This is a genomic window from candidate division KSB1 bacterium, assembly GCA_034506255.1.
Taxonomy (GTDB): domain Bacteria; phylum Zhuqueibacterota; class Zhuqueibacteria; order Zhuqueibacterales; family Zhuqueibacteraceae; genus Coneutiohabitans; species Coneutiohabitans thermophilus.
Window position 1 is genome coordinate 1 of the sequence record JAPDPX010000005.1, and the last position, 57332, is coordinate 57332.

At 60.8% G+C, this 57332-nt stretch carries 54 protein-coding genes (1 of these 54 running past the window's edge); 33 read left to right on the top strand and 21 right to left on the bottom strand.

Annotated elements, in window-relative coordinates:
- The first annotated feature begins 411 nt into the window (after positions 1 to 411).
- Entirely contained in the window at positions 412 to 969 is a 558-nt protein-coding gene (cobO, locus tag ONB52_10875; GenBank protein ID MDZ7416640.1) for a cob(I)yrinic acid a,c-diamide adenosyltransferase, read from the top strand.
- A 594-nt stretch (positions 970 to 1563) separates the two neighbouring features.
- On the opposite strand, the gene ONB52_10880 is transcribed toward cobO, so the two are convergent.
- Positions 1564 to 1908 carry a hypothetical protein gene (locus ONB52_10880; GenBank protein MDZ7416641.1) on the bottom strand — a complete coding sequence of 115 codons (345 nt, stop codon included), beginning with the start codon at positions 1906 to 1908 and terminating at the stop codon, positions 1564 to 1566.
- 184 nt (positions 1909 to 2092) lie between these two features.
- On the bottom strand, positions 2093 to 3274 hold the full coding sequence (locus ONB52_10885) for a D-alanine--D-alanine ligase (GenBank protein ID MDZ7416642.1): 1182 nt from the start codon (positions 3272 to 3274) through the stop codon (positions 2093 to 2095).
- Between the two features lie 166 nt (positions 3275 to 3440).
- On the opposite strand from ONB52_10885, the gene recJ reads away from it, so the two are divergent.
- The 26 genes from recJ (at position 3441) to ONB52_11015 (ending at position 34312) form a co-directional block, all read left to right on the top strand.
- On the top strand, positions 3441 to 5303 hold the full coding sequence (gene recJ / locus ONB52_10890; GenBank protein MDZ7416643.1) for a single-stranded-DNA-specific exonuclease RecJ: 1863 nt from the start codon (positions 3441 to 3443) through the stop codon (positions 5301 to 5303).
- Between the two features lie 328 nt (positions 5304 to 5631).
- A complete protein-coding gene (locus ONB52_10895; protein ID MDZ7416644.1) occupies positions 5632 to 7296 on the top strand; it encodes an acyl-CoA carboxylase subunit beta in 1665 nt (554 codons plus the stop codon).
- A gap of 192 nt (positions 7297 to 7488) precedes the next feature.
- On the top strand, positions 7489 to 7875 hold the full coding sequence (locus ONB52_10900) for a DUF2200 domain-containing protein (protein MDZ7416645.1): 387 nt from the start codon (positions 7489 to 7491) through the stop codon (positions 7873 to 7875).
- Between the two features lie 249 nt (positions 7876 to 8124).
- A complete protein-coding gene (locus tag ONB52_10905; GenBank protein MDZ7416646.1) occupies positions 8125 to 8415 on the top strand; it encodes a coiled coil domain-containing protein in 291 nt (96 codons plus the stop codon).
- A gap of 366 nt (positions 8416 to 8781) precedes the next feature.
- Positions 8782 to 10149 (top strand): DUF1446 domain-containing protein, encoded by a 1368-nt coding sequence (locus tag ONB52_10910; GenBank protein ID MDZ7416647.1) that lies wholly within the window; start codon positions 8782 to 8784, stop codon positions 10147 to 10149.
- 153 nt (positions 10150 to 10302) lie between these two features.
- The gene (locus ONB52_10915) at positions 10303 to 11811 is read left to right on the top strand and encodes an NTP transferase domain-containing protein (protein ID MDZ7416648.1); all 1509 of its coding nucleotides are present in this window, start codon (positions 10303 to 10305) and stop codon (positions 11809 to 11811) included.
- A 100-nt stretch (positions 11812 to 11911) separates the two neighbouring features.
- Positions 11912 to 12250 (top strand): hypothetical protein, encoded by a 339-nt coding sequence (locus tag ONB52_10920; GenBank protein ID MDZ7416649.1) that lies wholly within the window; start codon positions 11912 to 11914, stop codon positions 12248 to 12250.
- 69 nt (positions 12251 to 12319) lie between these two features.
- Positions 12320 to 13105, top strand: coding sequence for an enoyl-CoA hydratase-related protein (locus ONB52_10925; GenBank protein ID MDZ7416650.1), 786 nt, complete (start codon positions 12320 to 12322; stop codon positions 13103 to 13105).
- Between the two features lie 257 nt (positions 13106 to 13362).
- Positions 13363 to 14508, top strand: coding sequence for an acyl-CoA dehydrogenase family protein (locus ONB52_10930; GenBank protein ID MDZ7416651.1), 1146 nt, complete (start codon positions 13363 to 13365; stop codon positions 14506 to 14508).
- A 14-nt stretch (positions 14509 to 14522) separates the two neighbouring features.
- The gene (locus ONB52_10935; GenBank protein ID MDZ7416652.1) at positions 14523 to 15317 is read left to right on the top strand and encodes a hypothetical protein; all 795 of its coding nucleotides are present in this window, start codon (positions 14523 to 14525) and stop codon (positions 15315 to 15317) included.
- Positions 15317 to 15742: a hypothetical protein gene (locus ONB52_10940; GenBank protein ID MDZ7416653.1), complete on the top strand. Its 426-nt coding sequence runs from the start codon at positions 15317 to 15319 to the stop codon at positions 15740 to 15742. Before ONB52_10935 ends, ONB52_10940 begins: the two co-directional genes overlap by 1 nt.
- Positions 15739 to 16581: an MBL fold metallo-hydrolase gene (locus ONB52_10945; protein MDZ7416654.1), complete on the top strand. Its 843-nt coding sequence runs from the start codon at positions 15739 to 15741 to the stop codon at positions 16579 to 16581. Before ONB52_10940 ends, ONB52_10945 begins: the two co-directional genes overlap by 4 nt.
- Positions 16582 to 16649: 68 nt before the next feature.
- Positions 16650 to 17843, top strand: coding sequence for a thiolase family protein (locus tag ONB52_10950; protein MDZ7416655.1), 1194 nt, complete (start codon positions 16650 to 16652; stop codon positions 17841 to 17843).
- 339 nt (positions 17844 to 18182) lie between these two features.
- The gene (locus tag ONB52_10955) at positions 18183 to 19037 is read left to right on the top strand and encodes a 3-hydroxybutyryl-CoA dehydrogenase (protein ID MDZ7416656.1); all 855 of its coding nucleotides are present in this window, start codon (positions 18183 to 18185) and stop codon (positions 19035 to 19037) included.
- 116 nt (positions 19038 to 19153) lie between these two features.
- Positions 19154 to 20293 (top strand): acyl-CoA dehydrogenase, encoded by a 1140-nt coding sequence (locus ONB52_10960; protein MDZ7416657.1) that lies wholly within the window; start codon positions 19154 to 19156, stop codon positions 20291 to 20293.
- Between the two features lie 107 nt (positions 20294 to 20400).
- The gene (nusB, locus tag ONB52_10965) at positions 20401 to 20880 is read left to right on the top strand and encodes a transcription antitermination factor NusB (protein MDZ7416658.1); all 480 of its coding nucleotides are present in this window, start codon (positions 20401 to 20403) and stop codon (positions 20878 to 20880) included.
- Positions 20881 to 21028: 148 nt separating this feature from the next.
- A complete protein-coding gene (gene secA / locus ONB52_10970; protein ID MDZ7416659.1) occupies positions 21029 to 24202 on the top strand; it encodes a preprotein translocase subunit SecA in 3174 nt (1057 codons plus the stop codon).
- Positions 24203 to 24399: 197 nt separating this feature from the next.
- Complete coding sequence (locus tag ONB52_10975) at positions 24400 to 24867, top strand: DUF494 domain-containing protein (protein MDZ7416660.1); 468 nt, start codon at positions 24400 to 24402, stop codon at positions 24865 to 24867.
- 241 nt (positions 24868 to 25108) lie between these two features.
- On the top strand, positions 25109 to 27361 hold the full coding sequence (gene topA / locus ONB52_10980; GenBank protein ID MDZ7416661.1) for a type I DNA topoisomerase: 2253 nt from the start codon (positions 25109 to 25111) through the stop codon (positions 27359 to 27361).
- Complete coding sequence (locus ONB52_10985) at positions 27327 to 28292, top strand: tyrosine recombinase XerC (GenBank protein ID MDZ7416662.1); 966 nt, start codon at positions 27327 to 27329, stop codon at positions 28290 to 28292. Before topA ends, ONB52_10985 begins: the two co-directional genes overlap by 35 nt.
- A 205-nt stretch (positions 28293 to 28497) precedes the next feature.
- On the top strand, positions 28498 to 28836 hold the full coding sequence (gene raiA / locus ONB52_10990; GenBank protein ID MDZ7416663.1) for a ribosome-associated translation inhibitor RaiA: 339 nt from the start codon (positions 28498 to 28500) through the stop codon (positions 28834 to 28836).
- A 129-nt stretch (positions 28837 to 28965) separates the two neighbouring features.
- Complete coding sequence (hprK, locus tag ONB52_10995; GenBank protein MDZ7416664.1) at positions 28966 to 29946, top strand: HPr(Ser) kinase/phosphatase; 981 nt, start codon at positions 28966 to 28968, stop codon at positions 29944 to 29946.
- A 574-nt stretch (positions 29947 to 30520) separates the two neighbouring features.
- Positions 30521 to 31126, top strand: a complete 606-nt coding sequence (locus tag ONB52_11000; protein MDZ7416665.1) for a DUF4398 domain-containing protein — start codon at positions 30521 to 30523, stop codon at positions 31124 to 31126.
- Between the two features lie 202 nt (positions 31127 to 31328).
- A complete protein-coding gene (locus ONB52_11005) occupies positions 31329 to 32462 on the top strand; it encodes a L,D-transpeptidase family protein (GenBank protein ID MDZ7416666.1) in 1134 nt (377 codons plus the stop codon).
- Between the two features lie 104 nt (positions 32463 to 32566).
- Positions 32567 to 33412, top strand: a complete 846-nt coding sequence (locus tag ONB52_11010) for a L,D-transpeptidase (protein ID MDZ7416667.1) — start codon at positions 32567 to 32569, stop codon at positions 33410 to 33412.
- Positions 33413 to 33439: 27 nt separating this feature from the next.
- Positions 33440 to 34312: a hypothetical protein gene (locus tag ONB52_11015; protein ID MDZ7416668.1), complete on the top strand. Its 873-nt coding sequence runs from the start codon at positions 33440 to 33442 to the stop codon at positions 34310 to 34312.
- 19 nt (positions 34313 to 34331) lie between these two features.
- Here the strand turns inward: ONB52_11015 and ONB52_11020 are convergent, their stop codons facing one another.
- On the bottom strand, positions 34332 to 35171 hold the full coding sequence (locus ONB52_11020; GenBank protein ID MDZ7416669.1) for a polysaccharide deacetylase family protein: 840 nt from the start codon (positions 35169 to 35171) through the stop codon (positions 34332 to 34334).
- Between the two features lie 149 nt (positions 35172 to 35320).
- Here ONB52_11020 and ONB52_11025 point away from each other — a divergent pair, with 149 nt between their 5' ends.
- Positions 35321 to 36763 carry a beta-propeller fold lactonase family protein gene (locus tag ONB52_11025; GenBank protein ID MDZ7416670.1) on the top strand — a complete coding sequence of 481 codons (1443 nt, stop codon included), beginning with the start codon at positions 35321 to 35323 and terminating at the stop codon, positions 36761 to 36763.
- A 278-nt stretch (positions 36764 to 37041) separates the two neighbouring features.
- On the opposite strand, the gene trxA is transcribed toward ONB52_11025, so the two are convergent.
- From trxA to ONB52_11040, 3 genes are all read right to left on the bottom strand, one after another.
- Positions 37042 to 37848, bottom strand: coding sequence for a thioredoxin (trxA, locus tag ONB52_11030; GenBank protein MDZ7416671.1), 807 nt, complete (start codon positions 37846 to 37848; stop codon positions 37042 to 37044).
- A 17-nt stretch (positions 37849 to 37865) separates the two neighbouring features.
- The gene (locus ONB52_11035) at positions 37866 to 38738 is read right to left on the bottom strand and encodes a hypothetical protein (GenBank protein ID MDZ7416672.1); all 873 of its coding nucleotides are present in this window, start codon (positions 38736 to 38738) and stop codon (positions 37866 to 37868) included.
- Positions 38739 to 38864: 126 nt separating this feature from the next.
- Positions 38865 to 39734 (bottom strand): hypothetical protein, encoded by an 870-nt coding sequence (locus ONB52_11040; GenBank protein MDZ7416673.1) that lies wholly within the window; start codon positions 39732 to 39734, stop codon positions 38865 to 38867.
- Between the two features lie 234 nt (positions 39735 to 39968).
- Here ONB52_11040 and ONB52_11045 point away from each other — a divergent pair, with 234 nt between their 5' ends.
- The 3 genes from ONB52_11045 to ONB52_11055 all read left to right on the top strand — a co-directional run bounded on the left by ONB52_11045 (position 39969) and on the right by ONB52_11055 (position 42325).
- A complete protein-coding gene (locus ONB52_11045; GenBank protein MDZ7416674.1) occupies positions 39969 to 40829 on the top strand; it encodes a DNA-formamidopyrimidine glycosylase in 861 nt (286 codons plus the stop codon).
- Between the two features lie 108 nt (positions 40830 to 40937).
- On the top strand, positions 40938 to 41456 hold the full coding sequence (gene tpx / locus ONB52_11050; protein ID MDZ7416675.1) for a thiol peroxidase: 519 nt from the start codon (positions 40938 to 40940) through the stop codon (positions 41454 to 41456).
- 56 nt (positions 41457 to 41512) lie between these two features.
- Positions 41513 to 42325, top strand: a complete 813-nt coding sequence (locus tag ONB52_11055) for an SDR family oxidoreductase (protein MDZ7416676.1) — start codon at positions 41513 to 41515, stop codon at positions 42323 to 42325.
- A gap of 9 nt (positions 42326 to 42334) precedes the next feature.
- Here ONB52_11055 and ONB52_11060 read toward each other — a convergent pair whose 3' ends face one another.
- Positions 42335 to 42745, bottom strand: a complete 411-nt coding sequence (locus tag ONB52_11060; protein MDZ7416677.1) for an energy transducer TonB — start codon at positions 42743 to 42745, stop codon at positions 42335 to 42337.
- A gap of 135 nt (positions 42746 to 42880) precedes the next feature.
- On the opposite strand from ONB52_11060, the gene ONB52_11065 reads away from it, so the two are divergent.
- Complete coding sequence (locus ONB52_11065) at positions 42881 to 43702, top strand: serine protease (protein MDZ7416678.1); 822 nt, start codon at positions 42881 to 42883, stop codon at positions 43700 to 43702.
- 35 nt (positions 43703 to 43737) lie between these two features.
- Here ONB52_11065 and ONB52_11070 read toward each other — a convergent pair whose 3' ends face one another.
- Genes ONB52_11070 through trmB form a run of 3 tightly spaced genes read right to left on the bottom strand, consistent with a single transcriptional unit; the run spans position 43738 to position 46075 of the window.
- Positions 43738 to 44706: a quinone oxidoreductase gene (locus tag ONB52_11070; protein MDZ7416679.1), complete on the bottom strand. Its 969-nt coding sequence runs from the start codon at positions 44704 to 44706 to the stop codon at positions 43738 to 43740.
- 60 nt (positions 44707 to 44766) lie between these two features.
- Positions 44767 to 45408, bottom strand: coding sequence for a class I SAM-dependent methyltransferase (locus ONB52_11075; protein ID MDZ7416680.1), 642 nt, complete (start codon positions 45406 to 45408; stop codon positions 44767 to 44769).
- Between the two features lies 1 nt (position 45409).
- On the bottom strand, positions 45410 to 46075 hold the full coding sequence (gene trmB, locus ONB52_11080; protein MDZ7416681.1) for a tRNA (guanosine(46)-N7)-methyltransferase TrmB: 666 nt from the start codon (positions 46073 to 46075) through the stop codon (positions 45410 to 45412).
- Positions 46076 to 46351: 276 nt separating this feature from the next.
- Between trmB and ONB52_11085 the strand changes: the two genes are divergently transcribed.
- Entirely contained in the window at positions 46352 to 47461 is a 1110-nt protein-coding gene (locus ONB52_11085) for a T9SS type A sorting domain-containing protein (GenBank protein ID MDZ7416682.1), read from the top strand.
- Between the two features lie 137 nt (positions 47462 to 47598).
- On the opposite strand, the gene ONB52_11090 is transcribed toward ONB52_11085, so the two are convergent.
- The 11 genes from ONB52_11090 to purQ all read right to left on the bottom strand — a co-directional run.
- On the bottom strand, positions 47599 to 49443 hold the full coding sequence (locus ONB52_11090) for a PDZ domain-containing protein (protein ID MDZ7416683.1): 1845 nt from the start codon (positions 49441 to 49443) through the stop codon (positions 47599 to 47601).
- 39 nt (positions 49444 to 49482) lie between these two features.
- Positions 49483 to 51027, bottom strand: a complete 1545-nt coding sequence (locus ONB52_11095) for an ABC transporter substrate-binding protein/permease (protein ID MDZ7416684.1) — start codon at positions 51025 to 51027, stop codon at positions 49483 to 49485.
- 397 nt (positions 51028 to 51424) lie between these two features.
- Positions 51425 to 52198 carry an amino acid ABC transporter ATP-binding protein gene (locus ONB52_11100; protein MDZ7416685.1) on the bottom strand — a complete coding sequence of 258 codons (774 nt, stop codon included), beginning with the start codon at positions 52196 to 52198 and terminating at the stop codon, positions 51425 to 51427.
- A 95-nt stretch (positions 52199 to 52293) separates the two neighbouring features.
- On the bottom strand, positions 52294 to 52650 hold the full coding sequence (locus tag ONB52_11105; protein MDZ7416686.1) for a carboxymuconolactone decarboxylase family protein: 357 nt from the start codon (positions 52648 to 52650) through the stop codon (positions 52294 to 52296).
- A 558-nt stretch (positions 52651 to 53208) separates the two neighbouring features.
- Positions 53209 to 53820, bottom strand: coding sequence for a nucleotidyltransferase family protein (locus ONB52_11110; GenBank protein MDZ7416687.1), 612 nt, complete (start codon positions 53818 to 53820; stop codon positions 53209 to 53211).
- On the bottom strand, positions 53817 to 54869 hold the full coding sequence (locus tag ONB52_11115; GenBank protein MDZ7416688.1) for an XdhC family protein: 1053 nt from the start codon (positions 54867 to 54869) through the stop codon (positions 53817 to 53819). The genes ONB52_11110 and ONB52_11115 overlap by 4 nt, the downstream gene beginning before the upstream one ends.
- Positions 54869 to 56308: an Asp-tRNA(Asn)/Glu-tRNA(Gln) amidotransferase subunit GatA gene (gene gatA / locus ONB52_11120; GenBank protein ID MDZ7416689.1), complete on the bottom strand. Its 1440-nt coding sequence runs from the start codon at positions 56306 to 56308 to the stop codon at positions 54869 to 54871. The genes ONB52_11115 and gatA overlap by 1 nt, the downstream gene beginning before the upstream one ends.
- A gap of 107 nt (positions 56309 to 56415) precedes the next feature.
- Positions 56416 to 56607 carry a twin-arginine translocase TatA/TatE family subunit gene (locus ONB52_11125; GenBank protein ID MDZ7416690.1) on the bottom strand — a complete coding sequence of 64 codons (192 nt, stop codon included), beginning with the start codon at positions 56605 to 56607 and terminating at the stop codon, positions 56416 to 56418.
- Positions 56608 to 56650: 43 nt separating this feature from the next.
- Complete coding sequence (gene tatA / locus ONB52_11130; GenBank protein MDZ7416691.1) at positions 56651 to 56875, bottom strand: twin-arginine translocase TatA/TatE family subunit; 225 nt, start codon at positions 56873 to 56875, stop codon at positions 56651 to 56653.
- Positions 56876 to 56911: 36 nt separating this feature from the next.
- Positions 56912 to 57181: a DUF4321 domain-containing protein gene (locus ONB52_11135; protein MDZ7416692.1), complete on the bottom strand. Its 270-nt coding sequence runs from the start codon at positions 57179 to 57181 to the stop codon at positions 56912 to 56914.
- A 49-nt stretch (positions 57182 to 57230) separates the two neighbouring features.
- On the bottom strand, positions 57231 to 57332 hold the end of the coding sequence (gene purQ, locus ONB52_11140; protein MDZ7416693.1) for a phosphoribosylformylglycinamidine synthase subunit PurQ. It continues 588 nt past the right edge of the window; 102 of the gene's 690 nt are visible here — the last part of the coding sequence; the start codon falls outside the window, past its right edge; its stop codon occupies positions 57231 to 57233.

Consider the following 57332-nt stretch of genomic DNA (forward strand, 5'->3'; position numbering starts at 1 on the left):
GAGGGCAAGACGCGCCGCGGGACACACCCGCCGTCTGCGAGACCACATGGGACTCCTCCTGGTGAATTTTGCGCAAAGATACGCAGCGATTCACCCAGAGGAAAGATGTGGTTCACCGAGGGGATACAATGCTTGCGCGTCAAACACGCAAACAGACCGGCAATGCCTTTTCGCGGGTTGCGCGGCGGCCGCCTTGCAGTCCGGGACAGCACGGCAGAAGCCCGCACACTGGTGTTGGGAGCACGGGCCGGGCAAGCCTCTCGACACGGAGACCGTGAGCAGCAAAAGTTTTTGCCGCTGATGTGGGAAGAAACTCGGGCCCAACACAAAGCCCCGGCAAAATGCCGGGGCTTTGCTGTTGCTGCCGGAGTTTTTGCTTGTTTCTCAGTCCGTGCAAAATTATGTTGGGCCATGATCGAAATCAAAAAGACCATCACGGTGCGCCACGGGCTGACGCTGGTTTTCACCGGTGACGGCAAGGGCAAGACCACCGCGGCGCTGGGCACGGTGTTGCGTGCCGTGGGTTATGGTTTGCGGGTGTTCATGCTGCAGTTCATCAAGGGCTCGTGGCATTACGGCGAGCTGGAGGGCGCCCGGCTGCTCGCACCCTACTTCACGATCGAGCGCATGGGCAGGGGCTTCTACAAGATTGTCGATGACAAACTGCCGGAGGAGGTGCATCGCCAGGCGGCGGAAGAGGCGGCGGCACGCGCACTTGAAATTCTCCGCAGGGGCGAGTACGACATGGTCATCCTCGATGAAATCAACGTCGCAGTGCAGACCGGCTTGCTGCCGGTGGAGAGGGTGATGGAGATCATTGCCGCCAAGCCCGCTACCTGCCATCTCATTCTCACCGGCCGCGGTGCCCCGCCGGAGGTGATTGCGGCCGCCGATCTCGTCACCGAGATGCGCGAGATCAAGCATCCCTTCCAGCAGGGCAAGCTGGCGCAAAAGGGGGTGGATTTTTGAGGTGTGATCGAAGCACTCCCGCTCTGCTCCTCCCTGACCCCGGTCAATCATCCTGTCTGCCGGCAAACGGTTATTATTGACCGCCACGGGATTGCGCCGGCGTGAATGTGCAGGCAGCATGCACGCCGTTGCCAATTATCAGGGCAGAATCCCATCACATGGTCAAGCCCGCGAGGTATCGTGCCGCTCTGTTGCCGCGTTTGACGTTTGCGCACAGCGTGTGTTCCCAAAGACTGTTGCTCTGCCTCGCTGGCGTCATATTCCCGCCCTCCTGTGTTTCACCATCGTTTGGCGGCTCACTTTGCATCCCGCTGAAGTGCAGCCTGGAGCTGTTACGAGGCCGCAATGCGCCTTTGCTCCAGCCCGGTCAAAAGCGAAGGGGCCCTCATTTTTTGAGGGGGAATCCAGAAAGAGCCTCTCATCATCACGTGCCTGAACAAACGCAACAATCAGGGGAAAAAATCGGTTCTCTGCTCATCGGTGAGGGCAACTCGTAACGCGGCCACCCCCGAATTCTCCGGACGCGGCGCGACCCGGATTCACGCCGATCTTTATCTGCAGTGGTCCACACCAATCTGTGTTTCAAAAATCGTTTTAATTTTCATGTGCGATGGCATACCCATCGTGAGGAAAACATCGCGCACACGTCTTGTCTGCCTGCAGGCCTTTTCCTGCCACTTGAATTCCGTACCCAGCTTGATCCCCTCCGCGAGAAACGCCGATTTGATCGCCACGTCCAACCAACCCGTGGGTGGGGCATGAAAAAATCTTGCAGGCCAACGTGCGGTCAACTCCAAAAAAGTGCCCTGTTTGGTTCTCATCAAACAACTGCGCCAAAGCATGAGAATTTGCCACAAAAATGCCGCAGCGCATGTTTCCAGCTGCCGGCAGACAAGATGTCCATGCTGCATTTTCATCGTGATGGATGTGCAAATGCACCTGGCAAATTCCTACGGGATGACAGTTTTGAGTTGGGGAGCGGATTTTGGAACTTGATGTGGTGATACCAAACGGCAACGTGTTGCCGATACCGCGCACACGCCGGGCAAGGCAAAACGCCGGCCGGGCGGGCGCAGGTCGCCGGCGTTTGCGATGCTGACGCCCTTGTGACCGCGGGGTCGCGCTATTTGAACCATTCCTGCTTGGGCTGATAAGAGGTGAGCAGTTTGTTTTTGTCGTGATGGCGGGTCAGCGCGAGTTGAATCAGCTCGTCGAGCAAGGCGGGGTAAGGCAGGCCGCTCGCCTCCCATAATTTGGGATACATGCTGATCTGGGTGAAACCGGGGATGGTGTTGATCTCATTGAGATAAAACGTGTCGGCGTCGCGTTCGAGCAGAAAATCGACGCGCGCCATGCCCTGGCATTCACAGGCGAGGAAGCCCTGGAGAGCGCACTCGCGAATCTTTTGCGCCAGCAGCGGTGGCAGATCGGCGGGAATGTAAAGCTGGGAGGCGCCGTCGACATATTTCGCATCGTAGTCATAGAATTCGTTGGAGGGCACCACCTCGCCGCACACTGAGGCGCGGGGACGGAGATTGCCCAGCACACTCACTTCGATTTCGCGCGGGTTGATGACGGCGGCTTCAATGAGGATCTTGTGATCGTAGCGCGCGGCCTCCTCGATGCCGGCGGCCACCTGTTCGGCCGTGCGCGCCAGGCTGATGCCGACGCTCGATCCCATGTTCGCCGGCTTGATGAATGCCGGCAGGCCGAGCGTCTCTTCCACCGTCTGCAAAATCTCCACGCGGCTTTTTCCGCTCAAGCGTTGGGGATGCCCCCACAGGGGAAAATGCTCGAACCTGTCACCGTGCCAATCTTCCGTGCGCAGCCAGAGAAAATCCACCACTGGGATGCCCGCCTGCCGGCACAGCACCTTCTGCACCACCTTGTCCATGCACACCGCCGAGCCGAGCACGCCACTGCCGACATAGGGCAGGTTGGCGAGCTCGAGCAGGCCCTGCACCGTGCCGTCTTCTCCGAGCGGGCCGTGCAACACGGGGAAGACAACGTCAATGCCGGCCTCACTGGCGAGCTCGTGCAGGTCCACCGGGGCGAGGGGAAACAAGCGATGCTCATTGGGATCGGGCACCACGATGGCGTGTGAATGGCCGGTATCCCGGCCGCTTTTCAGGAAGGAAAGGGCCTCGCTGCCGTTGATCCAGCGGCCGGACTTGGTGATGCCCACCGGCACCACGTCGTATTTTTGCCGATCGAGGGCAGCGATGATGGAGGTGGCCGAAACCAGCGAGACTTCATGCTCGCCCGAGCGGCCGCCGAAGAGCACAGCGACGCGGAGCTTCTTCATGGAGTTTCCGATGCTTTTCTTGCGTGTCAGTCGAGCTTGTGGATTTTTGCGGCAGCAGGAATATAAGATTTCGTTTTAGAATTGCAATCGTTAGAATTGCCCTGCCGGCCTGCAGGCGAGATTTTCGCTTGAAATTCGGTGCTGAAATCTTTACAATGGCGCCGGCATGTCAGCCCATTCCCGGAAGCACGTCAGTCCCTTCCCCGTGCTGGCCCGGCAGGCTGCGACCGAGCGACTCCCGCGGCGCGGCGCGAGCCGGCTGCCGGCAGGGCGTTGGATTCCGGCTGTGATTCCCGTTTGTCCGTTCCTCTCCAGCCCCAGGGGCATCATCATGACGTTACAGTGGCAGTTTATCGAGGCCACGCCTCAGGAAGCGGTTTTGCGGTTGGCGCAGGAATTGAGTGTGCCGCCCATCATTGCACGCGTCCTGCTCAATCGCGGCATCGAATCTGCCGAAAGCGCGCGCCGCTTTTTCCGCACCGACCTCAAGCGGCTGCATGATCCCTTTTTGATGGCGGATATGAAAACCGCGGCGGAACGCCTTGCCACGGCGTTGGCGCGGAGGGAACGCATCCTGATCTATGGCGACTACGACGTTGACGGCGTCACCAGCACGGCGCTGCTCAAGCTGGTTTTTCGCAGTCTGGGCTTCGAGGTGCCGCATTACATCCCCGAGCGCCTGCGCGAAGGCTATGGCCTGTCGCTCGCCGGCATTGAAAGGGCCCATGCCCGGGGCATCAAGCTCATCATTGCGGTCGATTGCGGCGTCTCGGCGGTGGCGGAAATCCGCCGGGCGCGCGCCCTCGGCATGGACGTGATCGTGTGCGATCATCACCAGCCCGGCGCGCTGCTGCCACCCGCCACTGCCCTGCTCGACCCCAAGCGCAGTGACTGCCCCTATCCCTTCAAAGAGCTGGCGGGAGTGGGCGTCGCGTTCAAGTTGATGCAGGCCCTGTTTCACGAACTCGGGCAGGACCCCGCCAAACTGCTGCGCCATGTCGAATTGGTGGCGATCGGCAGCGCGGCGGACATTGTCCCGCTTACCGATGAGAACCGCATTCTGGTCAAGGCCGGGGTCGAGAAACTCAATGCCACCGAGAATGTCGGCCTGCGCGCGCTGATCAATGTCTGCAGCCTGCAGGGCAGCGAGCTGGGCACCGGTCACATCGTTTTCATTCTGGCACCGCGCATCAACGCCGTGGGCCGCATGGGCGACGCCAACCGCGCGGTGGACCTGCTGACCGCCGATGATCCCGAGAAGGCGCAGAGCATTGCCTGCGTGCTGGATGCCGAAAACCGCGAACGCCGCAGCATCGATGACAGCACCTTTCGGGAGGCGCTCGAGCTGGCGGAACGGCAGTGTGATCTCGCCAGGGATCGCATCATCGTGCTCGATCGCGAGGCCTGGCACACCGGGGTGATCGGCATCGTCGCCTCGCGCGTCGTCGAAAAATTTTACCGCCCGACCGTCATGATCTCGACCGACAACGGCATGGGCAAGGGCTCGGCGCGCAGCATTCCCGGTTTCGACATTCACCATGCGCTGACGCAGTGCCACGAGCTGATGCTCGCTTACGGCGGCCACAAGTATGCCGCCGGCCTCAGCATCCGCACCGACCAAATCGCCAATTTGCGCGCCAGGCTGCGGGAAATCGCGGCGCACAGCCTGAGTGCCGACATGCTCGCGCCGCGGCTGTTGATCGACGGCGAGATCACCTTCGCCGACATCAATGCGCGTTTCATGAAGTTTCTCAAGGCGCTGGCGCCCTACGGTCCGCAGAACATGCGGCCGGTCTTTGTCTCGCGCGGGCTGCGGGTCATCGGCACCCCCCAGATCGTCGGCAACAATCATTTGCGCTTCAATGTCATGCAGGGCAACAAGCGCATGGACTGCATCGGTTTCAACCTGGGCGAGTTGCGCCACCGTCTCACCGACGGCCGCCGGGACGTCGATCTCGCCTATCTGGTCGAAGAAAACACCTGGCAGGGCCGCACGACGATCCAATTGCGTGTGAAGGACATTCGCTAGCGAGCACTGCCGGCGGCTGGTGGTCGCCGAAGGGGCCTGACACAATCCCGGGCGGATCTTCATGGCGCGGCCGCTGTAACGGATGAAAGCCGTGAACCGGCGGGCTTCACCTCCGCCGCGCCGGGAAATGGCTTTGTTGGAGAACTTTCAGAGAAAAATACCTGCGCGTCGATCAAGAGTGGGGCATACCGGGCGGGACAGGCGGCGTTGTTTGTCCCTGTGGTTGGACGGCGCGTGCCTGCGTTGCAGCAGCCAACGGCCGCTCTTGCCGAAACCACTCACGCCGGAATGGAAGGTACGGACCCGGAGTCCCCGCGATGGAGCCTGCATGAAAGTCTTCCCCTCCCAGCTCGACACCAAATCGGACGAATACAAAAAACGCCACCGCCATTTTCTGCAATTGCTCAGTGAGCTGAACCTGCGCGCCCGGGAGATTCGCGAGCCCTCCCCGGAAGCGGTGCGCAAGCTGGCCGCCCGCCACAAGTATCCGGCACGTGAAAAAATCCGCCGCATTCTTGATCCCGGCTGCGAGCCGCTCGAGATCGGCCTGTTCGCGGCCTGGAACATGTACCACGACATTCCCGGCGGCTATCCCTCGGCGGGCACCATCGTGCAGATCGGCCGCGTTTCCGGCAAGCTGGCAGTGATCGTCGCCAACGACCCGCTGGTGAAAAGCGGGGCGTGGGTTGAGATCACCTGCAAGAAGAATCTGCGCGCGCAGGAGATCGCCATGGAAAACCGCCTGCCCATCATCTATCTGGTCGATTCCGCCGGCGTCAACCTCGAGCGCCAGGCGGAGATCTTCCCCGATCGCGATCACTTCGGCCGCATCTTCCGCAACAACGCCAAAATGGCGGCCATGGGCATTCCGCAGATTGCGGTGGTGTTCGGCTTCTGCGTGGCGGGTGGCGCCTATCTGCCCGGCATGTCCAGCGAACTGGCGATGATCACCGAACACTCCAGCATGTATCTTGCCGGACCATTCCTGGTGAAAGCCGCGGTCGGGCAGGTGGTCGATTCGGAAACGCTCGGCGGCGCGACCATGCACACCGCGGTCTCCGGGGTGGCCGATTATCGTTTCGATACCGAAGACGAGGCCTTCGCCTTCCTCCGTGAACAAATGGCCCTGTTGAACTATGCGCCGCGTTCGCCCTTTGCCCGCACCGCGCCGGAAGAGCCGGTGTATGACCCCGAAGAACTGCTCGGCATTCTGCCGGACAACGCCAGCGGCACGTATGACATGCGCGAAATCCTCGCGCGCTTCGTCGATGGCAGCCGCTTCGAAGAGTTCAAACCGGAATACGGCAAAACCATCGTGACGGCTTTTGCCCGCCTGGGTGGTTTTGCCGCCGGCATTGTCGCCAACCAGGGCATGCCGGTGAAACGACAAATGCCGCCGGACCATCTCGGCCGGCCGCAGCCGCCCCAGGTGCAAATGGGCAATGTCATCTATTCCGACTCGGCCAACAAGGCGACCCACTTCATCATGCTGTGCAATGAACGCCGCATTCCGCTGGTCTTTCTGCATGATGTCACCGGCTTCATGGTCGGCAAGCAGGCGGAGAGCGGCGGCATCATCCAGGACGGCGCCCAGTTCGTCAACGTCCAGGCCAATTCCGTGGTGCCCAAGTTCACTGTGATCGTGCGCAACAGCTTTGGTGCGGGCAATTATGCCATGTGCGGCAAGGCGTATGACCCGGCCTTGATTTTCGCCTGGCCGACGGCTAAATTGGCAGTGATGGATGGCGGCATCGCCGCGGACACGGTCCTGCTCACCAAAAAAGAACTTTCCCCCGAGCAGAAAATCGCTTTCCGCAAACGTCTGGTTGCGAAATACAATGAAGAGGCTTCGCCCTACTTCACCGCCGCCCGCATGATGGTCGACGGCATCATCGACCCGCGCGACATGCGACGGGTACTGATCACCGGACTGGAAATGGCGGCACACCGCGGCGAGCTGGAAGAGTTTCGCACCGGTGTGATGCGGATGTGAGACCAACTGCCCGCGGGCCGGGGACAGGGGAAACAGAAAATGGCCGTGCCAAGCCGGCTGGTTTGCCGGCCGGAATCAGCGATGAAAACCGGTGTTATTCCGCTCGAGGCGGGGGACGTTACAGGATTGGGGCCTGGCGCGCGGAAAAAGATTGCCACATGACTTTTAAGTGGTGGCAGACTACCAACTGGCATCCGGCCGTTGCGCCATCCGTTACCCCGAAAAACCATCACGACCATAAAGAAGGGCCGAACCAGGGAAGAGTGGCACCAAGTGATTGCCTGGCTGACGGGTTACAGTGACAACGATATTCTCAGGCACATCAAAGAGAACTCCACGTTTGAGATTTTTTTCGCGCAGGCGAGGTTGAACCCCAACGCCCGTTTGATCACCGGCATGATCTGTGGCCATCGGGTTGAAGAGATTGAGAATCCTTTGACTCAACAGGTGCGATACCTGGACAAGCTGGTGGATGAGCTGGCGAAGGGCCGCAAGATGGAGAAGATTCTGCGCCGCGCACAGGCTGAGGTCTCATCTGCCACTGCCAGCATATCGTCAAAACACACGGAAGCCGTCTGACAACAGCATGCCGCGGACAAGATCACGCGCCGCCACTGATGCGGAGCGACCCGGAAAAACAGCGTCAAACTTCGGTCATTGGCGTCGCAGGATTTCGTCATGCGAAAACCGTCCGGGGAGTGGATTTCTTCAAAGGGCGGGACATTGGCTCTGCGTCCAAAAAATTTTGGTTGCAGCATGAGAAACACATGACGCGGTTTCCCGGAAGAATGGGGCATATTATCACCACCAAGAGAAAGGAACAGGGTCATGGAAACGAAAGCTTCCTATTTGCAGAAACTGGCTGCACAACTGCAGGAATGGGATGCCGAGCTGGAAGATTTGAAGCGCAAAGCCGGCCAGGCCACGGCCGATGCCCGGGCTGAAATTGAGGAGCAGATCGCCGAACTGCGCGCGCAAAAAGAGGCCGCCAGGCTGAAATTCAATCAACTGCAGCAGGCCAGTGACGAGGCCTGGGAGGAGATCAAAACGGGCGCGGAAAAAAGCTGGAACGAGTTGAAGGGCGCATTCAAAAGCGCGTGGGCAAAATTCAACAAGTAACCGGAAGGATGCGACCCAACCGGCACAAACTGCGCGCGGTCCGGACGCCAGTCTGCCGGTGCCCCGGCCGTTCCAAAATGTTGCGGCCGCGCTGTGCCAGGCACTTTTGACCTGCCGGTGGACTTGGGTGGCCGGCTTTGTCAGCAGGTCGCAGAGAGTTATTGCACCGCGTTGCCGGACATCAAGATCACCGGCCGGCGCGAACTTTACAACTTGAACACGTACCATCCGCCAGACGCTGGCGGGGCGGTCAGTTTTGTCTCATTTCAGAAACGCTCCCGATCGCAAGCGGTCCGCATGCACCGCTTCCGGGCGGGAGCACAGGGCACAATCGTACTTGGCATGCCAGGCAAGCCCAGAGAAGCCATGAACACACGCACGCCCCTGCTCATTGCCAACGGCCAGGGTTTCTGGGGGGATTCAATACTCGGCCCGGTGCGCCTGGTGCGCGAAGGCCCGCTGCATTACCTCACGCTCGACTACCTCGCCGAGGTCACGATGAGCATCATGCAGAAGCTCAAGAGCCGCAATCCGGAGGCGGGCTATGCCACGGACTTCATTGCGATGCTTGAGCGCATTCTGCCAGTCTGCCGGGAGCGCGGCATCAAGATCATCGCCAGCGCCGGCGGGGTGAATGCGGCTGCCTGTGCCCGTGCCACCGGTCAGGTCATCAACAAGCTCGGCTTGACCGGCATGAAAGTCGCCACGGTGACTGGTGACGACATTCTCGACCGCCTGGAGGAATTGCAGGCCGGCGGCGAAACCTTCGCCAATCTCGATGACGGCCGGCCGCTCGCTGCCATCCGCGGCCGGATCACCTCGGCCAATGCCTACCTCGGCGCCTTTCCCATCGCGGAGGCGCTTGCCCGCGGCGCGGACATTGTCATCTGCGGCCGTGTGACCGATCCCTCGCTGGTGCTCGGCCCGATGATTCACGAGTTTGGCTGGCAGCCGCAGGATTACGACAAGCTGGCCGCCGGCACGGTGGCCGGGCACATCGTGGAATGCGGCGCCCAATGCACCGGCGCCAATTACACCAACTGGCGCGAAATTGTCGACTTTGCCCGCATCGGTTATCCCATTATCGAAGCCCATCCCTCCGGCGAATTTTTCATCACCAAACATGCCGGCACCGGCGGCAAGGTCAGCACCGCCACGGTGGCCGCGCAACTGGTGTATGAGATGGGCGATCCGCGGCGCTATCTCACGCCCGACGTCATCGCGGATTTCACCACCATTCAGCTCGAACCGGCCGGAGCGGATCGCGTGCGCGTGCATGGCATCCACGGCAGCGCGCCCACGGAAACTTTGAAAGTGAGCCTCAGTTATCACAACGGCTACAAAGCCGTGGGGCAACTCGTCATCGCCGGCCCGGAAGCCCTGGCCAAAGCCCGCTTGTGCGCCGAAATCATCTGGCAGCGCCTGGCACTCGATGGCTGCACGTTCGCGGAGGAAGAGCGGCTGGTGGAGTATTTGGGCAGTGGCGTGTGTCATGCGGGCATTGTTGCGCCCGTTGACCCGCCGGAGGTGGTGCTGCGCGTGGGCGTGAAAAGTCAGGACAGGGCCAAAGTCGACCGCTTCGGCATGGAGATTGTGCCGCTGGTCACCAGCGGGCCGCCGGGCGTCACCGGATTTGCCGGCGGCCGGCCCAAGGCCACGGAGATCATCAGCTATTGGCCGGCGCTGGTGAGCAAAAGCAAAATTCAACCACGCGTGGAAGTGATGGCGTTTTGAACGTGGCCGGCCGCGACCTGGCGGGTGACTCCAGCGGCAGACAGCCGCGGGGGCATGGCCTCGCCGTGAGGCCGGGAGCAACAACGCCGAACAGAGATGACAGCCAGCCAATCCCCCAAGTTAAACCCAACATAAGGAACCGCAACCGTGAGCATGGAACCGAACTTGGAGATTATGAACACCCTGCGGGAGCTGTCCTCCCCGATCGATCGCAACGACCGCCGCGTGGCAATGATCCTGGCCGCCGGGCACGGCAAGCGGATCAAATCCGAGAAATCCAAAATGCTGCATTTGATCTGGGGCGTGCCGACGGTGACACGGGTGGCAAATGCGGCGCGCGACGGCCTGGAAACCAGCAATCAGATTCTGGTGGTTGGCATCAAAGCGCTCGACGTGGCACGGGCGCTGGGGCCGGCCCCGGCGCGTGCCTTCGTCTTTCAGCAGAATCAACGCGGCACCGGCGACGCGGTGCATGTCGGCCTCACCAGATTGATCAACGAGCAGTTCGACGGCGCGGTCTACGTCTTCCCCGGCGACATGGGCCTGCTGACCAGCCGCGCCATCCGGGATTTCCGCATGGATTTTGAACGCAATGTCTGCGACATGATGGTGCTCACCGCCGAATATCAGGGCCAGCCCGAGGAAAACTATTACGGCCGCATCCTGCGCGTGCCCGCCCGGGACATCACCGGCAAGCCCTCCGGCAGCGACTACGACAAGGTCATCGCGATCATGGAGCATCGTGACATTTTGGCGCTGCCCGCCGACACGCCCTTTCGCATCGAATACAACCATCGCGTCTACGAGTTCACCCGTGAGCAACTGCTCAATATCCAGGAGTTCAATACCGGCGTCTATGCCTTCAAATTCGCGCCACTGGTGCGCTACATCGAGCTGTTGCAAACCAACAATGCCCAGGGCGAGCTCTACATCACCGATCTCATCGCGATCTTCAACCAAAACTTTTTGGCGGTGCGCGCCTCCCGCGCCAACGATTACTCCACCGTCATGGGCTTCAACAACAAAAGCGTGCTGAAGGAGATGGAAAAAATCGCCCGCGAAAAAGCCTATGAACGGCTGAAGGACATCATCTCCATCGACGACAAAGATGATTTCTTCATCGCCGATGAGGTCATCGAGCAAATCATCGGGATGGACATCGCGCGGGCGCCGCTCGATATCGAAATCGGCAAAGGCGTGCATCTCGGGCCGCAGGTCAGCCTCAACAAGGGCGTGGTGATCAAGAGCCGCGCCACCCTGGAAGGCAACATCGTGCTGGGCGAAAACGTCGTCATTCATGAAAACGTGCATCTCAGCACCTATCCGCATCAGCGGCTGGTGATCGGCAACAACTCCCAGATTCTGCAGGGCGACATCATCAAGGGCAACCTGACCATCGGCGAAAACTGCCAGATCGAATCCGGCGTGAACATGACCGGCTCGGATGAATATCCCACCCGCATCGGCAACAACGTGCTGATCAAGGGCACCAGCTACATCTTCGGCTCGATCATCGAAGATGACGTCTGGATCGAGCATTCCGTGCTCAAGTTCAAATATGTCGAACGCCGGGTGCGCAAGGACGGCTCCGTGCAACCGGTGCGCTGGGTGCTGCCGCTGCCCGAAGGGCTGGATTCGCTGCACTCCCTGGAAAAAAAGTAAGCCGGTATTCCGCCGCAGGCACCAGGCCGGCACCGGACAACCGCCGGCGGACGACCGACAACTTACCGGAACACACTCGCAACCGCAGGGCTGCGCTGCCATGAAACGAATCCGGCTTTCAGAAATTGCCCATGCCCGCAGCGGCGACAAGGGCGACGCCAGCAACGTCGGCATCGTCGCCTATGACCGTGCGGGTTATGAGCTTCTCAAGCAAACCCTCACCCCGGCGCGCGTGAAGCAGCATTTTCACGCGATCTGCCGCGGTGAGGTCGAGCGCTATGAAGTCGACGGCATCATGGCGTTGAATTTCATCCTGCACGATTCACTCGGCGGCGGCGGCTCGGAAAGCCTGAAGAGCGACGCGCAGGGCAAGACCCACGGCCTGGGGCTGTTGCAAATGGCAATCGAAGTGCCCGACGATTTCGTCCCCGGCCGCTGAGGGAAAGCGCATGCCCGGCTCGGGAGTGGCGCACGCCGGGCCGGGTCCAATCACCAACACGGACGCGTGATGGCTTATCAATTCCTCGAGTATGAAGTACAAAACGGCATTGCCTCCCTGCGCCTCAATCGCCCGCCGGTGAACGCTCTGGGGCGGCAGCTCGTGGCGGAATTGACCGCCGCGGCCCGGCAGATCAATAGCGACCTCACCAGCCGTGACATTCGGGTGGTGGTGCTCAGCAGTGCCGGGCGGCATTTCTGTGCCGGTGCCGATCTCAAGGAACGCCTCGCCACGCCGGAAGAGGAAGTGGAAGGCGTGGTGCAGGCATTGCGCGGCGCGGTGCAGGCCGTGGCCGACCTGGAGGTGCCGAGCATTGCCGCGGTGCACGGCTCGGCGCTGGGCGGTGGCATGGAACTCGCGCTGGCCGCGGACATGCGCGTACTCAGTGACACCGCCATTCTCGGTTTGCGTGAGACGGCGCTCGCCATCATTCCCGGTGCCGGCGGCACGCAGCGGCTGCCGCGCCTCATCGGCTACGCGGCTGCGATGGAGTGGATTGCCACTGCCAGAACCTTCACGGCAGCGGAATGCCTGGCTCAGGGCCTGGCAAATCGTGTCGTCCCGGAAGCGGAGCTGCACGCGACTGCCATGCAGCTCGCCGGAATGATTGCGGCCAACGGTCCCCTCGCGGTGCGGGCCGCCAAGGAAGCCATGCGGCGCGGCGGGGACATGCCGTTGCGCGAAGGGCTGGCCTATGAGATGGAATGCTATCGCCGCATCATCCCCACGCGCGACCGGCGGGAAGCGCTGCAGGCATTCAGCGAAAAACGGCCGCCGGTTTTCAAAGGTGAATAACGGCGGTGGCGTCACCAGTTGTTGCTGAACCCCCACACCAAAGCCCGGCACGGAATTTTGCCCCCTGTCGGACGTCCGGGCTGGCCTGTGCCGGCGGGCAGGACTTGCCACCCCGGCCCGGCGCAAGCGAGATGGCCATTGCGCGGCACCACCGGTTTGTTTGGAATGATGCCCGGAGTAAATTTCAGCCGCACCACTGCAACAGGGATTTCACCAGGAGCCGGTTTCACCTCAACCCCCAACCTGTGAGCCACGCTATGCTGAATTTCACCGATGAACAACTCATGATTCGCGACACGGTGCGCGAATTTGCCAGGAAGGAGCTGGAGCCGAAGGCAGCGGAAATCGATCAAACCATGGAATTCCCCGCCGCTGCCCTGCGCCAGATGGGCGAACTTGGTTTTCTCGGCATCCCGTTCTCGTCAGCCTACGGCGGCGGCGATTTGGACACGGTTTCCTATGTGCTGATGATCGAAGAGCTGGCGCGCGCCTGCGGGGCCACCGCCCTCTCGGTGGCGGCACATTGCTCGTTGTGCGCAACGCCCATCTACTTGTTCGGCAGCGAGACGCAAAAGCAAAAATACCTGCCCGATCTCCTGAGTGGCAGAAAGCTGGGATCGTTCTGTCTGACCGAGCCGCACAGCGGCTCCGATGCCGCCGCGCTCACCACCACCGCCACGCGCGAGGGCGAGCATTATGTTTTGAATGGCAGCAAAATGTATGTGACCAACGGCGGCCATGCCGGGGTTTATGTGGTTTTTGCCCGCAGCAACCCCGCCCTGCCCAAGACCCAGGGCATCAGCGCCTTCATCGTCGAGCGCGAATTCCCCGGCGTGCTCATCGGCAAAAAGGAAAACAAGCTCGGCGTGCGCGCCAGTGACACCCGGCAGATTTCCTTCGACCATTGCCGGGTGCCGGCCACCAATCTCCTGGGTGCCGAAAACGAGGGCTTCAAATATGCCATGCAGATTCTCGATGCCGGCCGCATCGGCATCGGTGCCATGGCCGTCGGCCTGGCGCAGGCGGCGCTCGACAAGGCCGCGGCCTACTCGCGCGAACGCCGCGCCTTCGGCAAAACCATCAGTGAGTTCCAGGCCATTCGCTGGTATCTCGCCGACATGGCCACCGAGATTCATGCCGCGCGCCTGATGGTGCATCACGCCGCGCAGTTGCGCGATGCCGGCAGACCGTTTGTGAAGGAAGCCGCCATGGCCAAGCTCTTCGCCAGCGAAATGGCGATGCGCGCCTGCACCAGGGCCATCCAAATTTTCGGCGGCTACGGCTACCTGATGGATTATCCCGTCGAGCGCTACTGGCGCGACGCCAAGCTCACCGAAATCGGCGAGGGCACCAGCGAAGTGCAGCGCATGATCATCTCCCGGGAAGTGTTGAAGGAATTTTAGGCCACGACACGATTATGATTTGTCTGGTTGAAGCCCTCAACTACCGCTCGCTGCGCCGGCTCCGGCAGCGAATCGCCCCCTTCAACATCCGGATCGGGCCCAACGCGAGCGGCAAAACCACCTTCCTCGACGTCGTCGCGCTGGTGGGCGAGGGGTTGAAACACGGACCGGAAGAAAGTATTCGCCGGCGTGCCCGCTCCATTAAAGAGATGACGTGGAACCGTCCGGGCAAACATTTCGAGCTCGCCCTCGAGTTTGACATTCCGCAGCGCTTGCAGGGGACGAAGCCCGACATCGCCCATACGCACTGCCGCTATGAGATGGCGCTGGGACATTCCTCCGAGAATGAAGCTGCCCTTCTCCATGAAGTCTTTTGGCTGAAACCCGCAGCGGAGAGCGGCAATCACAGCTCTCCCCAGGTTTCCCTGCCGCTGCCACCGGAAAAGCGCGAACGGGATTTTCCCGGCGACCATCCGCCGGTTGCGTTGATCCTGACTCCGTCACGTGCCGCGCGCGGCTGGCGCAAAGTCGTGAACAAGATCAGTGCTTCGGGCAATGACTGGTTCAAGGCCGAGTCGGGTGAGTGGAATACTTTGTTCCGACTGGGGCCGCGGCGCTCCTCGCTGGCCAATTTGCTGGAGGACGAACAAAAATTTCCGGTGGCGACGTGGGCCAAAATATTTCTCATGGAGGGTGTGCACCTGCTGGCTTTCAACAGCTCGGCCATACGCCAGCCGTGCTCGCCTTTGTCGCCAAAACGCTTCGTTCCCGATGGATCCAATTTGCCCATCGTCGTTTTGCGTTGGTGATGTTTGATCGCGAGGAATGCGGCTCAAATGAAACAGCCCGGCAGATTCAAGAATTGGGAAAAAGACGTCTGGATGAAACGGGCTGGCATGAAACAAACCAGGTTGTAGTGTTGAATCCGGAATTGGAAATCCGGATTTGGGCAGATTCTCCCCATGTCGCAAAGTCACTGGGGTTGTCTAAAAAGCAGCTCGAGGAGATTCTTGCGCAGCATGACCGAGACGCGAACGGCAAGCCAAAAGACCCGAAGACAGTGATGGAAGCGGCGCTCCGGAAAGCGAATTTGCGCCGTTCTTCGGCGATCTATGCAAACCTGGCGGCAAGCGTGTCCTTTAAAAATTGCAGAGACCAGAGCTTCTCCGATTTCAAGTCCGCTCTGGTAGGCTGGTTTGGACCCCTCCCCAATCGGATGGAACAGCCTGAATGACCTTCGGCGACCTCGACATTTTCCTGCTCTCCGACGGCACTTTCCGCCTCGATGGCGGTGCGATGTTCGGCGTGGTGCCGCGCGTCCTGTGGGAGCGTCATGACCCGCCGGACGAGAGAAACCGCATCCTGCTGGGATTGAATGCCCTGCTCATCATGCGCGGCCGCGAAAAAATCCTGATCGATTGCGGCATCGGTGACAAATTCGACCGCAAATTTGCGGAGATCTACGCCATTCGGCGCGAACACACCCTGCTGGACGAACTCGCCCGGCACGGCTGCCGGCCGGAGGACATCACGCACGTTCTCCTCTCCCACTTGCATTTCGATCACATCGGCTGGAGCACGCGCCGCACGGCCGCCGGTGAACTGGTGCCGACTTTCAGTCAGGCGGAATATTTTTGCCAGCGCGGCAACTATGAGTATGGCCTGCAGCCCGATCCCCGCAGTCGCGCCAGTTATTTGCAGGAAAACTTCGTGCCGTTGCAGCAGCATGGCGTGCTGCGATTGCTCGAAGGCAGCGGCGAGGTTTTGCCCGGCATTGAAAGCATTGTCACCGGCGGGCATACCACGGATCACGCCATCATCAAAATCAAAAGCGCCGGCCGGACACTGTGCTTTCTTGCGGATTTGGTGCCGACGGCCTCCCATCTCAGAACGCCCTATGTGATGGGATATGACCTGTTTCCCCTGCAAACCATGCAGGTGAAACCGGTGATCTTGCAGCAGGCTTTTGCAGAGCAGTGGTTGTTGATTTTCGAGCACGGCGCACAGATCAAAGCGGGATACCTGCAGCAGGTCGAGGACAATTGGAAGATCAACCCGGTGAATATTGAATAGCGGGGGGCGGCTGTCGCTGGCCGCGGCGAATTACCAGATGAAAAATTTTTTGGAGAGGAGAATGGCCCATGTCAACCCCTTTTCGTGAAGTGGTGATCGCCGGCGCCTGCCGCACCCCGATCGGTGCGTTTCAGGGCGCACTGGCGCCGTTGACCGCCACCGAGCTGGGTGCGCTGGTGGTGAAGGAGGCGGTGCAGCGCGCCGGACTCGATCCCAAGCAGGTTGATGAAGTGATCATGGGATGCGTGTTGCCGGCCGGTGTGGGTCAGGCACCGGCGCGGCAGGCGGCGATCAAAGCGGGCCTGCCGGTGGAAGTGACGTGCATGACGATCAACAAAGTGTGCGGTTCCGGTTTGAAGGCGGTGATGCTGGCAGCGCAGGCGATCATGGTCGGCGAGGCCGACATCGTGGTGGCGGGCGGCATGGAGAGTATGAGCAATGCGCCCTATCTGCTCAGCAAGGCGCGCGACGGCTACCGCCTGGGCCACGGGGAGTTGATCGACAGCATGATCAAGGACGGTTTGTGGGATGTCTACAACAATTTTCACATGGGTAATGCCGCCGAGTTGTGCGCACGGGAATGCCACATCCCGCGCGCCAGGCAGGATGAATTCGCCATGACGAGTTACCGGCGTGCGCAAGCAGCGCAGGCCAATGGTTTGTTCCGCAGGGAAATCGTGGCCGTGCCGCTGCCGCAAAAAAAAGGCGATCCCGTTTTAATCAGCGAGGATGAAGAGCCGCCCAAGGCCAACTTCGAGAAGATGGCGGCCCTGCGCCCGGCCTTCGACAAGGAAGGCACTGTCACCGCGGCGAATGCCTCGAAGATCAATGACGGCGCAGCCGCAGTGGTGGTGATGGCCAAAGACGTGGCAGACAGGCTGGGAGTGAAGGCCCAGGCAAAGCTGCTCGGTCAAGCAGCCGCCGCCAAAAAACCGGAATGGTTCACCACCGCGCCGGTGGATGCCATCAACAGGCTGCTGAAAAAATCTGGCTTCACACTGCCGCAGGTCGATCTCTTCGAGATCAACGAGGCCTTTGCGGTGGTGGCACTGGCGGCGCAGCAGCAGCTCGGCATTCCCATGGAGAAACTCAACGTGCACGGTGGCGCGGTGGCGCTCGGCCATCCCATCGGCGCCAGCGGCTGCCGCATTCTGGTCACCCTGATTCATGCGCTGCAGGAGTACAAAAAAAGATACGGCCTGGCTGCGATTTGCATCGGTGGCGGCGAGGCGGTTGCAGTGCTGGTGGAAAATGCGGCTTGAAATCTGTCATCGCGGCGCGCTGGCAAGACCCTGGCCGCGGGGCAAAAGTGCGGGGAGGCGTGACTGAAAGAGATGTCCGAAATCACTCGCAACAGGCAGACTGCCGGGCAACGGGGAGGCGGTGTCGTACCGCGCCCCATGACGACATCGGTGCAACGCCTCGAGCAAGGACTGCAGGCGCATGCGGGATTGCCGCAGCCGCGTGTTGGATGGTAACCCCGGCCCGGGCCGTGCAAGCGGCACAGCGTTGGAACGCAAGGGTCACCGCCACACCGCGATGCAGCATGCTGTGAAAATGAACGGTTTTGTTGCGGTCATTGCCTGCGGGAGGAGAGACGAATGCCTCACATTGGTGTCATTGGTGCCGGCACGATGGGCAGCGGCATTGCCCATGTATTCGCACAATTCGGCCACAGCGTCACCCTGGTGGATGTGAAACAGGAGCTGCTCACGCGTGCGCTCGCCACCATCAAAAGCAATCTCGACCGGCAGGTCAAAAAGGGCGGCCTGACACCGGAGGAAGCGGCGGCGGCGCTCGCCCGCATCACGCCCGCGCTCAGCCTGCAGAGCCTGGTTAATTGCGAACTGGTCGTCGAAGCCGCGACGGAAGAGGCGGCTCTCAAAAAGAAAATCTTTGCAGAAATCGACACGCTGTGTCCGGCGGCCACCATTTTGGCGAGCAATACTTCCTCCATTTCCATCACCGAGCTGGCCGCCGCGACCCGGCGCCCGGAAAAAGTCATCGGCATGCACTTCTTCAACCCCGTGCCGGTGATGAAACTGGTGGAGGTCATCCGCGGCCTGGCGACCAGCGAAGAGACCTTCACGACCATCATGCAGTTGAGTGAGCAGCTCGGCAAGACACCGGTGGCGGTGAATGATTTTCCCGGCTTTGTTTCCAACCGCGTGCTCATGCCGATGATCAATGAGGCCATTTATTGCGTGATGGAGGGGGTGGCCGAGCCGGCCGCCATCGACCGGGTGATGCAACTCGGCATGAATCATCCCATGGGGCCGCTCACCCTGGCCGATTTCATCGGGCTGGATGTTTGCCTGCACATCATGACGGTTTTGCACACGCAACTTGGCGATGACAAATATCGCCCGTGTCCGTTGTTGCGCAAAATGGTCGCGGCGGGGCATCTGGGAAGAAAGACAGGCAGGGGATTCTACGCCTATCCGCCCGCCGCATGATCCGGCCGCTGCACTCGCATGGCGGGTGAGGCCCGCGCCGTGAGGCAATGCTGCCGGCGCAGGCGGGTCGCCCGTCAGGCATTATTCAACCATCTCGCGAGAGGAGAGCCGTTCCAATGGATTTCAATTTGACAGATGAACACCAGCATATTCGCGCCGAAATTCGCCGTTTCGCCGAGCAGGAACTGGCGCCGGATGCGGCCGAGCGCGATGCTTTGGAGAAATTTCCGCACCGCCAGATCCGGGAGCTGGGACGGCTCGGCTATCTGGGCATGACCACGTCGGTGCAATATGGCGGGCAGGGCAGCGACATGATCGCGTATGCAATCGTGATTGAGGAATTGTCGCGCGTCGATGCTTCCGCCGGCGTGATCGTGTCAGTCAACAACTCGCTGGTCTGCTATGGTCTCGAGAAATTCGGCAGCGAGGCTTTGAAACAAAAATACCTAATGCCGCTGGCGCGCGGCGAGCGGCTGGGCGCCTACTGTCTGTCGGAACCCGGCACTGGCAGCGATGCCGGCAATCTGCAGACCACTGCCGAACGGCGGGGCAATCACTACCTGATCAACGGCACCAAAAATTTCATCACCAACGGTGTCCATGCCGACAACTTCATCGTGTTCGCCACTCTGGACAAGGCCGCCGGCCACAAGGGTGTGAGCGCTTTCCTGGTGGAGAAGGGGATGCCGGGTTTTTCCGTTGGCAAGAAGGAGAAGAAACTCGGCATTCGCAGCAGCGACACCGCGATGTTGAATTTCGACAACGTGCCGGTGCCGGCGGAAAATCTGATTGGCGCCGAGCGCCAGGGGTTTCACATCGCCATGGCGATTTTGGATTGTGGCCGCATCGGCATTGCGGCGCAGGCGGTGGGGATCGCGCAGGGCGCGCTGGAGGCCGCGGTGAAATATGCCAAAGAGCGCGTGCAGTTCGGCCGGCCGCTGGCGGATTTCCAGGCGATTCAATTCATGCTGGCGGAGATGGCCACCGCGGTGGAGGCGGCGCGCCTGCTGGTCTATCGCGCTGCCAGCCTGAAAGATCACGGCCGGGATTTTTCCGCTGCCGCGGCACAGGCCAAGCTGTTTGCCTCCCAGGTGGCGGTGGAGTGCGGCGTGAAGGCCGTGCAAATTTACGGCGGCGCCGGTTATCTGAAGGATTATCCCGTCGAGCGCATCATGCGCGACGCCCGCATCACCGAAATTTATGAGGGAACCTCCGAGATCCAGAAGCTGGTGATCGCACGCCACCTGCTGAAATAATGATTTGCTCTGACGCCGGACTTCCTTATATTGCGTCCGTGGCAAGAAATCGTCGGGAACAGTGTGGTACCCTAGGTTGATCAGTCCTATCATTCTTTGTCATTTGTATGTCACCCTTGAGTGATCGGCGCCGGGCGCGCGAGCTGACCCTGCAGGCCTGCTATGCGCATGAATTGTCGGAAAACGAGCCGGCGACCATTGTCGCCGACGTTATCTTGAGCAAGACGGAAGCCGCACCGGTGTTGACCTTTGCCGAAGATCTCTTTCGGCGGACCGTCGAGCACAAGGATGAGTTCGACCAGCTCATCAAGGAGAAAGCGGTGAATTGGGAGTTCAACCGCATCGCGATTTTGGACAAGCTGATCCTGCGCATGGCCATCTGCGAGTTTCTCTACTTCGAAGACATCCCTCCCAAAGTGTCCATCGACGAGGCGATCGAGATCGCCAAAAAATTCAGCACCGAAAAAAGCGGGCGGTTTGTCAACGGCATTCTCGATGCGGTCTTGATTGATTTGCGCAAAGCGGGGCGGCTGCGCAAGAAAGGCCGCGGTTTGAACGACGGTCCGAAGCGGGACCACAGCCGTTGACCGCACCTCCGCACGGGCGGGGGCAGTCGCGCCGGCCTGAGCGCCGGCGGCTCTTACCGGATGGCCGGCAGGGACAATCATCATGGCGTGCTTTTGCCACGGCAGGCAAAAGCACATTTTGCAAGTCAGAATCAGAGAGTCAGTGGGCATGAATCTCCTCACCAAATTGTTTGGCAATAAACACGAGCGGGACATCAAACGGCTGCAGCCGATCGTTGCCGAAATCAACCGCATTTATGCCACCTTGCACGATCTCAGCGATGACGCGCTGCGCGCCAAAACGCAGGCCTTTCGCCAGCGCCTCCAGGAGGCGACACAGGAGGTTGCGGCCGAAATCGCACAATTGCAGGCTTTGTTGCGCGGCGAGGACTCTCCCGCCGCCAATGGCAAAGAAGGCGCCAGCGAGCACGGTTACCGCACCATGGAGGAAATCCGTGACCGGCTGGCCGAGGCCGAGGAGGAGGAACGCGAGCTGCTGCGGGAAACGCTCGACGAGCTTTTGCCCGAGGCCTATGCGGTGGTGAAGGAAACCTGCCGCCGGTTGTGCGGCAAAAGCTGGAAAGTGGTCGGGCAGGAAACCGAATGGAACATGGTGCCGTTCGACGTGCAGCTCATCGGCGGCATCGTGCTGCATCAGGGCAAGATCGCCGAGATGGCCACCGGCGAAGGCAAGACGCTGGTCGCCACCATGCCGCTTTACCTCAACGCGCTGGCGGGCAAGGGGGTTCATTTGGTGACCGTCAACGACTATCTCGCGCAGCGCGATTGTGAATGGATGGGGGAAATTTTCAAGTTTCTCGGCCTGAAAGCGGCCTACATCACCAACCAAATGAACGCGCCGCAGCGCCAGGAGGCCTACCGTGCCGACATCACCTACGGCACCAACAACGAATTCGGCTTCGATTATCTGCGCGACAACATGGCGATCCGGCCGGAGGATCAGGTGCAGCGCGGCCATTACTTTGCCATCGTCGATGAAGTCGATTCCGTTCTGATCGACGAAGCGCGCACGCCCCTGATCATTTCCGGCCAGGTGGAGCACGCCGGCAACGAACAGTATGCCGCGATGAAACCGCGCGTCGAGCGGCTGGTGCAGGCGCAAAATCAGCTCGTCACGCAACTGGTGAGCGAGGCGGAAAAGTTGCTGGCCACGGGCGACAAGAAAGATGAGTATGAGGCCGGCATCCGGCTGTTGCGCGCGGAACGCGGCGCGCCCAAGAACAAGCGTTTCATGAAAGCGCTGCAGGAAACCGGGGTCAAGAAGCTCATCCGGCAGGTGGAAAGCGATTTCCTGCGCGACAAGCGCATGCACGAGATCGATGAAGAGTTGTTTTATGCCATCGACGAGAAGCAGCACACCATCGATCTCACCGAAAAGGGCCGGGAGTTTCTGTCGCCCAACGAGCCGGAGATGTTCGTACTCCCCGATCTGGGCGAGCGCATTCACGAGATCAACCAGCGGGAAGATCTCACCGTGGCACAGAAGGAGGAAGCCAAGGCGAAACTGCAGGAGGAATACGCCACCAAAAGCGAGCGTGTGCACAGCATCTCGCAACTGCTGCGCGCCTATTCGCTCTACGAGCGCGACGTCGAGTATGTGGTCAACGACGGCAAGGTGATCATCGTCGATGAATTCACCGGCCGCCTGATGCCCGGCCGGCGTTATTCCGACGGGCTGCACCAGGCCATCGAGGCCAAGGAGGGGGTGCGCGTCGGCGAGGAGACCCAGACACTCGCGACCATCACCCTGCAGAATTACTTCCGCATGTACCACAAGCTCGCCGGCATGACCGGCACGGCGGAAACCGAGGCCGCCGAGTTCTACGAAATCTACAAGCTCGACGTCGTCGTCATTCCGACGAATGAGCGCGTCCGCCGCATCGACTATGAGGACCAGATCTACAAAACGCGGCGGGAGAAATACAATGCGGTGATCAACGAAATTGCCGAGCTGTATGCCAAACGGCGGCCGGTGCTGGTGGGCACCATCAGCGTCGAAGTCTCCGAGACCCTGTCGCGCATGCTCAAACGCCGCGGCATTCCCCATCAGGTGCTGAATGCCAAGTATCACGAGCAGGAGGCGAACATCGTCAAGCGCGCCGGAGAGCCGGGGGCGGTGACCATTGCGACCAACATGGCCGGCCGCGGCACCGACATCAAGCTGGGGCGCGGCGTGGTCGCCCACCCCAATTGCGCGCTGGTGCAGCCCAAGCCGAATCAGGAGCCCTGCCCGCTTCTGGCGGAGTACAAATGCCATGAAAACGTGCCGTGCGGCCTGCACATCATCGGCACGGAGCGGCACGAATCGCGGCGCATCGACCGCCAGTTGCGCGGGCGTTCCGGCCGCCAGGGTGATCCGGGGTCGTCGCGCTTCTACCTCTCGCTGGAAGACGATCTCATGCGCCTGTTCGGCTCCGAACGCATTGCCGCCGTCATGGATCGCCTGGGGGTGCAGGAGGGCGAGGTGATCACCCACCGTATGGTGACCCGCTCGATCGAGCGTGCGCAAAAGCGTGTGGAAGCCCACAACTTCTCCATCCGCAAACATCTGCTCGAGTATGACGATGTCATGAACCAGCAGCGCGAGGTGGTGTATGACCGCCGCGGCAATGCCCTGCGCGGCGAAAACCTGCGCGAAGAAATTCTCGACATCATCCGCTCGTATGTGTCCGACAAGGTGGCGCTTTATGCCACCGGCGATCACGCCGAGGATTGGGACTGGGAGAGCCTGCAAAATGCGATGCAGAAGACCTTTCTGACCGCGATCCCCGCGGAGCTGCGCAGCCAGCCGGGTTTGGGACGCGAGGAGCTCGGCGCGGCGCTCACCCGTCTCGCAGTCGAGGCCTACGAACGCAAAGAGGCCATGCTGACGCCCAAGTTGATGCGCCAGCTCGAGCGCTTCGCCATGTTGCGTGCCATTGATGAGAAGTGGCGCGAACATCTCTACGAAATGGATCAACTGAAAGAGGGCATCGGCTTGCGTGCCTATGGACAGAAGGACCCCTTGATTGAGTACAAGAGCGAGGGTTTCCGCATGTTCAAGGAGATGCTGGCCGCTATTGATGAGCAGGTGTTGGAATTCATCATCAAAGCGCAGGTGGCGGAACCGCCGCCGCTGCGGCGGCGTATGCCTCCGCGGATGACCACGGTGCATCATGCCACCGAGGGGATGGGTTTTGCTTCGCGTGCCGGCACACCGCCGGCCGCACAGGCGGCGGGCAAGCCGCAACCGATCGTGGTCGAGCAAAAAGTTGGGCGGAATGATCCCTGTCCCTGTGGCAGCGGCAAGAAATACAAAAAATGCCATGGCGCCCAGGTGTGAGGCATGAGGGCAGTGAGGGTGGCGGACAGGTTTGCCGGATGGGGGAGGCAGGGCGGGGGCGCAGGCCGGGGGGCATGAGGTGCGTCAACTGTTTAATATTCGCTAACAAAACTTAAAACCTCTTGCTTTTCGGGATTTTTTTCTTAGATTGCGGCCAACTTTTGAAAAACAGTGAGGGGGTCTGGAGGCAGATTCGCATGAACGAACGTGTCGTCGAGATTTTGGTCTATATCATGTCCGAAATCCGCGGCAAAAAATCCAATCCTGAGCGCCTCGAGTTGATTTCTCGCGATCTCCTTCAGCGCGGGTATTCACCATCCGAAATCAGTTTCGCCTTCTCCTGGCTGTTCGAGCGCTACTCCGGCGAAAGCGAAGAGCTGTTGTATACCGCCAGCACCACCCGCCCGGGCGCCGTCCGCATTCTCCACGAAGCCGAACGTGCGGTCCTTTCCACGGAAGCCTATGGTTACTTGCTGCAGCTTAAGCAACTGCGGCTGTTGAGCGACCTGGAGCTCGAGCAGGTCATTGAGCGGGCTTTGATGACGGGCGCCGCGACCATCACACTGGCGGACATCAAAACCCTCGTGGCAGGTCACTGGTTCAACGCGGAGGGTTCCCATGACAGGGCAATGGTTTGGTTCGAAGACAAGCCGGTCATTCATTGATTGCCACAAGCGGACTGGCGACTGCCGGTCCAACCCATCTGTTCCGCATTTCTCCCGGCCGGCCGGCAACACGATCGTGTCATGGCCGGCTTCCCGGCGCTCGCCCTTGTTGCACACGCCCATGGCCACCCTCCTGTTTTAACCCCAGAGCCTGTCGCTTTCGCACGACTCTCGACCAGCGGAGGGAGTTGCAGTCTTTTTTTTCATGGCAATCGCTCATCAGTCTGTCGCAAGGTTTATCATGGCAAAAGCATTGGTCATTGTCGAATCGGTAGCCAAAACCAAGACCATTGGGAAATTTCTCGGCAAGGACTATACGGTCAAATCCTCCGTCGGGCACATCAAGGATCTGCCCAAACAACGCCTGGCGGTGGCCGTGGAGGACAGTTTCGAGCCGGAGTACATCACCATTCGGGGCAAGGGCAAGATTTTGACCGAGCTGCGCAAGGCCGCGGCGGAGGTGGACAAGGTTTTCATTGCCACTGATCCCGATCGTGAAGGCGAGGCGATTGCGCGCCATCTGGCCGACGAAATCACGACGCGCAACGAGAACGTGCTGCGCGTGCGTTTCAACGAGATTACCGAACGGGCGGTGAAGGAAGCGCTGCAGTCACCGCTGCCGATCGATGACCATTTGGTGGATGCGCAAAAGGCGCGGCGGGTGATGGACCGGCTGGTGGGCTATCAGGTCAGCCCGATCCTGTGGCGCACGATTTATCGCGGCCTGAGCGCGGGCCGGGTGCAGTCCGTGGCGCTCCGTCTCATCTGCGAGCGGGAGGATGCCATCGAGCAATTTGTTCCGGAGGAATACTGGACGATGGCGGCGGAACTGAAGGGCCGGAAAACCGCGCCCTTTCTCGCCAATCTCGTCAAGATCGACGGGCAGAAACCGGAGCTGCACAGCGAGCGCGAGGCGCAGGCCATCGCGGCCGAGTTGCACCAGCAGGAGTTCAAAGTCACCGACTTGCGCAAGAAGAAAATCAGCCGGCAACCGGCGCCGCCCTTCACCACCAGCACCATGCAGCAGGAAGCTGCGAAACGGCTGGGCTACACCGCCAAACGCATCATGATGATTGCGCAGCAACTCTATGAGGGCATTGAACTCGGCGAGGCGGGCAGCGTGGGGTTGATCACCTACATGCGCACCGACTCGATTCGCGTGGCCGACGAGGCGGTGCAGGCGGCACGCGAGCTGATCGCGCGCGATTACGGATTGGAATATTTGCCCAAGACCCCGCCCAAGTACAAGGCCAAGTCGGGGGCGCAGGATGCCCATGAAGCCATCCGCCCGACCGCGATGCAATATGCCCCCAGGGCCATCAAAAAATACCTGACCGAGGAACAATACCGGCTGTATGAGTTGATCTGGCAGCGTTTCCTGGCCAGCCAGATGGAAGCCGCAGTTTATGAGCAGACCGCCATCGACATCACCGCCGGCCGTTTTTTGCTGCGGGTTGCCGGTTCCACCATTGTGTTTCGCGGTTTCCTGCAGGCGTTTGATGATTTCAAAGAGGAAGAGGATGAAAACGGGGAAAACGCCAGTGTGCCCACCGAACTCACCGTGGGAGAGCTGCTGACGCTGCTCGACCTGCATCCCGAGCAGCATTTTACCAAACCGCCCGCGCGTTACAGCGAGAGCAGCCTGATCAAGGAGCTGGACGCCCTGGGCATCGGCCGGCCGAGCACATATGCCATGATCATCAGCACGCTGACGGCGCGCAAATACGTGGAGAAGCAGGGCCGCCAGCTCACGCCCACCGAATTGGGCCGCACGGTGAACCGCATCCTGGTCCGGCAGTTTCCCAAAATCTTCAATGTCGAGTTCACCGCGTTCATGGAGGGCGAGCTCGACAAGATCGAAAGCGGCAAGAAGGATTTTCTGGAGGTGGTGCAGGAATTCTACCAGCCTTTCAGCCGCGCCGTGCAGGAAGCGGAAGAACGCAAAGACGACATCAAGGACGAGTTGCAGGAAACCACCGAGGAACGCTGCCCGAAATGCGAACGCCCCCTGATCATCCGGTGGGGCCGCAACGGCCGTTTCGTGGCGTGCAGCGGTTATCCGGATTGCAAATTCACGCGCCCGCTCGACAGCCAGGAGGTTGCCACCGGCGAGACCTGTGAAAACTGCGGCCGGGAGATGGTGGTCAAAGTGGGCCGCTATGGTCGCTTCCTCGCCTGTAGTGGCTACCCCGATTGCAAGACTGCCAAGCCTTACCCCATCGGCATGGCGTGCCCCCAGGAGGGCTGCACCGGCCAAGTGGTTGAACGCCGTTCCAAGCGCGGCCGGACATTTTATGGTTGCAGCCGCTATCCCGAGTGTGACTTTGTCACCTGGAACAAGCCGGTGAAAAACCCCTGTCCGGCATGCGGCAATCCCTACACCGAAGAGCGTTACACCCAGGCAAAAGGGCTGCACATTCGTTGCCCCAAATGCAAGCACGAACTGGAATCAGCGCCGGATGAAGACTACTTCGAGCCTGCCACCGGCGGCTGACAGCTTTGCCGGCTGGCTGGAGAGATTTCTGCAGTACCTGCGCGCCGAACGCCGGGCGGCGCCGCGCACCCTGGAAACCCGCGCACAAGACCTGCGGCAATTCGGCGAATTCCTGCACCGTCTGCAGGCCGGTATCGTGGTCAGCCGCGCCACCGTGCGGCAATATCTGAGTTCGCTGTCAGCCGCGGGCCTGGCGCCTGCCACCATCAACCGCAAGCTGGTGAGTGTCAGGCTGCTTTTCGGCTTTCTGGTGCGGGAGGGCGTTTTGCCGCACAACCCCACTGCCAATCTCGTGTCCTTGAAAAAACCGCGGCGCCTGCCGCGCATTCTGTCCGCGGCAACCTTGCTGCAGGCCCTGCGGCTGCCGAATCTCACCACCCCACAGGGGGTGCGCGACCGCGCGATTTTGGAGATGTTTTATGGCACCGGACTGCGGCGCCAGGAGCTGGTCGATCTCAACATTACCGCGCTGGATTTCGCCAATCAGCAGATCCGGGTGTTCGGCAAGCGTGGCAGGGAGCGGGTGTTGCCCATGGGGCGTGCCCTGCGGCTGGCGCTGCTGGAATGGCTGCGCGTGCGTGCGGCCATGGATGAGCCCAAGGACAGGGAGGCGCTGTTTCTCGATGCCCGCGGCCGCCGCATGTCAGCCGGCCAGGTTTACCACACGGTGCGGCATTACCTCACGCAGGTGACAGGCCGCGACAAGGCGCATCCCCACGTCTTGCGCCACAGCTTCGCGACGCATCTTTTGGATGCCGGCGCGGACTTGATGGCGGTGAAGGAATTGCTGGGGCATTCCAGCTTGAGCACCACGCAAATCTACACCCATGTGACGGCCGAGCGGTTGAAACAGGTTTATCAAATGGCGCATCCGCGCGCCGAGCTTGCCGAACCGGAAAATCCCGACTCACGGCCGGAGCCCACACCGTGAGGGCTGTACAACTCTTTGCCTGAAGCACTCGTCTAAGAGGCCAGAACCAACTTGCTCAACTAGTAGATAGAAAGGAGGCCTTTTCCGCGTCAGACTTCGTGAAGTTCCTGCCTGCACTCACCCCAACGGGATGACAGGACAGTGCATTCAATCCACGTTTGGAGGTCGTTTTTCTCCACGAACCCCAACTCTCAAGGAGGTTGCAATGAAACTCCACATCACGGCCCGCCATTTCACCGCGCCCGAGCCCCTCAAGGCGTTCACCCGACAGGAAGTTGCACGGCTGGAGAAATACTATGACGGCATCATCGAAGGAGAGGTGATTCTCTCGTGGGAAAAGCAAACGCAGGTGGCGGAGGTTCTGCTCAAGGTGTATGGGCAAACACTGGCAGCGACGGAGAAAAGTGAGAACATCCGCAAGTCGATCACGCTGGCCGTGGACAAGTTGGAACGGCAACTGAAGAAATACAAGGAACGCTTGCATAAACGCAGCAACAGCAAGGCGGAACGGGAATTCCTGGAGAGACGCGTTGCCGCCATGTAGCAGAGAGGGAATTTCACCGGGCTGCCCGGCCACCAAGCCGGGCAGCTTGGTATCGGGCCAGTCGGCGGTGACCGCCGGCCGCAGAGCAACAGTCCTCAAACGAGTGATGCGAGCAGCAGGAGTCCTCTGATGGAAAACCTCACTGTCGGAACCTTGTACAATGAAACCCATTCGCGCCTGGCGCTGGAGATTGTCAACGGCACCTACAGTTTCCGGCGCATCATAAAAGACGCCGATTTGCACCGGCCCGGTTTGGCGCTCTCCGGTTTCACCAAAGTGTTCACCTATGACCGCGTGCAGATTCTGGGCAACACGGAACTGCGCTATCTCGATGAACTCACGCCGCACGAACGGTTGAAGGCGCTCAAGCCGGTGCTGAATTTCGACATCCCCTGTCTGATCATCACCGACAACAATACCCCCCACCACGAACTGGTGGAGCTGGCCAACAAGCGCGGCATCACCATCTTTCGAACACATTTCAAAACCACCAAGCTGACTCATCTGTTGGGCGAATACCTCGATGAAAAATTCGCGCCCAAAATCACGGTGCACGGCTCGCTGGTGGATGTCTATGGCGTGGGCGTGTTGTTCACCGGGCGCAGCGGGATCGGCAAGAGTGAAATCGCGCTGGATCTGGTGGAGCGCGGGCACCGGCTGGTGGCCGACGATGTTGTGCAAATCAGCCGCAAAGCCGCGGGGATTTTAATCGGCCAGGGCACCGAGCTGCTGCAGCACCACATGGAAATCCGCGGCCTGGGCATCATCGACGTACGCAGCCTTTTCGGCATCCGCTCGATTCGTGCACAAAAACGTGTCGAAGTCGAAGTTCACCTCGAGGAATGGGACAGCAGGGAAGATTACGACCGCATCGGCATCGATGAGCAACGCACCACCATTCTCGAGGTCGAAATTCCCTATGTCAAACTGCCCATCTTTCCGGGCAAGAACATTACGGTGATTGCTGAAGTCATTGCTTTGAACCAGTTGCTGAAGATCGCGGGCTATCACATGGCGCGCGAATTCAATGAAAAGCTGGTGCGCAAGATTCAGGAGCGCACGGAGGATCATCTCGAGTTGGAAAAATATCTGCAGCGGGATTTTGAATGAGGGGGCTCCGGCCTGCCTGTGAACGGCACGCCAACGCGCCAAATCTCAGCGCCGCATCTCTCAAGATTTCAAACAGTTGCGCCATCCGTTTCCGTCCGGCCAATCACATCATACTCCCGACGTGCAGTGCCCAAACGTGTTTTGCCACCGTCGTCATGCCACTTGCTTTTTAATTTTCTTTTGTTTAGATTCAGCGCCAATTTGATGAGCCGCCAAGCTGTTGTCCGGAGTAGTGAGGAAAAAGACGCAGCAGAAGAGTTTGCGCATTGCACTTCAACCTCCCCCATTCTCGATGGTCGCTTCATCAAGCGACGACTCTTCCATAGGATGACCCGTAATCGCTGTATCTTCTCGAACGAGACAACCATTCTTCAGCTCACCTGAGGACAGCACCGGCGCGCGGGGTGGGAACACCGGCATGGCAGGGCGGGATCGCAGGGAGACTGCGAGAATGATGGTTTGCCCGGTCGTGATCGAGGGTCACGAACTGCGCCGGCTTGGCGAACGCGGGAGGTTTGTCAGTTGGATCCATGAGTTTCTCCCACATTTCATTAACTTTTAGGAGGTATTTTTTATGAAGGCCAAGACGCTGTTGAGTTCTCTCGGCATTGTGGTTCTGATGTTCGTGGTGGGATGCAAAGAGGCACCCCAACAATTGCTGGCAGACGCTGATGCGGCCATGCAGGCGGCCCAAACCGCAGAAGCGAACCGCTATGCGACCGACTTGTTCAATGCCGCGAAAGATTCGCTGAGTGCCGCCCAAGCTGAGGTGGAACAACAGAATTCCAAGTTCGCGCTGCTGCGCAATTATGATCGTGCCACCGCCCTGCTGAACTCTGCAATCGCTGCCTTCAAGTCCGCCTCGGATGCGGCAGCCGCCAACAAGGAAAAAGTGCGCGCCGAAGCCGATACGCTGATCGCGCAGCTGACCCCGAAGATTGAAGCGGCCAAAAAGCTGATGGCCAAGGCCCCCAAGGGCAAAGAAGGCCGTGCCGCGCTGGAGATGATTCAGGCTGACATCACCGCCGTGGAATCCGGCTTGAGCGAAGCCCAAAACGCGATGACCAGCAACGATTATCTCACCGCCCGTGACAAGGCGCAGGCGGCGATGAGCAAGATCAACTCGGTCATCCAGGAGCTGGAAAACGCCATCGGCAAGAAGATGGGTTCACGCAGCTAAGCGACCATCTCTGTCAATTCCCCTTTTCCGCCTCGACCGGTGAAGTGCTGCTCGTGCCAGGTGCGCGAACACACCTCGCTGGCCGAGGTTTTCTGTTTGGAATCGCCTTTCCTTCCCCATGACTTTTGAGATTCTCCGCAGCCACATCGCTGAAACGCTCAGGACGAGGAGCCGGAAAGTGCCAGGATATGTGGTCGAGCTGATGAAGAGAATCAGGCTCCCGCAAGGCCGTGAGCGCGTCATTGCAGGAGCAGCCGTCCTTGCCGTTCTCCTCACCTCACTGATTGTCTGTATTCAATTATATGAGCCGGCACCCTCCCAGGTGTTCGAAGAAGCCTGGCAGGCGGTAAGTGAAGCGCGTCGCCAGGAAGCCGCCCAATATGCCCCCGAGGTTTTCCGGCAGGCGGAAACCTACCTCGAACAAGCCCGCAGCACCTGGCGCGCGGAAAACCGCAAATGGTTTTGGAGCCGGAATTTCAACACCACCGCGCAACTGGCGGAAAGCGCCAAGCTCTGCGGCCGCATCGCCGGCCGGCTGGCGGTGGCGCGCCGGGATTCCCTGGAATTGTTCACCACCTTCGGCATCGCGCGGCTGCAACAAACCGTGGAGGAATTCCGCGCGCAAGCCCGGCGCATTCCAGTCAACAAAACGCTCTGGCAGAAATTCGTGGCCAGCGAACTGATGGTGTTGGAAAGTCAGTTTGCCCACTGGCGCCGCGACTATCTCACCGCCAAGGCCAAACTGGAAGAAGCGGAACCGCTGGTGAATGGGGCGTGGAGCACCACCAAGGCCTCCCTGGAAAACTATTTGCGCCAGGTGCCGGTGTGGAGGCGGTGGGCCGACGAGACCATCGCCTGGTCGGCGGCGAGCGACAGTGTCGCCATCGTGGTTGACAAGATGGCGCACAAATGCTACCTCTACAAGGGGGGAAAACTGCTCGCCGAGTATCCGGTTGAGTTGGGCCCGCGATGGCTCGGCCACAAACGCCAGCGCGGGGACAACGCCACGCCCGAAGGCCGCTATCGCATCATCAAAAAGAAAACCAACCGCGAAACCATTTATTACAAGGCGCTCCAGATCAACTATCCCAACAGCGAAGACCAACAGAAATTTCTGGAAGCCCGCCAGCGCGGCGAATTGCCGCGCCATGCCACCATCGGCGGCTTGATCGAAATTCACGGCCATGGCGGCAAGGGCGCAAACTGGACCGCCGGCTGCGTGGCGCTGGAGAATGCCTACATGGACGAGCTTTATGAACTCACCCACATCGGTACGCCGGTCACCATTGTTGGGTCGCTCAAAGGGCTGCCCGCGAATGGCAATGCGCTGCACTGAAATTTCGCCATTTGCGATGCGGCCGGCCGCGGTGATCACACATGCGCAGCACAGGACTTCGGTACACACTGCGCCGACTTGCCTCTCATCCCCGGGTGCATGCCATGCTGACGCCTGAACAAACCTCGCAGACCGCGGCGGGCGCGAACAATCGTCCGCCGGCTGCCGCCTCGACACCCCTGCCGGAGGCCACGCCACAGCCGGTGTCACCTGCTGCGCCGGAGGCCGCAGCGCCTGCTGCCAGCCCCCAGCCGGCCGCGGCCCGCACGCCACCGCCCGCGCGCTGGCGCGTGCGTGCCGCAGTCTTCGGCCTGCTGACGGGAATTCTGCTGGCCCTGCTGATCCTGCTCTTTGCGCCGGTGCTGCGGGAGGGGCTGTTCACGATTTTGCCGGAATCACAATTCGCGCTCGAAACGCGCACCATGGAGCTTGCCCAACTGCAACGTGAAGTGCAGCTGGCTGACAAGCGCGTGGCCAGCCTGCAGCGCCGCCTGGAAGCCCTGGTGCCGCGCCAGCCTTACTTGATTGTCAATTCCTCCGGCAATCGCATTTATGTGATGTCCGGCAAAAAAGTGCTGCATCAAGGCATCTGCTCCACCGGCAGCTACGTGCTGTTGAAGGCGCAGGACGACCGGCAGTGGATTTTTTCCACGCCGCGCGGCATGTTTCGCATTCAGGGCAAGGTCAAAAATCCCGTCTGGCGCATGCCGGACTGGGCCTTCATCGAAGAGGGGCGGCCGGTGCCGCCGCCCAATTCGCCCGAGCGCTTCGAACGGGGCGTGCTCGGCGATTATGCACTGGCCTTTGGCAACGGTTACCTCATTCACGGCACGCTCTACCAGCGTCTGCTCGGCATGCCGGTCACCCACGGCTGCGTGCGCCTGGGAGATGAAGATCTTCGCATCGTTTATCAACATCTGCAGCTCGGCTCGAAGGTCTTCATTTATTGACAAAATGATGTCGTGAGATGAACGTTCATGTCTAACGCTCTGCACAAGATCACAGCGCTGTTGCGCAAACCCTTCCAGCCATGGCTGCGCCTGCTCGCCGGCAATCGCAGGGCACAGATCATCTTTCTGCTCTTTCTGCTGCCCCTGCCGCTGGCCTTGTTTGTCCTGGCCGTCGCCCTGCCGGTTCGCCAACTGGCTTTCGAAGCCCCGCCGGCAAAATCAGCCGGGGAGGATTCCACCTCTCATCAACATCTCAAGGAACCTGAAGACGAGGCGGAGAAACAGGCGCTGGCGGAGAGGCGCATGGCACTGGCCATCGAGGAAGCTTTCTGGCAGGTGCGGTATCAAATGAGCAAAAGCGATTCCATTGGCCTGGTGGTCAATCTCAGCGACAGCCTGGTCATCCTGGAGGTCAAAGGCGTGCCACTGCGCCAGTGCCGGATCATCCGTTATGATCGCAGTGACGCTCTCGATCACCTGGCAGCCAAGGGCCGCTTGCGCCAATGGCTGGCCAGCCCGTTCATCCTGCAGCGCGAGCTGGCCACCCTGCCCAAAGCGCCGATTCGCATCATCGAAGCACCCAAGGATACGATCGAAGCGGAACAGCGCAAAACCGAAATCCCGATTGAAGACCGCGACGTGCACTTTACCTGGGAATTCGACCGCAATCTTACCGTCGTGGTGGAGCAGGAGCAAACACCATCTTGGGAGGGACGTTTGCAGAAATTGTGGTATGAAACCAAACGCACGTGGAACACCACGGCCGCCACGATCGATTCTCTCACCCGGCGCCGGTTGCCCGAGCATCGCTTCTGGATCGCGCTCGAACTCAATCGCGACGATGCCAAAGCGATCTATCGCGCCCTGCCCAAACATGCCAGCCTGGCGCTGCATCTGTAAACTTTTCGCCCGCCGGCCCTCAAGAGCCGCCTGGCACCTTCGCCTGCCGGCGAACCGGCGGCAGCCATTGCTCCAGCGTTTTGACGATTATGGTGCCATTGGAAAAAAAGCTGATCGCGCGCTGCCGCCAATACTCGCGCCGGGAATCCGGCGGCGCCTGCACGCGGCGCTGCACGCTGCGCAGACTGTCATGCAGATAAACGCCGCGGCGCGGGATCAGCCACAGCGGGGCGGCTTCCGGCTGCGGGCCGCGCCACTGCTGGCAACGTGCCTGCGGGCCGAGCAATGCCACGCTTTCATAGCCCGCCCGTTGCGCCGCACGAAAAACGCGTTCGCTGCCCCGGCCAAACGGCAGCGCGAAATGCCGGATCGGAATTTGCAGACGATCTTCGAGCAAGCGGCGGGAATCCCACAGCTCTTCGAACAAAGCAGCTTCCGGCAGCGCCGGCAGATAAACATGGCGCAGCGAATGGCTGCCGATCTCCCAGCCGCAGGCGAGCAACTCACGCAACTCGCCCCAATCCAGGTGCCGGTTGCGGCGCCCCAAAAAATTCACATCCCAGCGATTCTCGCCGCCGATATAACCCGCCACCGGATAGACCGTCGCCGTAAAGCCGTGGCGCTGCAGCACCGGCAGGGCATGCTTGATCAAGCCACGCAAGCCGTCGTCAAATGTCAACACAATCGTGCGGTGCGGCAGCGCCTCCTCCTGCCGCAAGCAGGCGGAGAGCGAAGCCGTGCGATAGCCCGCTTCCGCCAGCCAGCCCATCTGCCGTTCAAATTGCGCCGCGGTAATCCACGTGACCCCCAGAGTTTTGCGGCCTCCAACTTGATGATAGGCCAGTACGACGGGGAACATCGCCACCTTTCCGTGCTGTTTTTCCCAACTGCGCACCCTGCGCTTGCCATGTGCGCAGGGCGGCCCAAAAATTTGGAATCCAGTTTCCGTTTCAATATCTTTAAGCTGCCTGCAGTTGCGTCTGCCGCCTGCAACCCAAGGAAGCGTTCATGAGAACTTCTTTTCTTTTTTGCCTGTGGCTTGCTGCTGCCGCTGCGCTGGCACTCACCCCGGGCTGCCAGCATCAAATTGCCACCCCCCAGCCCGACGTCGAGGATATCGATTATTCAAAAATCGACCGGATCGTCTATTCGCAACACGTGCAGCCGATCTTCAACCAAAAATGCATGTCCGCCAGTTGCCACAATTCAGTTGATCGCTCCGCCGGTCTGCGGCTCGATTCCTGGGAAAACGTGATGGCCGGTTCGCGCTTCGGCGCGGTGGTGATCTCGGGCAATGCGCAGCACAGCCACCTGATTGAACACCTGCGCGGCCTCGCCAGCCCGCGCATGCCGCTTGGCCGGGATCCGCTTGCGGAAAGGACCATCAGCTTCCTCGCACGCTGGATTGATGAAGGCGCGCGCAACGACGCGGGGATGCGGCCGTTCGAGGGCCTCACGGAAAAGGCTTACGTCACCAACCAGGGCAACGATCTGGTCGCCGTGATTGCCACGCAATACAACCTCATCACGCGCTTGATTCCGGTCGGCGATTCGCCCCGTCTGGACGTGCCGCACAACTTGTTTGTCGATGCGCAAAGCAAGTACTGGTACGTCACCCTCATTGACCGGGGCGAAGTGTGGCAGTTCGAGGTGGCAACAGACTCGCTTGTCGGCAGAGTGCGCGCCGGCCGCTCGCCGGCCAATGTCGTGGTCAGCCCGGACGGCAGTCGCGCCTATGTCAGCAATTGGGAAATCTTCAGTAATGGCCGCAGCGTGCAGGTGATCGATACCCACACCATGACGGTGTTGCGCGAGCTGCGTGCGGGGTTGGCGCCCCATGGCCTGGCTTTGAGTCGCGATGGCCGGCTGCTGTATGTCACCAACTATCTCTCCGACAGCATTTCGATCATCCGCACGGACACTTACGAGGAACTCGGCCCGGTGCTGCTGGCGCCGGAGGTGAACCCGGTGCAATCTTCCCTTTATCAGCCGTTGCAGATTGCGCTCACGCCCGACGATCGTCTGGCCTACGTCACCTGTTTTGCTGCGGATCAAGTGCGCGTGATCGACACGGCCAGCCGCAGCGTCATCGCGGCGGTGCCGGTGGGCAAAAGGCCTTTTTTGCTGGAGGTGACGCCCGATGGCCGACAGGTTTATGTCTGCAATCAAGGCGCCAACTCTGTTACCGTCATCCGGGTGGCGGATCATCGCGTGGAAGCCACCATCACGGCGCCGGACTTTGCCGATCCGCACGGCGTGGCCTTCACGCGTGACGGACGCTTTGCCTATGTGACCAACGAGAATCTCACGGGCGATTATCCGGCGCATCATCCCACCAGTGAGGGTGGCCGGCCGGGGAATGTGCTGGTGATCGACATGCGCAGTTTTCAGGTGCTCAAAACCATCGAGGTCGAGGTGGATCCCACAGGCATCGTGGTTTTGCCGCGCTGACTGCCGGCAACAGCGTGCTGGGTTGTTTCTGCGATCGTGTCAAAAGCCTGCGGCCCTGCCCCGGCCGGGGTTCTGCAATCCCCGCTGTTTTCACAGCCTGCAAGGGGAAACGCCGGGGTCCGCCGTGGGGTCATTTTGGACCAGCCTTCATGCCATGCAGGAAACGGATGGCGCGGAGACGGCCGATGTTCCAAAAAGAATGCCCTCGCAGGCACAACTGTCAGCGAAGGCATTCCACCAAATCAAAATTGCGGCGCGGGCGGGGCAACTCGGTGCCCTCAATACAACGCCGAAGTGAAGCGGCGATGATAGGCCTGTGTGATGGGATGCTCGGAGCCGAGCAGGGTGAATACTGCGACACAGGCCTTGCGTGCGCCATCATCATCGAGGCGGCGGTTGCGGCCGACCAGCTCAATCCATGCCTCCAGCGCACCGGCATAATTCCCGGTGCGAAAGGCCGCGATTCCGCGGCGGTAAAGCTCCCAATCAGCCGCCGGTTCACCGCCGCTGGCGGGCAGATGCGACAGCCGGTGCAGGGTTTGAATGGCTTCGATCTTGTTTGAAAAAGGCGTGCCCTCGGGCAGATCGTGCACCAGTTGGCAGGCCTTGTCGAGGTCAGTGGCCACCCACAGGCCGGCCAGCAACACGCGCGCTTCCACATTCTGGGGATCGGATTGCAGCACACTTTCCAGCCGCTGGCGGGCTGTGGTGTGATCGCCGCTCTGCAACGCCGCCCGCGCGCTCTCCAGCTCACGTTTGGCAGCGCTCGGGAGATTCTGTTCCAGCCAGCGCCGCACCTCGCGTTCCGGCAAAGCCCCAACAAATTCCGCAATCACCTTGCCTTCGAAAAACAACTTCACTGCCGGAATCCCCTGAATGCGGAATTGCTGCGCCAGCTCCGGCTCCCTGTCAGTGTTGATTTTCACCAATCGCCATTTGCCCTGCGCTTCCCGCGCCAGCTTTTCCAGCACCGGACCGAGGATGCGGCAGGGGCCGCACCACTCCGCCCAAAAGTCCACCAGCACCGGGGTTTGGTGGCTGGCGGCCACTACTTCTTTCTGAAAAGTCTCGTATGTGACGTCCATGGTTATTGAAAATTGGGTTATTGGTTTTTGGGGGAATAGAGGACCAGCGTTGCGGTCTTTTTTTGACCTTCATTGGCGATGATCAAGGTGCCGTCCCGGGCAATCGCCAGGCCCTCCGGTTGCGTGTGCACGGATGTGGGCAGTCGCGTTGCGCCCAGCAGCTTGCCGCCGCGATCCAGTTCAATGATCGCCATGCCGTTGTAAGCCAGCACAAAGAAGTGGCCGGTGACCGGATGGCGTTCGATCGCCGAGGGATTGAATTCCTTGCCGCCGGTGTGCGCCAGGATCTCCGGTAGTGCCAGCACGAATCGCGGCGTGGCTTGCAGTCGCCGCGTGCGGAGTGAAAAGGCGTAGATCGCCTTGCTGGTGTTGCGCAAGCCGCTGCCCGGTTCGCCTTTGCAGGCCAGCAGCAGACAGTCGCTTTCCGGATCATAAGTCAACCCTTCCACATCATTGCGCAGGTGCAGCGGCGTCCTGAGGGGTTGATATTCGGCATACTGGCCAGCCGGCAGGTTGCGGAAGCGATGGATGGTGCCGCCGGAATCGACCAGGAACACGGTATCGCGACGCGTCGCAATGCCTTCGAAATCACCGCGCAGCAGCAGGCGGCCGGGATAGAACCGCTTCACCAGGCGGCCAGAGCGATAATCCACTTCGAACACGATGCCGGTTTCGTCGTTGTGACACAACAGCCGGCCGTCATCGGTAAAAGCCAGACCCGAAATCTCGCGCAGCTCCCCGGGCAGCTTGATGATCGTCGGTGACTTTGCCGCCAGATCGTAGGAAGCGATTTCTGGAACAGCCGGTGGATGCGGCAGGGCGACCGGGAAATTATCGGCGGGAAGCCAGCCGCTCAGCAGCACGAACACAGGCGCAAAGGAGATCATCATGCTCCATTCTGAAAATGACCAAGCTTGCAGCAGCATTCCGGCGATGAGGAGGACACCCAGGTTTGCAGGTTTGCGCAAGCGGGCGGCGCAGGGCGTTTTCCCGGCGGTCCTTCTGCGGTGCCGGCCTCACCAATCGATCACATCGCCTGGAATGTCGCGTTTCACCGGCGTGTCGATATCGAAGCTGAAGAGATTTTGCGGCGCCGTGAGGCGGACGATCTTCACTTCTTTGATGCGCTCGAGCGGCACGACTTCGTCGCCGAAACCGTTGGTGCGCGTCTGGCTCGACCAATAGACGACGTTCTTGCCGCCGTTTTCGTCGCGATAATAACCCAGGAAAATCACCGAGTGGCCGAGGCCATTCTTCCAGGAGACGTTCATGAAATCGCCCGGCCGGGCGTTGCGCGGTTTGATTTCGCTGCCCATCTGCGCGTATTGCACCAGGGCATAATGGCTGCCGAAGCCATCGTCGTTCCACTTGCCCCAGAACTTGACCGTGTCTTCGCGGCGGCTGCCATCGGGTTCCTGCATGCGCAGGGCTTCCAGCCGTTCCGGTGAAAGGCGGTGCGCGGCGTGCGGCAGCATCAGATTCAACTGCTCGATGAAGGCGGCATAGGTTGCGCCGCTGCAATAGCTCGTGGTGCGCGGCGGCGACAGCAGCGGTTTGCCGAACAGGGCGAGCGCATACCCCACGGGCGATTCAGTGGGCACGGCATTGATACCGGTGAAATAGCCGCCGCCATCCCTTGCCGTGGCCTGCACTTTGTCGATCGCCCGCAACGCCCAGACGTTGCAGCCGGTGACATACTTGCCGAAAATTTCGGCATGCCGGGTGTGATGCGTGCCGCCCGCGAGGTCTTCCTTTTTGAGAATGAACCATTCGCCGTTGTCCGTGGTCGGCTGCAGGGCAGTGCTATCGCTTTGCGCCAGCGCCATGCTGGTGAGTATGCTGCACAGACCGGCCAGCAAGCCGATTGCCCTGCCGACTTTTGCCATATTCCCTCCCGCAGGATCGCAGTGAAGAATTCGTGCTTGCACCCCGGGCAGCTTCACACTATATTGCCCCTGTCGTGCGCGCGGCCAGAAACCTCCGGACACCGACGGCAGCAGCGAAAAGCATGCGCTGCGTTGCCGAAGGGTTTTGCGCTTTCTTTGCAGCAGGAAGATAGCAGAAAACCGGAATTATGCAATCGCCGTTTCACCCCGCCGGCCCGACCGCGGAGGAACCTCATGCCCGAGTTGCCTGATCTCGTCTATTTGGAAAAGCGTCTGCAGCCCCTGCTGGTTGGCCGGCAGTTCACGGCTGTCGAAGTTTATGAGCCGGTGGTGGTGCGCATGCTGCTGCCGGGCGATTTCGCCCAAACGCTCACGGGCCTCACCTGCACAGCCGTGCGACGGCACGGTCCGTTTCTGGTCTTCAGCCTTTCCGGAGAAAAGGAACTGATCCTGCACCCCATGCTCGCCGGCCGGCTGCAATGGCGCAACGACGCCGGCCAACCCGCGGCGAGCTGCGCGTTGACTCTGACCTGCGAACCGGGCGCGGGACGGCTGCATTACCTCGATGACAAAAGGATGGGCAAGATTTACCTGACGAAGGCGGGGGCTTACGGAAACATCCCGCGCTTTTGCGATCAGGGGCCGGATCTGCTTTCCGCCGCCTTTTCACTGGAGTATTTCCAGCAGCAGCTCCGGCGCAGCCGCAAACAGGTGCGTGTGCTGCTCATGGATCAAGCGGTGGTGAGCTGCATCGGCAACGCCTATGCGGATGAGATTTTGTTTCACGCCGGCCTTCATCCCAAAACCTTCTGCCAGCAGTTGCAGGAGGAAGAGATCACGCGGCTGTATCACAGCATCCGTGCCGTCATGCAGTGGGGCCTCGACGCGGTGGCAGCCGCCCAGCCCGCGCTGGAGGTGAAGGTGCGCGATCATCTGCAGGTGCGCAATCGCAAAGATCAGCCCTGCCCCAAATGCGGCAGCAAAATCCGGCGTGCCGGCGTGCTGGGACATGACGCCTTCTTCTGCCCCACCTGTCAGCCGCCGGCCCGACGCCAGTTTCTCGACTGGCGGACTCTCGACAAACCGCGCCCCTGAGCCTTTTGCAAGCACAGGCAAGCCTTGCTTTCGCCCGCCTGGAATTCTATATTGCCGCCGTTCCTCTTTTTCACCCCAAGCAGCCTTTCAATTTTACAAGGAGCAGCCATGGCGTTGGAACGCAAAGGTGCGGTGACGCTCGGCGGCAAGCCTCTCACCCTGGTGGGTGCGGAAATCAAAGTGGGCGACCGCGCACCGGCTTTCACAGTGATGGACAACAAGTGGCAGACGGTTCGTTTTGAGAATCTGGGCGGCAAGCCGACGCTGCTTTCCTCCATTCTGTCGGTCAACACCGGCGTGTGCGATGCGGAGATCCGGCGGTTCAACCAGGAGGCGGGCAAGTTGGGCGACAAGGCGCAGTTTCTCACCATCAGCACGGATTTGCCGTGCGCGCAGGCGATCTGGTGTGGCCACGCCGGCGTGCAGAATGTCCAAACCTACGCGGATCATCTCCACACCAGCTTCGGCCTGGCCTACGGCACACTGGTCAAAGAGATTCGCGTGCTGTCACGCGCCATTTTCGTGATTGACCGGGATGGCATCGTGCAGTATGTCGAATACGTTCCCGAGATCGGGCAACATCCCGACTATGACCGGGCCATGGCGGCGATCCACCGGTTGCTCTGAGCCGGTCGCTGCCCTGGCACCTCTTGCTTCTGCGGCTTTGCCAAACCGAGGGTGCCATGAACGCGGTTGTTTCACCCTTCGAGCATTTGATGCTGCCGGGGTTGCGTGACGCTGTGGTCCTGATCACAGGCGGCACGCGCGGCACCGGCCGTCTGACCGCCAGCCTGTTCGCGCAATGTGGCGCCCGCGTGGCAATCAACGGCCGCTCGCCCGCCGAAACGCAGGCAGTCGCCCGTGAGCTGGCGGCGCACCACGGTGTCGCAACCCTGGCCCTGCCCGCCGATGTTGCCGAGGTGCAGGCGGTGCGCGAGATGTTCGCGCACCTGCAGCGCTGGAGTCACGGCCGGCTGGAGGTGCTGGTGTGCAATGCCGGCTATCCTCTGCTCGAAGAATTTTGGCAGACGCCGCTGCATGAAATGGGCGAACAGGAAAGCCAGCAATGGTTTCAACGGGTGCGGGCGGTGGATCTGGACGGCGCGCGCTACTGCAGCCGGGAGGCCCTCAAACTGATGGTGGCGCAGCGCCGCGGCGTGTTGATCTTTGTCAGCTCCACGCCGGCCCTGGTGGGCTATCGCGGCACGCCCTACACCGAAGCCAAAGCCGCTCTGCTGGGGTTGATGCACGACCTGGCGCTGGAGTATGGCAAATACGGCATTCGCGCCAATGCCATCGCTCCCGGCAACATCGCCAGCGGCTGGTATGAAAGACTCAGCCCGGCGCAACGGGCAATCCTGGCGCAGGAGGCCCCCATGGGCCGCTGGGGCAAGCCGGAGGAAGTGGCCGGCACGATTCTCTTTCTGGCCTCGGAACTGGCGGGCTTCATCACCGGCCAGACGATCGTGATCGATGGCGGCAAGGTGATGCGTTGACCGCCGGGATCAATATCCCTGGCCAAAATGGAGCTGAACTTCAACCGTGGCGGTGACCGGCACCCCGTTGCGGCGGCCGGGCTTCCAGGCGGCGCGCGCCACGGCCAGCATCGCCTCTGCATCCAGCGCGGCAGAGCCCGAGCTTTTGACGATGTGCGTTTCCAGCACGCGGCCACTGCTGCTGATGGTCGCCGCCACCACCGCCATTCCCGAGCGATTTTCCTTCCACACCTCTTCCGGTTGATGCACGGCAGCCTGCAGTCCCGCCAAGCCGCCAATTGGTTCAGGGGCAATGTTCTCTTCCGCGGTGCCACTGCGCGCACCGGCCGGTGAGGTCGTGTGGTCTCCCTTGGGCAGCGGCCGCAGACAGGCAGACGCAGTCATTGCCACAGCCAGCATCAAAAACAGCCATCTCCTCATGGTTGTGCTCCCTTGTCCTCATAGCAGGAAAATGCGCTTGACATTCGCGGCAGGTCATGACATATTGCGCCACCCATCCCAGTCTTTTGGAGGCAACCCTTGCGATTCTGCACCATCGATGCGTTGGAATGCCCCATGAATCGTTGCTCTTTTCACGGGCACCCTTTGCCGGTGCGCCTCCGGCCGCAACGGTTTGTCTGCCGCTTGCTGCTGGTGAGTGTGCTGGCCGGCAGCGCCACCGGCCGGGCACAACTGCTCGAATCCACCATCGCCAAAATCCCCGAACCCATTTATCGCCGGGCGCAACCGGCCGTGGTGAAAATCATAGCCGGCAACGGCCAGCGCCATGGCAGTGGCCTGGTGGTGGGCAAAACGCAAAAGGGCCTGGCTCTCATTCTCACCGCCAATGAAATCATTGCCGGCCTCGAAAATACGCTTGCGATTCAACTCGACAACCGCCCGGAGACGATTACAGCGCGAGTGATTCTCGAAAAGTGGCGCACCCCGGAGCTGGCTTTGCTGGCGGTGCGCGCCCGGACGCTTCCCCTCGCGCCGACGCTGTTGTTTCATCCGGCGGCAAAACTGGCGCCGGGCGACCACGTCAGCGTGCTGGGATTCCCGCAAACGCCGTTCATCTCACAAAATCGCGGCCGCATCGTGCGCAGTGCAGAAAACCGGCTGGTGCTGAACATCGTCGTGCCTGCAGGCCAGTCGGGCGGACCACTCATCGATGCTGACGGCCGGGTCGTCGGTATCGCGTTGACACGCGGTCCGGCGCCCGGCGAAGGCGTTCCTTTGGCGGTGGTGCAAGAACGGCTGCATGCCTGGTTGGGCCGGGTGCCGCTGGCGGAACGCTGGCAGGTCGCTGGCGAACAAAAGCATTGGACCGGCTGGCTGATCGGCGGCACCCTGCTGCTGGCCACGGGTGCGGCGGTGGCCTGGTCCGGCCTCTTTTGAAGCAAATGCTGCCCGCCCCCGGCGCGCTGGGGCCCTCATGGCCGCAGCAGCAGCTTGCCGGTGGTTTGGCGGCTCTCCAACAACTCGTGTGCCCGGCGCGCCTCGGCGAGCGGCAGGATGCGGTGAATGCGCACGTTCAGCCGGCCCTGCATGACAGAACTAAAAACATCATTCGCCCGCCACAATAATTCTTCACGGGTGGCGGTGTAGTGCGTGAGCGTGGCGCGGGTCATGAACAGCGAGCCTTTGGTGCTCAGCGCCAGCGGGTCGATCGGTGGCACCGGACCGCTGGCCTGCCCGAAGAGCACGAGATAGCCGCGCGGCCGCAGACAATTCATGCTCTTCTCCCAGGTGGTTTTGCCCACCGCATCATACACCACCTCCACCCCCCTGCCCGCCGTCAGGCGCTTCACCTCCTTTTCAAAATCCTGCTGCGTGTAAAGAATGACTTCCGCGGCACCGGCCGCGCGCGCCAGTACGGCCTTCGCTTCCGTTGAAACGGTGCCGATGACGCGCGCGCCGCGCTGCGCGGCCATTTGCACCAGCATCAACCCGATGCCGCCTGCCGCCGCATGCACGAGGCAGGTCTCGCCGCTTTTGAGCGGATATACCGATTGCGTCAAGTAATGCGCGGTCATGCCCTGCAACAAGACCGCCGCGCCCAAATCAAAGGGCAGGGCGTCCGGCAAAGCCACGACGCGCCAGGCGGGCACGACCACATATTCGGCATAGCCGCCCGGCGTCATGGCAAAAGCCACGCGCTGACCGGGCTGCACCTCCGTCACCTTGTCACCGACGCCCGCCACCACGCCGGCAGCTTCGCTCCCCGGCGTGAAGGGCAGCGGAACTTTGTAGAGACCGGTGCGGTAATACACGTCGATGAAGTTGACCCCACAGACTGCCACCTGAATCAGGACTTCGGTGTCGCCCGGTTCAGGCACGGGGATCTCTTCGAGTTGCAGCACTTCCGCGCCGCCCAGTTGATGAATGCGGATGGCTTTCATGAATGATCCTTTCAAACGGCCTGGATATTCCCGGCGAATTTTCCGCGCGAGCTGTGGGGGTCAGGCACGGCGCTGATAAACCTGCACCGCCCAAATCGGGGTGTGTGCCTCGAATGCCTTTTCGAAACCCTGCGTATGGATCCAGGCTTCAATTTGCGCAGGGGGATGATAATAGGGATGGAATCCGAAACGCAGCAGTCGCAAGCCGGCAATGACCAGTCGAAAGGCCAGCCGCGCGAAATGGCTGTGGCGGGGATAGCTCACGGCGAGCGTCTGGCGTGTCCTGGCGGCCGCACCGGCAATCAGCCGCTGCGCATCGGGATAACAACAAATCACCTTGTCGAGAATCGTGACATCCGCCGCGGCCAGCTTGTCATGCAGGTCGAGGAAATCGCCCTGCTGATAGCTGGTGCGTGGCTGCAGCGCCATCTCCGCGGCGAGCCGGCGTGCGGTGGCAATCATTTTCTCTGAAATGTCGATGCCGACCGCAGTGGCGGCGCCGTTTTGCAGCAGAGTCAGATGCAGCGCGCCCACGCCACAACCGATTTCCAAAATCCCGGCGTGCGACAGGCCGCTGCGGCGAATGCCCTCGACCAGCAGGCGTTGCTCCGGCCGCAGGCCGTGCCGCTTGAATCGCCACAGCATGAAACCGGCCTGGAGATTGAAAAATTTGTTGGTACCGGCGAGCGTGCAGCAGTCCATTTCAATCCGTTACAGGTTGCAAAGGTGGCAGGTGAAAACACACGTACTTGATGCTCTTGCCGGCAGCGAGATGGCGGCGCTCATAGGTTGTTTGAATGCGCAGCAACTCATCCGCACCGGCGTGCTGATGGATGTCGGGAATCGCCGTGAGAATCGTGCCACCCTCCGCCCTCACACTTTCCAGCGTGAAGACAAACAGGCCGGGATCATCGGTTTTGAGATGAATCCGGCCCTGCGGCGGCAACAGCAGGCGGTACATTTGCAGGAAGCGCGGCGCAGTCAGGCGCTTTTTGGCCTTGCTGTTTTCGCTGAAGGGATCGGGAAAGGTAATCCAAATTTCGCTCACTTCCTGCGGCGCGAAGAACTGCGCCAGGTTCTCGATCTGTCCGCGCAGAAAGGCGGCGTTCGCCAGATTTTCCTGCAGCGCGATTTTGGCGCCGGTCCACAAGCGCGCGCCTTTGGCATCGACGCCGATGAAATTTCCCTGCGGGAAGCGGCGGGCCAGCGCAATGGTGTATTCGCCCTTGCCGCAGGCCAGCTCGAGCGTGATGGCATGATCGTTTTTGAAGCAGCGCTCATGCCAGCGACCCTTCAGGTCAACCGGATGATAATAAACATTGGGGAAAGTTGCCAGTTCGGCGAAGCGGCGCAGTTTCTTTCGCGACATGGTTGTGCGACAACACGGCGGACAAGGCTCCGCAAGGGGCGGGCCGTTGCCCGGAAATTCACCGGCTTTGCGCATAACGCGGCTGCTCGACACGTCCCGTACAACAAGGTACCGGCTGCCGGCATCATTGCTGCGGGACGCAACGCTCTTTTTATCGCAACAAAATATTCACCCCGAAGCCCCAACTTTTCCCCGCAGACTGGCGTTTGAGACGGCAGTTACAGCGCCAGAGGGCGGCACTTATTCCATTTTCACCCTTATCAAACGGAGAACAGGATGAAGACAGTATTACGAGGGACATGGCTCGCGTGGTCGGCAGTTCTGCTCACCGCCGTGCTGGCCGGAGCGCAAACAACCATCACGGCAAGCGATTTATTGGGGCTGATTGGCAAGTCGCAGACGATCGAATCTGACACCACCGGCAGTCTGATCATCAATCTCGGTGCTGCCGGCGCCAATCAGACGTGGGACTTCCGCGCTGTCACTCTGCAGGCTGACCGGGCCATCAATCAGTTCCTGTCGCCCCAGACAACACCATTTGCCGGCCGCTATCCCCTTGCCAACCTGGTGCAAAAAACCACGTTCCCCGCGGAGCCGGGTGTCGAGTATTACTTGTATTTGCAGGTGACCACGACGAATGTACGCAGTCTGGGCGCCGGCTTCATTACGCCTGATACGGCGATTGCCGATTTCGAGGGCGGCAGTGATTTCGCCCCGCTGCCTCTCCAGTTTGGCGCCACGTGGAACACCGCGAGAGCCGACACCATCGGCGATCTGGCGACCTTCGGAACCGTCATCCGATCGACCGCCAGCAATACGGTTGATGCCTGGGGCCGGGTGCGGCTGCCGATCGGAGACTTTGACTGCCTGCGCGTTCGTGCAAACTCGCAGACCATCAGTCTGACTTACATCGGCGGCACGCTGTTCCTCGCCGATACCACGATCCACATCGACTACTCTTGGATCTCGCGTGACAATTTCTTCGTTGCACAAGCCAGCAGCCAGGATGGCGAAACCAATCCCAATTTCACCAAGGCCTCCTCCTTCAGCCGCCTGGCCTCGCTGACCACCGCAGTGGCGGAAAACACCGGCAACAGCAACCCGCCGGCGGGGTTTGCGCTGGCACAAAACTTTCCCAATCCCTTCAACCCGGAAACCACGATTTCCTTTCGCATCGCCCGGCCGGCGTTCACGGAACTGGTGATTTACAATCTGACGGGTGAAAAAATCCGGACGCTGGTTTCCGCGGCTCTGTCGGCAGGCACACATGCAGTGCGTTGGGATGGCAGGGATGATCGCGGCAGGCGCGCCGCCAGCGGCGTTTACATCTATCGTTTGAAAGCCGGTGAGGTTGTCACAGCCAGGACCATGTTACTCTTGCCGTGACGACCACCGGCAGGTCGCACCGCAACCGCGCTTCACAGGCTTGCCCCCTCTCCTGCGCTTCCGTGCGCGTCACCGACGCGCAGTGCGGAAGAGGGGGCTTTTTTTCATCAGCATATGGCGGGACAGCGCAGATGCCCTCAATCTTCCACTGCAACGTAAGGCCGCCACCAGGCTTGCCGCAGAGCAGTCACTTCCGGATCTTCCTCTTCAACAATGCGGAGATCATAGGACACCGGTGGCTGTGGTTGCAACACGGCATGCAGCCGGCGAATGCGGCCATGCCGGGCGATCAACAATTCGATTTGCGACCCCACCGCCTTGCGCGCGAGCAGGCTTTGCCAGTTTTCCGGGGTGACGGCCTGCCCATCCAGCGCCAGCCAGCGATCGCCCACTTCCAGGCCGGCTTGCGCCGCGCTGGAGCGCCAGGCCACCGCCGCCACGATGGCTTGCTGGTCCTGTTCGCGCACGCTCACGCCCAAATAAGACGCATCGGGATGCGACAGCGTGTCGATTTTGATTCCCGCCAGTTTCAAATAATCATCCACCGGCAGCTCGAGCGTGCCTTCGACATAATCGCGCCGGAAAGCACGCCAATCCATTGCCGTCACCTCGCTGAGGCACTGCCAGAACTGTTCCGTGGTAAAACCCGGCCGGGGAAGGCCAAAGCGTGCCAGCAGGGCGCGCATGACGTCATCGAGGCTGCAGCGGCCCCGGCTTTCGCTGCGAATGCGCAAGTCCATGCACAAGGCCAGCAAATTGCCGTGGGGATAGTAGGAGAAATATGTCTGTGCCAGGTTGCCCTGCTCGCCGCTGCCATAGGCCCACAGCCAGGTGTCGATACTGGCCTGCTGCGGGCTGCGGAAGCGCCAGCCGCTGCTGCGACGATATTCCGTCAGCAAATTGGCATAAAGCCGCAGCCATTTCCAACGCGGCCAGAGCCCCGTGCGCAGCAGCGTGAGATAGCCGTAATAATCCGTCCAGCCTTCGGCGATCCACAGGCCGGCCGTGTGGACTTCGCGGGTGTAATCGAACGGCCCGAGCTCGCGCGGCCGGATGCGCTTGACATTCCACAAGTGAAAAAATTCATGCGCGGCGTATTCAAGATCGATGTCCTGCCGCTGCAAGCCGGAATAGCTGAAGGACACCCCGGCCGCGTCGCGCATATCACCCGGACGATGCGGCATGCCGATGCTGGTGGAGTTGAGATGTTCCAGGCCGTAATACGGCGCGCGGGGATCGACGTGCCAGATGAAGACGTATTCTGGAAAGGGCGGCCCGCCCATCATTTGGATTTGCTCCGCCACGATTTTGTGCAATTGCTGCGCGAGGTTGCGAACCCTTGCGCTGTCCTGCTCGCCATGCATCACCAGGCGGCAGAGCCTGCCCGCCACAGGGAAGCGCACCTCCAAAAAATTCCCGATTTCCAGAGGCGCGTCGATGAACTCGTCATAATCGCGCGCTTGAAAGGTGGAGTCATCCACCGCCGTCAGACCGGTGGCGATGCGCCAGCCGCGCAAGTGCATGACGCGCAGGCGCACCGGCCGCGCCGGCTGATTGACGGCATACATGAAAACTTGCGGGCCGAACACCTGCGCATGTTCCTCGTTGAATTCGCTTTCCGTGTCGCTGAGGAGGTTGGCAAGGACGCGATAGCGAATCGTGAGATTGCCGTTGCCGCCGGCAGTGGTGACGCGCCAGGTCTGTTTGTCGATCTTGATGACAGGCAACGACCGGCCGGCGGCATCAAGCGCGGCAAAATCCTGCACGAATTTGGCGTAGTTCGCGATTTGATAGGATCCCGGCGCCCAGGCTGGCAGGCTGAAATCCTGATGCGGTCTTGCTGCCGGCACGGTCAGTTCGACCTGCAGCAAATGCGCCTGGGGCTCTTCCAGCCGCAGCCGGTATTCCCAAACCGGTTGCGCCCCAAGCGGGAGGGCACAGCCGGCGAGAAAAGCAGCGCACAGCAAAGCGGGTTTCGTCATGGCAGAGGGCCGTGAGGGAATGTGGCGATGCGAAGGTTGTCAGGGATTGGTCACCGGTGCCGTGGCGCGCTTGTCCAGTGAGAATTTGCGTTCGGCCCAGCCCGCCAAACGCACGAACGGCAGGCCGATGAGAAAATACATCAGCGCCACCACCACGCCCAGGCCGAGATAGTCGAAGTCGATGCCGGCCAGACGCTGGTATTCGCGCGTCAGTTCCACCATGGCAATGACCGAGACCACGGAAGAGTCTTTGATCAACGAAATGAAATCATTGGTGACCGGCGGAATCACCAGCCGCAGGGCCTGGGGAATGATGACGTGACGCAATGCCTGCCAGCGCGTCATGCCCAGGGCGAGCGCGGCCTCCATCTGGCTGCGCGGAATCGCGAGGATGCCGGCGCGGTAATTTTCGGCTTCGTAGGCGGCATAATTCAACGCCAGGCCGGCGACCGCCGCCACCACGGGCGAGAGCTTGACGCCGATGAGCTGGGGCAGGGCGTAGTAGATGAACAGCAACTGCACCAGCAGCGGCGTGCCGCGCACCGCTTCAATGTAGAAGGTCGCGAGATGGGAAAACGGCGGCACCGCATAGAGGCGCAACAACGAGAGCACCAGGCCGAACAGGATCGCCAGAATCATGGCCGAGAGTGAAAGTCCAAGGGTGACCATCGCGGCTCTGAGCAGCAGAGGCAGGTATTTCACACGATACTGCTCCAGCTTGTCCTGCCAGGTGCGCTCCAGGCGGTTGGTGCGCAGGAAGGCGTGCCAGGCATCGGGCGGCACATTGGAAGGTTGCCGGTCATTGAAGAAAGCGGCCAGTCGCGGCGTCCACAGATTCCAGCGCTGATAGATGGTGCGCAGGGTGCCGTCGGCGGTCAGTTGCTCCAGCGCGCGATTGATGTCCTGCAGCAGGGCGGTGTCTTCCTTGCGCAGACCGATGCCGTATTGCATCTCGCCGATGGGATCGCCGACGAGTTTGAGCTTGGGATTGGTGGCGCCGTAATACAGCGCAATGGGGTGATCCATCAGCACGGCATCGAGCCGGCCGAGGGCGAGATCTTCATAAGCCGTAATCTGGCCGTCGTAAGCGCGGCTCTCGATGTCGGGGTGGGTTTGCAGGATGCGCTCGGCGAGCGAGGCCTTCAGGGTGCCGACGATCCTGCCGCGGCAATCCTGCAGGCTGTTGATGTCGTAGGTGTCCTTGCGCACCGTCAACTGCTCGAAGGTGATGTAATATGGAATCGAGAAGTTGATCTCCTGCTCGCGGTCAGGCGTGATCTCCAGGCCGTTGACAATGATGTCATAGTTGTCGATGCGCAGGCCGGGTACCAGGCCGTCCCATTGATTTTGTACGAACACCGGTTCGCGCTGCAGGCGGGCGGCGAGCGCGGCGACCAAATCCACCTCGAATCCCAGCATGCGGCTGGGATCATCGCGGTCGGGGAAGATGAATGGCGCCCCGCCTTCTGCATCCGCGCCCCAGCGCAGCGGCGGCCGCGCCGGGTTTTGAGCCGGCAAGGATCGCGGCACGGCCAGGCTGAGCAGGCAGAGTAAATTGAGTAGAAAAAACGGTGTCTTGCTCATGCGTCGGAGTTGTTGACGTTGGCGGACACAAGGCTTTGGTTCGAGAAATCCGGGCAACCACAGCCGTGTCTGTCTGGCATCACGAACTGTTTGAAAAATGTTCCGGCAACGGTTGAGCCGTGGTCTCGAAATTCGCTGCGTGATCACAACCGGTGAAGCTTGAGAGGCCCCGGTTCAGCCGGCCGGACACTGCCGCATTTTCCGGGCGGAGAACGGGAGCGGCGTGGCCTGGCACTCTGCAAGCATTTTCCGGATACTGAATGTCATTGCCATTGGCGGCTTGCGGCCGCACCGGGGAAGGGGTCGGCGGCATGAGCGCGCGGGCCATGACTCTTCTTCCGGCAAACCCCAAACGCGGCAGGCAAAACCGGTTCAGAACGGCAGCAACGGGCGGTGCTCACAAATATTTTCGCAAAAACTTGCGTGTGCGTTCGTCGCTGGGCGAGGAGAAAATCCGGCTGGGCGGCCCGCTTTCGACGATGTTGCCGTCTTCAAAGTAAACCACCTTGTCCGCCACATCGCGGGCGAAGCGCATTTCGTGGGTGACCACGATCTGCGTCATGCCCTCCTCGTCGAGTTGCTTCATCACACTCAACACCTCCTCGACCAGCCCGGGATCGAGCGCGGAGGTCGGCTCGTCGTAGAGCATCACTTGCGGCTCCATCGCCAGGGCCCGGGCGATGGCCGCACGCTGCTGTTGTCCGCCGGAAAGCTGGGAGGGATAATGGTTCGCATGCGAGGCCAGACCGACTTTGCCGAGCAAATCCAGGGCGCGGGCTTTGGCAGCCGCCTCTGCCAGCCCCTTGACCACCATCGGCGGCCGCATGACATTTTCCAGCGTGGTGAGATGGGGAAAAAGATTGAAGCTCTGAAACACCATGCCAACATGGGTGCGCAGCGTGCGTGTCCGAGTGTGAAAATCCCTGCTCAACGCCTGCGACTTGTGCTGGCGCTCGAGGGTGATGCCGCCGATGGTGATGCGGCCTTTGTCCATCACCTCCAGGCCGTTCAAGCAGCGCAGAAAGGTCGATTTGCCGCAGCCGGAGGGCCCGATGAGCACGGTCAGCTCGCGGGCCTCCACCTGCAAATCCACACCCTTCAACACCGGATGGTGATGGAAGGATTTGTGCAGATCATTGACGGAGATGACCACGGCATTCGCAGATGACATGCCCACACTCCTGCAAGTCTGGTGGTCGAATCATGAAGCAAGCAAGCGCAAAGGCAGCCGGAACGCACCGTGCCACCGGTGATTTCGGAGGGACACTATTTCGTCTCCGCCTCCTGATAGAGCTGCTCCAGCATCTCAAAGGCATGGCGCAAATGGGGAATGACGATCGAGCCGCCCACGATCAGTGCGATGTTCATGGCCTCGTACAACTCTTCCCGCGTGGCGCCTTCGCTTACACAGCGGTCGAGATGGTAGAAGATGCAATCGTTGCAGCGCAACACCATGCTGGCCACCAGCCCCATCATCTCCTTGTGCTTGGCGGAGAGCGCGCCGGCGAGATAGGCCTTGTGGTCGAGCGCAAAAAATTTTTTGTAGTCGCTGAAGCCGCTGTTCAGGATCTTGTCGTTCATCTCCGCGCGGTATTGGCGCGTCTTGGCAACCTTGGTTTCCATTGCCGTTCCTTTCCTGAAGATTCCCGGGACGTGGTTTTGCAACACGGCATCATGCCGCAATCAAATTTGAGCCGGGAAGATACGAAGCACGGCGGGTTGGTATTTCCCGGCGCTGTGGGCGTGCGCGCGGCCCCAAAAACTTTGCGGGCGGGATACTTTTAGAGCATCCGGCTCAAGCGTACATGACCACATGACTGTTCTTGGCATCTGATGAACTCCGACAGGAGTGAGGTGTTTACCGCCAAGTGCCGTTCGCCGAAATGAAACCCCAGCGGGGTGACATGTGTATCGTGCCTCCTCATTGATCTCCTCTTGAATTGAAGGCAAACGCCGTTACATGTCACTCCTCAAGGAGTTTGAAGGTGGAGGTGTTGACAATTACTCTAAACATTTCACCCCTGGCGGGGTTGGGCCGTTCGCTATCACGTTAGGGCAAGTGGCTCTCAGCAGAGAAGGCACGGAACTGATTTTGCGATTCTTTTCATCTTGTTGTCGCAAAATGTACACAACATTCGGATGATCCATAATTTTGGGGGTCATTCTCCCAACCCGCCGATCTCATCTTCGCCCGCTTTCTTCCCAGCGCCGGCACAGCCGTTCATAAGCTGCCGGGGTGTCGACATCACACAGGATGTGATCCGCCGGCATGGCAACTTCCAGCACGGCATGGGGGTGGCGTGCGAGAATTGTTTTGCCACCCGCATCACCGCTGAGCGCCAGCAATTCAGATTCGTGCACGCGATCGAACACCACGGGATGGCCGCGACGGCCGCCATGAACCGGCACGGCGATGGAACAGGCGCGGCGCCGTACAAATGCCTGCAGCACGAGATCGATCTCGGCTGCCGTGACCAGCGGCACGTCACCCAGTGAAATCAGAAAAGCTTGTGTCGTGGCTGCCACCGCACGCACGCCGGCAACGATCGAGGTCGACAAGCCGCCGGCATAATCCGCATTGAAAACGAATTTCACCCCGCGGCCGGACAATGCAGTTTGCACCTGCTCCGCCTGATAGCCGATCACCACCAGCACCTCGTCAACCGCGGCAGCCAGCAAATGATCGACTGTGTGCGCGACCAGGGCCTTGCCGCCGAGCGGCAGCAGCAGCTTGTTGCTGCCTGACATGCGCAGGGATATACCGGCAGCCAGCACCAGGGCGGAAACATTCATGGCCGCATCATTCCCGCCGCCGGGGTGAGACGGCGTTGCGCAATGATCTCCGCCATGATGCTGACCGCAATTTCGGCGGGGGTGAGCGCGCCGAGGTTCAAACCGATGGGGGCATGAATGCGCTGGAGCTGTTCCTCCGGCACACCGGCTTCCCGCAGCCGGCGCACGCGCTTCTCATGGGTCTTGCGGCTGCCCAACACGCCGAGATAGGCGGGGTGGTGGCGCAGCGCGGTGATGATGGCAGGATCATCGAGCTTGGGATCGTGGGTCAAAACCACGACACAGGTGCCGGCATCGATGCCAATTTCCGCCAGCGCCTGCTCGGGCCAGCCGCGCACGATTTGATCGACGTGGGGAAACCGTTCTGCCGTGGCAAACTGGCTGCGCGGATCGAGCAAAATCACCCGAAAATCCAGCGTGCGGGCGAGGTGCGCCAACGGCACCGCGAGGTGCACCGCGCCGACGATGATCAGTTTCGGTGGTGGCAGGCAGGTTTCCAAAAAAAGCTCGCCATCGCGAAAGGGCAGCAGCGCGCAATTTTCCCGCTGAAAAAATGGCGGCGCCGCCTGCCGCACAAAGGCAATGAGCCCGGCATCCGTGAGCGAACCCTGACAGGCTCCGTCACGCGTGAGAAGCAAATGTCGTCCGGGCAGCGCCGGCTCACCGCGCGTGACCGTGGCGAGCACCAGCACTTCGCCGGCCGCGAGACGGTGCTGGCAGGTTTCGAGCAACGCCCTGTCATCAAACGGCTCGATGAAAACTTCGAGTTTGCCGCCACAGGTGAGGCCAACGCTCCAGGCGGTGTCGTCGGAAACGCCGAACTCCAGGCGTTTCGGCCTGCCGGTTTGGATCACGTTTTGCGCTTCAGCAACAACCGCCGCTTCGACGCAGCCACCGCTCACGGAACCGGTGAAAGCCTGGTTGGCGGCGATCGCCATGCGGCTGCCGGCCGGCCGCGGGGCCGAACCCCAGGTTTTGATGACGGTCGCAATGGCAGCCGGAATGCCCTGGCGGTGCCAGCGCAGCAAGTCGGGGATGATCTCGCGCATCAAACAGACTCGTTGATTCCGCTGCCTTCGAGATAATATGCCAATCGCAGTAATCTGGCTTCCTCGAAGGCGGGCGCGACCAGTTGCAAACCGATGGGCAAACCGGCGGCGTCCCTGCCGGCCGGAATCGAAATGCCCGGCACGCCGGCGAGGTTCATGGAAACTGTGAAAATGTCGGAGAGATACATGGTGAGGGGATCAGCCGTCTTCTCCCCGAACCGGAAAGCGGTGGTGGGCGTGGTGGGCATGAGCAGCGCGTCGCATTCCTGAAAGGCCTTTTCAAAATCCCGGCGGATGAGAGTGCGCACTTTCATGGCGCGGCGATAGTAGGCCTCGTAGTAACCCGCGGACAGCACGTAGGTGCCGAGCATGATGCGGCGCTTCACTTCCGTGCCAAAGCCCTGGCTGCGGCTGTTGACATAAAGTTCCTCCAGCGAAGCCGCCTCCGGCGCCCGATAGCCGTAGCGGGCGCCGTCGTAACGGCTGAGGTTGGAAGAGGCCTCCGCGGTGCAAATGACATAGTACGTGGCAATCGCGTACTTTGTGTGTGGCAGGGAAACTTCCTTGAGCACGGCCCCGCCCTCCGCCAGTATTTGCCGGGCGCGCGCAACGGCAGCAGTGATTTCCGGTTGCACGCCCTCGCTGAGATATTCGACCGGCAGCCCGATGGTTGTGCCGCGAATCGGGCCGGTGAGCTGGGCGCTGTATTCCGGCACCGGCACCGGCGCTGAAGTGGAGTCCCGCTCATCAACGCCGGCAATGACTTCGAGCAGCCGGGCTGTATCTTCGACGCAGGTGGTGATCGGCCCAGCTTGGTCGAGCGAGGAAGCGAAAGCCACCAATCCCCAGCGGGAAACGCGGCCGTAAGTCGGCTTCAAACCCACCACCCCGGTGAAGGCAGCCGGCTGGCGAATGGAACCACCGGTATCGGAGCCGAGCGCGGCATGCACCAGACCTGCCGCCACCGCTGCCGCCGAGCCGCCGGAAGAGCCGCCGGGCACATGCGCCGGATTGACCGGATTTTTGACCGGTCCGAAGGCAGAGTTCTCATTCGAGCTGCCCATGGCGAACTCGTCCATGTTGGTCTTGCCGAGGATGATGGCGTCGGCCTGTTCCAGGCGTGCGATGACGGTGGCATCGTAGGGCGAAACGAAATTGGCCAGCATGCGCGAACCGCAGGTCAGGCGCTCGCCCTTCATGGCGAGGATATCCTTGACTGCCATCAGGCAACCGGCCAGTTTGCCGGCAGTGCCCAGGCGCAAGCGGGCATCAATCTCCTGTGCGCGGCGGCGCGCCCGCTCTTGCAGGATGGTGATGAAAGCGTTGAGCGCGGCTGCCGCCTCGATGCGGGCAAGATGTTCTTCCACCAGCGCCGCGCAGGTTTGTTCCCCGCCGCGCAGTTTTTCCTGCAGCAATCGCAGACTCGAGATTGGGGTCATGGTGAACGGTCAGCGCAACAAAAAAGGGGAAAAGCCGCAGGCCCGGACAGGGATGGCCCGGTTGGTATGCTCCCACGCTCAGAGAGGGGCTCCTGCACGGGGCGCAATCAATTGGGTTGGTTGGCTTGCGCTTGCTGCTTGGGCGGCTCGATTTTTTCCGGTTCGTCGGAAGCACTTGCCGCCTTTTTGAATTCCCGGATACCCTGGCCGAGGCCGCGCGCCAGCTCCGGCAGCTTTTTCGCGCCAAACAGCACCAGAACAATGATCAAAATGACAATTAACTCTTGCGGGCCAGGCATGGCACACCTCCTAACAGGTCAACAATACCGGTGACTTTCGTGATCACGGCTGCCTTGGTGGCGATTTGCGCTCGTTGTCGCGCGGATAGCGCGTCTCGTTTTCGAGGTTGAGATTGAGCTCTTGTTTGACTTCATCAGCGGCGCGGCGAAACTCAGCCATCCCCCGGCTGAGGCCGCGTGCCAATTCCGGCAACCTCTTCGGGCCGAACACCAGCAGTACGACAACGAGAATGACGAGCAATTCACTCATTCCGATTTGGCCAAACATAAGCATACTCCCGGCGGGCTGGCGGATGGCTGCCGCTCAATTGAACACCCAGCGCAGCAGATAAACCGCCACCCCGATTCCAATCAGCCCGATGACATTGATGTCGAAACTGAGGCCGAGGGTCAATTTTACCACGGCGGCATCGAGGGTGAGCGGCCCCACCGCCCAGGTGCCGTTGGCCAGAAAAAATTCGCGGGCGACGCCGGCCGGCATCAGGAGCCCGATCAATTTTCCCAACAGGGTGCCGATTGCGCCCCCCAGCAACACCATGAAAACGATGAAGCCAGCTTTGCGACGTGTGGGCACAAGCACTCCTCTTTTGTGTAAAAGATTCTCTCTCACCTGCGCGGTGTGCTCAGGCAGTATGCGCGGCAATCAGCGCCGCGAAAATGGTGGCGCCGTCGGTCGAACCCAGCACCGCTTCCGCGGCACGCTCGGGATGCGGCATCAGGCCCAT

Bases quoted from the DNA above. Each gene is read 5' to 3' on its own strand.
- cobO (MDZ7416640.1), top strand. From the start codon at position 412: ATGATCGAAATCAAAAAGACCATCACGGTGCGCCACGGGCTGACGCTG.
- ONB52_10885 (MDZ7416642.1), bottom strand. From the start codon at position 3,274: ATGAAGAAGCTCCGCGTCGCTGTGCTCTTCGGCGGCCGCTCGGGCGAG.
- recJ (MDZ7416643.1), top strand. From the start codon at position 3,441: ATGTCAGCCCATTCCCGGAAGCACGTCAGTCCCTTCCCCGTGCTGGCC.
- ONB52_10895 (MDZ7416644.1), top strand. From the start codon at position 5,632: ATGAAAGTCTTCCCCTCCCAGCTCGACACCAAATCGGACGAATACAAA.
- ONB52_10905 (MDZ7416646.1), top strand. From the start codon at position 8,125: ATGGAAACGAAAGCTTCCTATTTGCAGAAACTGGCTGCACAACTGCAG.
- ONB52_10910 (MDZ7416647.1), top strand. From the start codon at position 8,782: ATGAACACACGCACGCCCCTGCTCATTGCCAACGGCCAGGGTTTCTGG.
- ONB52_10915 (MDZ7416648.1), top strand. From the start codon at position 10,303: ATGGAACCGAACTTGGAGATTATGAACACCCTGCGGGAGCTGTCCTCC.
- ONB52_10920 (MDZ7416649.1), top strand. From the start codon at position 11,912: ATGAAACGAATCCGGCTTTCAGAAATTGCCCATGCCCGCAGCGGCGAC.
- ONB52_10925 (MDZ7416650.1), top strand. From the start codon at position 12,320: ATGGCTTATCAATTCCTCGAGTATGAAGTACAAAACGGCATTGCCTCC.
- ONB52_10930 (MDZ7416651.1), top strand. From the start codon at position 13,363: ATGCTGAATTTCACCGATGAACAACTCATGATTCGCGACACGGTGCGC.
- ONB52_10935 (MDZ7416652.1), top strand. From the start codon at position 14,523: ATGATTTGTCTGGTTGAAGCCCTCAACTACCGCTCGCTGCGCCGGCTC.
- ONB52_10940 (MDZ7416653.1), top strand. From the start codon at position 15,317: ATGTTTGATCGCGAGGAATGCGGCTCAAATGAAACAGCCCGGCAGATT.
- ONB52_10945 (MDZ7416654.1), top strand. From the start codon at position 15,739: ATGACCTTCGGCGACCTCGACATTTTCCTGCTCTCCGACGGCACTTTC.
- ONB52_10950 (MDZ7416655.1), top strand. From the start codon at position 16,650: ATGTCAACCCCTTTTCGTGAAGTGGTGATCGCCGGCGCCTGCCGCACC.
- ONB52_10955 (MDZ7416656.1), top strand. From the start codon at position 18,183: ATGCCTCACATTGGTGTCATTGGTGCCGGCACGATGGGCAGCGGCATT.
- ONB52_10960 (MDZ7416657.1), top strand. From the start codon at position 19,154: ATGGATTTCAATTTGACAGATGAACACCAGCATATTCGCGCCGAAATT.
- nusB (MDZ7416658.1), top strand. From the start codon at position 20,401: ATGTCACCCTTGAGTGATCGGCGCCGGGCGCGCGAGCTGACCCTGCAG.
- secA (MDZ7416659.1), top strand. From the start codon at position 21,029: ATGAATCTCCTCACCAAATTGTTTGGCAATAAACACGAGCGGGACATC.
- ONB52_10975 (MDZ7416660.1), top strand. From the start codon at position 24,400: ATGAACGAACGTGTCGTCGAGATTTTGGTCTATATCATGTCCGAAATC.
- topA (MDZ7416661.1), top strand. From the start codon at position 25,109: ATGGCAAAAGCATTGGTCATTGTCGAATCGGTAGCCAAAACCAAGACC.
- ONB52_10985 (MDZ7416662.1), top strand. From the start codon at position 27,327: ATGAAGACTACTTCGAGCCTGCCACCGGCGGCTGACAGCTTTGCCGGC.
- raiA (MDZ7416663.1), top strand. From the start codon at position 28,498: ATGAAACTCCACATCACGGCCCGCCATTTCACCGCGCCCGAGCCCCTC.
- hprK (MDZ7416664.1), top strand. From the start codon at position 28,966: ATGGAAAACCTCACTGTCGGAACCTTGTACAATGAAACCCATTCGCGC.
- ONB52_11000 (MDZ7416665.1), top strand. From the start codon at position 30,521: ATGAAGGCCAAGACGCTGTTGAGTTCTCTCGGCATTGTGGTTCTGATG.
- ONB52_11005 (MDZ7416666.1), top strand. From the start codon at position 31,329: ATGAAGAGAATCAGGCTCCCGCAAGGCCGTGAGCGCGTCATTGCAGGA.
- ONB52_11010 (MDZ7416667.1), top strand. From the start codon at position 32,567: ATGCTGACGCCTGAACAAACCTCGCAGACCGCGGCGGGCGCGAACAAT.
- ONB52_11015 (MDZ7416668.1), top strand. From the start codon at position 33,440: ATGTCTAACGCTCTGCACAAGATCACAGCGCTGTTGCGCAAACCCTTC.
- ONB52_11020 (MDZ7416669.1), bottom strand. From the start codon at position 35,171: ATGTTCCCCGTCGTACTGGCCTATCATCAAGTTGGAGGCCGCAAAACT.
- ONB52_11025 (MDZ7416670.1), top strand. From the start codon at position 35,321: ATGAGAACTTCTTTTCTTTTTTGCCTGTGGCTTGCTGCTGCCGCTGCG.
- trxA (MDZ7416671.1), bottom strand. From the start codon at position 37,848: ATGGACGTCACATACGAGACTTTTCAGAAAGAAGTAGTGGCCGCCAGC.
- ONB52_11035 (MDZ7416672.1), bottom strand. From the start codon at position 38,738: ATGATGATCTCCTTTGCGCCTGTGTTCGTGCTGCTGAGCGGCTGGCTT.
- ONB52_11040 (MDZ7416673.1), bottom strand. From the start codon at position 39,734: ATGGCAAAAGTCGGCAGGGCAATCGGCTTGCTGGCCGGTCTGTGCAGC.
- ONB52_11045 (MDZ7416674.1), top strand. From the start codon at position 39,969: ATGCCCGAGTTGCCTGATCTCGTCTATTTGGAAAAGCGTCTGCAGCCC.
- tpx (MDZ7416675.1), top strand. From the start codon at position 40,938: ATGGCGTTGGAACGCAAAGGTGCGGTGACGCTCGGCGGCAAGCCTCTC.
- ONB52_11055 (MDZ7416676.1), top strand. From the start codon at position 41,513: ATGAACGCGGTTGTTTCACCCTTCGAGCATTTGATGCTGCCGGGGTTG.
- ONB52_11060 (MDZ7416677.1), bottom strand. From the start codon at position 42,745: ATGAGGAGATGGCTGTTTTTGATGCTGGCTGTGGCAATGACTGCGTCT.
- ONB52_11065 (MDZ7416678.1), top strand. From the start codon at position 42,881: ATGAATCGTTGCTCTTTTCACGGGCACCCTTTGCCGGTGCGCCTCCGG.
- ONB52_11070 (MDZ7416679.1), bottom strand. From the start codon at position 44,706: ATGAAAGCCATCCGCATTCATCAACTGGGCGGCGCGGAAGTGCTGCAA.
- ONB52_11075 (MDZ7416680.1), bottom strand. From the start codon at position 45,408: ATGGACTGCTGCACGCTCGCCGGTACCAACAAATTTTTCAATCTCCAG.
- trmB (MDZ7416681.1), bottom strand. From the start codon at position 46,075: ATGTCGCGAAAGAAACTGCGCCGCTTCGCCGAACTGGCAACTTTCCCC.
- ONB52_11085 (MDZ7416682.1), top strand. From the start codon at position 46,352: ATGAAGACAGTATTACGAGGGACATGGCTCGCGTGGTCGGCAGTTCTG.
- ONB52_11090 (MDZ7416683.1), bottom strand. From the start codon at position 49,443: ATGACGAAACCCGCTTTGCTGTGCGCTGCTTTTCTCGCCGGCTGTGCC.
- ONB52_11095 (MDZ7416684.1), bottom strand. From the start codon at position 51,027: ATGAGCAAGACACCGTTTTTTCTACTCAATTTACTCTGCCTGCTCAGC.
- ONB52_11100 (MDZ7416685.1), bottom strand. From the start codon at position 52,198: ATGTCATCTGCGAATGCCGTGGTCATCTCCGTCAATGATCTGCACAAA.
- ONB52_11105 (MDZ7416686.1), bottom strand. From the start codon at position 52,650: ATGGAAACCAAGGTTGCCAAGACGCGCCAATACCGCGCGGAGATGAAC.
- ONB52_11110 (MDZ7416687.1), bottom strand. From the start codon at position 53,820: ATGAATGTTTCCGCCCTGGTGCTGGCTGCCGGTATATCCCTGCGCATG.
- ONB52_11115 (MDZ7416688.1), bottom strand. From the start codon at position 54,869: ATGCGCGAGATCATCCCCGACTTGCTGCGCTGGCACCGCCAGGGCATT.
- gatA (MDZ7416689.1), bottom strand. From the start codon at position 56,308: ATGACCCCAATCTCGAGTCTGCGATTGCTGCAGGAAAAACTGCGCGGC.
- ONB52_11125 (MDZ7416690.1), bottom strand. From the start codon at position 56,607: ATGCCTGGCCCGCAAGAGTTAATTGTCATTTTGATCATTGTTCTGGTG.
- tatA (MDZ7416691.1), bottom strand. From the start codon at position 56,875: ATGTTTGGCCAAATCGGAATGAGTGAATTGCTCGTCATTCTCGTTGTC.